This window comes from Actinomycetospora sp. (genome assembly GCF_036497585.1).
Lineage (GTDB): Bacteria > Actinomycetota > Actinomycetes > Mycobacteriales > Pseudonocardiaceae > Actinomycetospora.
In genome coordinates, this window is record NZ_DASXJD010000164.1 from 1 (window position 1) to 56,460 (window position 56,460).

A 56,460-nucleotide genomic window follows, 5' to 3' on the forward strand; every position below is an offset into this window, starting at 1 on the left:
GATCAGTCCAGGTCATCGTGTGCCATCAGTCGTCGCGCCGCCTCGGTGATCGAGCCGGACAGCGACGGATACACGCTCAAGGTCTGGGCCAAATGGTTCACGGTCAACCGGGTCTGCACGGCCATCGCTATCGGCAGGATCAACTCGGACGCGATCGGCGCGACCACCACGCCGCCGATCACCACACCGGTGGCCGGACGGCAGAAGAGCTTCACGAAGCCGTGCCGCAAGCCGGACATCTTGGCCCGGGCGTTGGTTCGCAACGGCAACATTATGGTGCGCGCCTGCACGGTTCCGTCGTCGATCGCGGATTGCGGCACGCCCACCGCGGCCAGTTCGGGCCGGGTGAAGACCGCCGCGGCGACGCTCGAGGAGGTCTTCACCGAGCGCGGCGTGACCATCGAACCGCGCTCGCGGGCCGACAAGGTCGTCGCGACCGCCGACGGCGTGCGCGTCACCCTCTCCGACGGCCGCGAGGTCACCGGCTCCCACGCCCTGATGACCGTGGGCTCGGTGCCGAACACCGGCGACCTCGGCGCCGAGGCCATCGGGCTCGACCTGCGCGAGTCCGGCCACATCCCCGTCGACCGCGTCTCGCGCACCTCGGTGCCCGGCGTCTACGCGGCGGGGGACTGCACCGGGCTGCTCCCGCTCGCCTCGGTCGCCGCGATGCAGGGCCGGATCGCGATGTGGCACGCGCTCGGTGAGGGCGTCGCGCCGCTGCGGCTCAAGACGGTGGCCTCGGCCGTGTTCACCCGCCCCGAGGTCGCGACGGTCGGCATCGGCCACAAGCAGGTCGAGTCCGGCGAGTTCGCCGCCCGCGAGGTGCTGCTGCCGCTGAGCACCAATCCGCGCGCGAAGATGCAGGCCGTCGAGCAGGGCTTCGTCAAGGTGTTCTGCCGGCCGGCGACGGGCGTGGTGATCGGCGGCGTCATCGTCGCGCCGGTGGCGAGCGAGCTGATCCTGCCGCTGGCCATAGCCGTGCAGAACAACCTCACCGTGCACGACCTCGCCCACACCTTCTCGATCTACCCGTCGCTGTCGGGCTCGGTCACCGAGGCCGGCCGGCGGCTGATGCAGCACGACGACCTCGACTAGTTGGTGGCCTTCGGCCACGTGAGCACTTTTCCGTGCCATAGCCCCGGAAAGTGCTCACAGGCGCGGAGCGCACCTACGTCGAGGTGGTCACGGACGCCATCAGGCCTGCGGCCGTGTGAACGGAGTTGGCCGCCAGAACGACCGAATCCGTTCACATGGGCTCCGCCCTACGCCCAGTCGAACGTCCGCGTCACGGCCTTCTTCCACTCCGCGTAGATCCGGTCCCGCTCGCCGGAGTCCATCGCGGGCTCCCAGACCTTGTCCTGGGCCCAGTTGTCGCGGATGTCCTGCTCGGACTCCCAGAACCCGACGGCCAGGCCGGCGGCGTAGGCCGCCCCCAGCGCTGTCGTCTCCGAGACCACCGGGCGGACCACCTCGACGCCGAGCAGGTCGGCCTGGAACTGCATGAGGACCTCGTTGCCGACCATCCCGCCGTCGACCTTGAGCGTGGTCAGCGGCACGCCGGAGTCGGCGTTCATCGCGTCGATGACCTCGCGCGTCTGGAAGGCGGTGGCCTCGAGCACCGCCCGGGCGAGGTGCCCCTTGTTCACGTAGCGGGTGAGCCCGACGACGACGCCGCGCGCGTCGGCGCGCCAGTACGGGGCGAACAGCCCGGAGAACGCCGGCACGATGTAGGCGCCGCCGTTGTCGTCCACCGACTTCGCGAGGTCCTCCACCTCGGGGGCGGAGGAGATCAGCCCGAGGTTGTCGCGCAGCCACTGCACGAGCGACCCGGTGACCGCGATCGAGCCTTCCAGCGCATAGACCTGGGGCTGGTCGCCGATCTTGTAGCAGACCGTCGTGAGCAGGCCGTTCTTCGACTCGACCTTCTCGGTGCCGGTGTTGAGCAGCACGAAGTTGCCGGTGCCATAGGTGTTCTTGGCCTCGCCGACCTCGAGGCAGGCCTGCCCGAAGGTCGCCGCCTGCTGGTCGCCGAGGATCCCGGCCACCGGGACGTCGCGGAACGTGCCCCGGGCGCGGATCGGCGCGTAGTTCTCCGACGACGAGCGGATCTCGGGGAGCATCGCCATCGGCACCCCGATCTCCTCGCAGAGCTCGGGGTCCCACTGCAGGGTGTCGATGTTCATGAGCAGGGTGCGCGAGGCGTTCGTCGGGTCGGTGACGTGCAGGCCGCCCTCGGTGCCGCCGGTGGCGTTCCACAGCACCCAGGTGTCCATCGTCCCGAACGCCAGCTCGCCGCGCTCCGCGCGCTCCCGCGCCCCGTCGACGTGGTCGAGGATCCAGCGGGCCTTGGGCCCGGCGAAGTAGGTGGCCAGCGGGAGCCCGGTCTTCGCGCGGTAGCGCTCGGCGCCCCCGCCGAGGGCCCCGAGCTCGTCGCAGATCTCCTGGGTGCGGGTGTCCTGCCAGACGATGGCGTGGTGGATCGGCTCGCCGGTGGCCCGGTCCCAGACGACGGTGGTCTCGCGCTGGTTGGTGATCCCGACGGCGGCGATGCTCGACGCGTCGAGGTCGGCGCGGGCGAGGGCGCCGCCGCAGACCTGCCGGGTGTTGCCCCAGATCTCCGTGGCGTCGTGCTCGACCCAGCCGGCCTTCGGGAAGATCTGCTGGTGCTCGAGCTGGTCGACGGCGACGACCCGGCCCGAGTGGTCGAAGATCATGCACCGGGTCGACGTGGTGCCCTGATCGATCGCCGCGACGTACTGGGTCATTCGGTGTCTCCTCTGGTCCGCCCGGGCGTCGACCGCCCTCCTCGCCGCTGACCGTCGTCCACCCGGCCCGCCGTGGCAAGGGGTTGACGCAGCTCACAACCAGGGGTTTGCCTGGCACCCACGCCCCATGCACCCCGGGCGTATACCGCTCGTCGAGGAGGTCACAGGTGACCCGTGCGGGAAAGCCGGCCGGATGGCGATCCGGGACCGGCGGCGAGATGTTGTCGGAGTTCCTCGGGACGTTCGTCCTGATCATGTTCGGCCTCGGCTGTGTGGCGGTCGCCGTGGTGGGCCTCTCGGGCTCGGGGCGTCAGACCGCCGACTTCGGCCCGGCCAACTGGCTCATCATCGGCTGGGGCTGGGGACTCGGGGTGGTGTTCGGCGTCTACATCGCCGGCGGCGTCAGCGGCGCCCATATCAACCCGGCGGTCACGCTCGCGTTCGCCGTACGGCGGGGGTTCCCGTGGCGGAAGGTGCCGGCCTACTGGTTGGCCCAGCTGGTGGGGGCGTTCGTCGCTGCCGCGCTGATCTATGCGGTCTACTACCCGGCGATCGACGCGTACAACGCGAGCAAGGGCATCGCCTCTCGGGTCGCCTCGCAGGACACGTTCTCCATCTTCGCGACGTTCCCGGCGAAGTACTTCGGCGGGGCTCTGTGGGGTCCCCTGTTCGACCAGATCGTGGGCACGGCGCTCCTGGTCGCCCTGATAGCGGCGATCATCGATCACCGCAACCAGGCCCCGACCGGCAACCTCGGGGCGTTCATCATCGGTCTGGTCGTCGTCGGTATCGGGTTCAGCTTCGGGACCGACGCGGGCTACGCCATCAACCCGGCCCGTGATCTCGGTCCGCGCCTGTGGACCTACATCGAGGGCTGGGGCCCGCTCGCGTTCCCCGGGGCGGGCACGTACTTCGACAACTACTGGTGGGTCCCCATCGTGGGGCCTCTGGTCGGGGGAGTCATCGGGATCGTGGTCTACGACCTGGTGATCGGCCAGGTGCTCGACGCCCGGGCCGAAGCCGCCGGTGGTCAGGAGCCGCCGCCCCCTCCCGGACGGGCCGGGGACGATAGCGAGTCCCTCGAGACCGTGACTCGTCGGGAGGCGGCGACGGCGGAGAGGCGTGGTCCCGAGCAGGTGTGACGCCCACCGGGCGCCGCGCGTGGGGCAGGGTGGTCAGGGGCATACCCGAAGGTCAGATCGATTGGACTCGAGGAGGTTCCGCGTGGCCGCGAAGGTCCCCGGGCAGACACCCGGCCGGCAGTCCACGGCGCCCGTCACGGACGCCGACGAGCTCGACGCCGCCGCGGAGCCCTCACGGCTCGGGCCGGCACAGCGGGACGCGGCGTGGCGGCGGCTGTCCGAGGAGCGGTTCGACGTCGTCGTGGTCGGCGGCGGCGTCGTGGGCGTCGGTGCGGCGCTCGACGCCGCGACCCGCGGCCTCACCGTCGCGCTGGTCGAGGCGCGCGACCTCGCCTCGGGCACCTCGAGCCGGTCCTCGAAGCTCTTCCACGGCGGGCTGCGCTACCTCGAACAGCTCGACTTCGGGCTGGTCCGTGAGGCGCTCTACGAGCGCGAGCTCAACATGACCCGCCTCGCCCCCCACCTGATCAAGCCAGTGCCGTTCCTGTACCCGCTGACCCACCACGCGTGGGAGCGGCCGTACGTGACGGCCGGGATCACTCTCTACGACACCCTCGGCGGCAAGAGCTCGCTGCCCAAGCAGCGCCAGCTCACGCGCTCCGGCGCACTGCGGATGGCGCCCGCGCTCAAGCGCGACGCCCTCGTCGGCGCGGTGCGCTACTACGACGCACAGGCCGACGACGCCCGGCACACCATGACGGTCGGGCGCACCGCCGCCCAGTACGGCGCCGTGGTGCGCACGTCGACCCAGGTCGTCGACTTCCTGCACGAGGTCGACCGGGTCGCGGGGGTGCGCGTGCGCGACGTCGAGACCGGGCGCGAGACCGACGTCCGCGCGCACGTCGTCGTCAACTGCACCGGCGTGTGGACCGACCAGATGCAGAACAAGGCGGGGACCCGCGGGCGGTTCCACGTCCAGGCGTCGAAGGGCGTCCACTTCCTCGTCGCGCGGGACAAGATTCCCTCGGACGTCGGGATGATCCTGCGGACCGAGAAGTCGGTCCTGTTCGTCATCCCGTGGCGCAACCACTGGATCGTCGGGACCACCGACACAGACTGGCGCCTCGACCTGGCGCACCCCGCCGCGACCCGCCACGACATCGACTACCTGCTCGAGCACATCAACTCGGTGCTGGTCACCCCGCTGTCGCACGAGGACATCGAGGGCGTCTACGCCGGGCTGCGGCCGCTGCTGGCCGGGGAGAGCGAGGAGACCTCGAAGCTCTCCCGCGAGCACGCGGTGTCGCGGGTGATGCCGGGGATGGTGTCGATCGCGGGCGGCAAGTACACGACCTACCGGGTGATGGCCAAGGACGCCCTCGACGCGGCCGCGGAGGACATCCCGGCGCGGGTCGCGCCGTCGATCACCGACCGGGTCCCGCTCATCGGCGCGGACGGCTACTTCGCCCTGGTCAACCAGTCCGAGCACCTCGGGCGGCGCTACGGGCTGCACCCGCACCGCATCCGCCACCTGCTCGACCGGTACGGCTCGCTGCTGCACGGGCTGCTCGCGATGAGCGTGGACGACCGGTCGCTGCTCGAGCCGGTGCCGGGCTCGCCGGACTACCTCAAGGTGGAGGTCGCCTACGCGGTGGCCTACGAGGGCGCGCTGCACCTCGACGACGTCCTCACCCGGCGGACCCGCATCTCCATCGAGTACGCGCACCGCGGCGCGGAGTCGGCGGCGTCGGTGGGCGACCAGATGGCCGAGCTGCTCGGGTGGGACGACGCGACCCGCGAGCGGGAGGTCCGCTCCTACGTCGAGCGGGTCGAGGCCGAGCGGCGCTCGCAGACCGTGGACACCGACGAGGAGGCCGACAAGCTCCGGGTCTCGGCGCCCGACCCGCGCGCCGAGCGCCTCGAGCCCCTCGGTACGGGCTGACCCGGTCCGCTGAGGCCCGCGTCAGGACCCGGCGACGGGCTGCGGCTCGCGCGGCGTGGCCGAGGAGCCGGACGCCGGGGGGGCGCCGACCGGCAGGGCGACGTCGTGGGTCAGCTCCGAGGTGCCCAGCTCCGCCACGAGTCGGGCCGCCGAGGGCACGTGGCCGGGCGCGCTGATCACGAGCAGCCACACCCCCGATGTCGGGAGCACCAGCTCGTAGCGCCCGGCCCGGGTCGAGGCGCGCCCGTGCTGGACCCCGTGCTCGTCGACCAGCGTCACCACCGCCTCGCCCGGCCCGCGAGGTTCACGCGGCCCTGCACGCGCACGCCCGTCGCGGCGACCGGCGACGCCGCGCGGAGCGGCCGGGCGTCGATCGGGCCGGTCCGGTCGCCGGTGCCGTCCACCGGCTCGGAACCCGAGGAGGTACCGACCGGCTCCGCCGACTCCCCGGCCGTGGAGTCCGCCGCCGGCCGCGGCTTGCCGCCCAGGAACAGCGACACGATCACCGCGAGCACGCCGACGACGCCGGCGGCCATGAACCCGACCCGCAGGCCCTGCGCGTCGGGGGTGGCGCTGAGCGAGGCCGACGCGAGCGCCGAGATCGTCACGAACGCCGCGGTGCCGAACGCGCCCGCCACCTGCTGCAGCGTCGCCAGGATCGCGCTGCCGTGGGAGTAGAGCGGCCCGGGCAGCGAGGACAGCCCCTCGGTCATCAGCGGCGTCATCATCAGGCCCAGCCCGGCCATGAGCAGGACGTGGATCCCGACCACGGCGCCCAGCGGCGAGCCCGCCCCGAGCAGGGTGAACAGCCACAGCGCGACGGCCATCGCGATCGCGCCGGGGATGACCAGCGGGCGGGCGCCGACGCGGTCGTAGAGCGCCCCCACCGGCCGCCCCAGGAGTCCGAGCACCAGGCCGCCGGGCAGGACCGCGAGCCCCGTCCAGAACGTGTTCTGGCCCAGCACCGTCTGGAGGAACAGGGGCAGCAGGATCGCCGCCGCGCCCAGGAGCGACATGAAGAGCAGGGCGAACAGCACGAGCGCCACCACGAACTGCCGGTGGGTGAACGGGCGCAGGTCGAGCAGCGCCGCGTCACGCTTCTGCAGGGCGAGCTGGCGCAGCACGAACACCACGAGCGCAACGGCCCCGACCATGATCGGCACCCACGGCGGGACGCCGCCGGAACCGCCGCCCCCACCGAACGACGAGAAGCCGTAGAGAATCCCGCCGAACCCGATCGCCGAGAGCAGCACCGATCCCACGTCGAGCGGCACCGACCGGGTCTCGCTCGGCAGCCGCATGAGGACCGCGCCCAGGACCAGCGCCGCCACCGCGAGCGGCAGCACGATCCAGAACATCCAGCGCCAGTTCAGCGAGGCCAGGACCGCCCCGCCGATCGTCGGGCCGATCGCGGGCGCGACGGCGATGACGATCGTGATCGTGCCCATCGTCGAGCCCCGCCGCTCCGGGGGCACGAGCCGCATGATCGACGTCATGAGCAGCGGGATCATCACCGCGGTGCCGCACGCCTGGACGACGCGGCCCACGAGCAGGACCGGGAAGCCCGGTGCGAGCGCGCTGATGAGCGTGCCGAGGCTGAACAGGGTCAGCGAGGCGAGGAAGACCTGACGGGGCGTGAACCGCTCGAGCAGGAACCCGGTGGTCGGGATGACCACGGCCATCGTCAGCAGGAACCCGCTGGTCAGCCACTGCACCGTCGTGGTGGAGACGCCGAGGTCGACCGTCAGGTCCTTGAGCGCGACCGACAGGATCGTCTCGTTGAGGATCATCACGAACGCGGACACCACGAGGACCGCGATGACCACCCCGGCGCGCGTGGTGCCAGGCGGAGTGGCCTCCGCGGTGGGGGCGTCCGACGTGGTCGGGGCCGAGCTCATGGGTGAGCACCTCTCGGGTGGCGGGGCGCGGTGCGGTCACGGCGCGGTTGGCGACAGGGCGGTTGGCGACAGGGCGTTCGTCGGCCACGCCGCCGACGCACTCCAGACAACCACGACCCCCTGACAACGAACGACCTGATTACGCCGCCCCGTGACGCGGATCCGATCGGGCGCCCGGCCGCGGCGCCGCGCTCAGCCCCCGTGGCGGTGCCCGAGGTAGCCGAGCAGGGCGATCGAGACGGGCACGAGCAGGAACAGCTGGGGGAATCGGAACCCGGTCAGCACGAACAGGGCGACCACGACGACGGGGACGAGCGCGGACAGCTTGCCCGCGTTGCGGCCCAGCCGGGCGCCGAGGGGCGCCACGAGGTCGGGGAGGTCGGCCTCGGACCGCTCGGCGGCGTCGGGCCGCGTCTCCGGCGCCGGGGGAGCCGGCGACGGACCCAGCACCGACCCGGCGTCGGGAGCCGGTGACGCCGCCTGCGCCCCGGGGAAGGCCGGGTGCGGCGCGGGCAGGTCGGCGAACAGCCCGTCGAGCTCGGGGCGGAAGCGGGCGTTGGCGGCGATCGCCGACCGCTCGGCGTACTCGGTCGGGTCGAGGCGGCCCTCGCGCAGGTGCTCGTCGAGGGCACCCATGGCGAGCTCACGCTCCCGGGTCCCGATCCGCAGCTCGCCCACCCGCTCCAGGGTAGGCGCGGACCGCGGCCGGAGGAGCCGTCAGTCGGCGATCTCGCAGATCACCGCGCCCTGGTTCACCGACGCCCCGGCCTCGACCGACAGCCCCGTCACCGTGCCGTCCTTGTGCGCGGTCACCGGGTTCTCCATCTTCATCGCCTCGACGACGACGATCTGGTCGCCCGAGGACACCGTGTCGCCCTCGGAGACCGCCACCTTCACGACGGTGCCCTGCATCGGCGAGGTGACCGCGTTGCCGGAGACCTTCGCGCCGCCGCCGGCGCGCTTCCGCGACTTCTTCTTGGCCGCGGGCGCCGCCGCGCCGCCCCCGCCCAGCGAGAGCCCCGCGGGCAGCGACACCTCCAGGCGCTTCCCGCCGACCTCGACGACGACGCTCTGCCGCGGCCCCGCCTCGTCGTCGTCCTCGTCGCCGCCGCCCTCGGCCACGTAGGGCTCGACGGTGTTCTCCCACTCGGTCTCGATCCACCGGGTGTGCACGAGGAACGACGACGCGCCCTCCGGGGCGGTGAACGCCGGGTCGGTGACCACGAGGCGGTGGAACGGGATGACCGTCGGCAGCCCTTCGACGACGATCTCGTCCAGGGCACGCCGGGAGCGCTCCAGCGCCTGCTCGCGGTCCTCGCCGGTGACGATGAGCTTGCCGACCATCGAGTCGAACTGGCCGCCGATGACGGTGCCGTCCTCGACGCCCGCGTCGACCCGGACACCCGGACCGGCCGGCGCGACGAACCGGGTCACCGTGCCGGGGGCGGGCAGGAAGCCGCGGCCGGCGTCCTCGCCGTTGAGCCGGAACTCGATCGAGTGGCCACGCGGCTCGGGGTCCTCGGTGAGCCGCAGTTCCTCCCCGTTCGCGATCCGGAACTGCTCGCGCACGAGGTCGAGCCCGCTGGTCTCCTCCGAGACCGGGTGCTCGACCTGCAGGCGGGTGTTGACCTCGAGGAACGAGATCGTGCCGTCCTCGCCGACAAGGAACTCCACGGTGCCCGCCCCGGAGTAGCCGGCCTCGAGGCAGATGTCGCGGGCGGAGGTGTGGATGCGCTTGCGCTGCTCGTCGGTCAGGAACGGCGCGGGCGCCTCCTCGACGAGCTTCTGGTGGCGACGCTGCAGCGAGCAGTCGCGGGTGCCGACGACGATGCAGTTGCCGTGCTGGTCGGCGAGCACCTGCGCCTCGACGTGGCGCGGCCGGTCGAGGTAGCGCTCGACGAACGACTCGCCCCGGCCGAACGCCGAGACGGCCTCGCGGACCGCGGCGTCGAACATCTCGGTGATCTCGTCGCGCTCGCGGGCCACGCGCATGCCGCGCCCGCCGCCGCCGAACGCCGCCTTGATCGCGACCGGGAGCCCGTGCTCGTCGGCGAACGCGATCACCTCGTCGGCGCCGGCCACCGGGTCCTTCGTGCCGGGGACCAGCGGGGCGCCCGCACGCTCGGCGATCTTGCGGGCGGTGACCTTGTCGCCGAGGTCGCGGATCGCCTGCGGGGACGGGCCGATCCAGATCAGCCCGGCGTCGATGACGGCCTGCGCGAAGTCGGAGTTCTCCGAGAGGAACCCGTAACCGGGATGGATCCCGTTCGCCCCGGACTCCTTCGCCGCCTTGATGATCTTCTCGATGTCCAGGTAGGAGTCGGCCGCGGTCTCCCCGCCGAGGGCGTGGGCCTGGTCGGCGATGCGCACGTGCGGCGCGTCCCGGTCGGGCTCGGCGTAGACGGCGACGCTGGTCAGCCCGGCGTCCTTGCACGCCCGTGCCACGCGGACGGCGATCTCGCCGCGGTTGGCGATCAGCACGGTGTGCAGCGGAGCCGGCGAAGCCATCGGACTGCCTCCTGGGGGCGCTTCGTTGCGTGGACTGTCGTCTGAATCCGCGCGCAGTGTAGGGGTGGAGCCACCGTCGGACCGGTCGGGCCGCGACCGAACGGTCCACCGTGACCGTTCCGGCGACTCTCCCGCACGTCAGGGCACGTGGACCACCGGTCCCCGCGTGGTCATGGCCACAGCCGCGGGGCGTGGGTGACGGGGGTGTCGGGGGCGGTCGCTACCGTCGGTCCCCGATGAGCCGACGGGAGAGCGACCCCAGCCCTGCCGGGCCCGGTTCGAGCCGCTGGTGGGGGCGCGCCGTCGTCGCGACCGCCTCGCTGGCGGCGCTGGCGGGCACGGTGGCCGCCGTGGCGACCGCGGCCGGCGCGGACAGGGACCAGGCCGAGCGCGCCGAGGCCGCCTCGCGTGACGCCGCCGATGCCTCGCCCCGGCAGCCCCAGCCCCGGCCGGTGCCCGCGGCCGACACCGCGGCGGCCGCGCCGAAGCTGGCGCCCTCGCGGGCCGCCCCGGGCCGGGAGCGGGCGGGTGCCCCGACCCTCGGCGCGACGGTGCAGGTGCTCCCCGGCTGGGAGGCCGGCGGCTCCCAGGACCTGGTGCCGGTCCCGCCGGACCGGTTCCCGACGGTCGTGACGCTCGCCGACCGTGCCACCGTGCTGGTGGGGCGCCTCGACCCGGCCCGCGGCTTCGGTGCGGAGGCCCTCGCGGACGAGGCCCACCGGCTCGTCGGCGCCTTCGCCGACGGGGCGATGCGCCAGGCCCCCGGCGACCGGGGGCGCATCGTCGACGTCTCCGACGACGCGGGCACCCTCGACGGCCGCGACGCGCACACCGTCGTCCGCCGGGTCACGACGGCGGACGGGGACGGACCGCTCGTGCGGGTCACCACGGTCGCCGGCCAGCGCGGCGAGCCGGGCCTGGTGCTGCTCGCGGTCGCCGCTCCCGGGCGCACCCAGGCCGCCGACGGCTCCGCCGCCGACCGGGTCGTCCGCTCGCTCTCCTCGGCACCCGCCGACGCGCCGCTCCCGGCCGGCCGGGCCGCGGCCCCGCCCGCGTCGGCCGCGCCGGGGCTGCCGCCGCGGCCCGCCGTCTCCCGCGCGCCGGTGGCGCAACCGCCGCGCCCGCCGTCGTCGCGACCCCCCGTCAGCCGGCCGGTGGGGCCGACGCCGCCCACAGATCGCTGATCGCCACGCCGAGCTGCGCGAGCAGGTGGCGCGTGAGCGGCAGGCTGATCCCGACGACGTTGGACGGGTCGCCCTGGATGCCCTCCACGAACCAGCCGCCGAGGCCGTCGAGGGTGAACGCGCCGGCCACCGAGAGCGGCTCGCCCGCCGCGAGGTAGGCCTCGAGCTCCGCGGTGGTCGGCGACGCGAACGTCACCAGCGTGGCCGCGTGCCCGGAGATCTCCGCCTCGGGCCGGCCACCGCGGACGCGGATGACCGCGTGCCCGGTGACCAGTTCGCCGTGCCGGCCCGCCATCTGGTCCCAGCGTCCGCGGGCGGCCTCGACGCTGCCGGGCTTGCCGACCAGCTCGCCGTCGAGGTCGAGCATCGAGTCGCAGCCGACGACGATCCCGTCGAACGCCGCCCCGTCGCCGTCGACCTCCCCGGCCACCTGCCCCGCGACCGTGCGCGCCTTGGCCATGGCCAGCGCCGTCACCTTCTCGGCGGCGCCCGCCTCGCCGAGCTCGGTGAGCAGGGCCTCTTCGTCGACGTCGGAGACCATGACGTCGGGTTCGACGCCCGCCGACCGCAGCACGGCACGACGGGCGGGGGACGCGGACGCGAGGACCAGACGCACGGGGCGGCACCCTAGGGCGGTGGCCGGTTCGATGCGCGCCCGACGGGTGAACGGCGCCGTCCTCGCGCTCCACGCCAGGAACATGCCGTTGCTGCCGTGGGGACCGGCGACCGCCCATGAGTGAGCGGCGTCGTCCTGGCGTTGGACGCCAGGAACGTGCCGTTGCTGCCGCGGGGCCCGGGGCCGCGGGCTCGGGGCTGCCTCAGCGCCAGTTCGACATCCGCCACGCGTCCGGGCCGGGGGTGAGCGGACGGCGCACCAGCGACTCCCGCTCGACCCACGCCGACGCCGGGCCGGTGTCCTCGGGCTCGCCGGACCCGCCGGAGGCGGCCGCGAGCACGGCGGTCAGCGCGGCCACCTCCTCGGGCGTCGGGTCGCCGCGCACGATCCGCAGCACGGGCCGCTCCGGGGCGGTCTCCTCGGGCCCGGTCACAGCGGGATGTTCCCGTGCTTCTTGGGCGGCAGCGTCTCGCGCTTGTTGCCGAACGACCGCAGCGCCCGGGCCACGTAGCCGCGGGTGTACGACGGCGGCACCACCGCGTCCACGTAGCCGCGTTCCGCCGCCACGTACGGGTTGGCCAGCGTGTCCTCGTACTCCTGCTGGAGCTCCGCGCGCCGGGCAGCAACGGCATCGTCGTCGCCGTCCTCTGCAACCTTCTGGAGCTCCTTGCGGTAGAGGATGCTCACCGCCCCCGAGGCGCCGGTGACCGCGATCTGGGCGGTCGGCCAGGCGATGTTGAGGTCGGCGCCGAGGTGCTTGGAGCCCATGACGTCGTACGCGCCGCCGTAGGCCTTGCGGCAGATCACCGTGATCAGCGGGACCGTGGCCTCGGCGTAGGCGTAGATCAGCTTCGCGCCGCGCCGGATGATGCCGTTGTACTCCTGGTCGACCCCGGGCAGGAATCCCGGCACGTCGACGAAGGTCAGCACCGGGATGTTGAACGCGTCGCAGGTCCGTACGAAGCGGGCCGCCTTCTCGGACGCCCCGATGTCCAGGCAGCCGGCGAGCTGCGTGGGCTGGTTGGCGACGACGCCGACCGCGCGCCCCTCGACCCGCCCGTACCCGACGACGATGTTCGACGCGTAGAGCTCCTGGACCTCGAGGAACTCGTCGTCGTCGACGACGCCGCGGATGGCCTCGCGGATGTCGTAGGGCTGGTTCGGCGAGTCGGGCACCAGCGCGTCGAGCGCCCGGTCCTCGTCGGTGATCCCGTCCTCGACCGACCCGGTCTCCTCGTCGGCGGGCAGCCGCGGGGGCTCGGACAGGTTGTTCGACGGCAGGTAGCCCAGGAGCTCCTGCACGTAGGAGATCGCGTCCTCCTCGTCCGAGGCGAGGTAGTGCGCGTTGCCCGAGGTCGTGTTGTGGGTGCGGGCGCCGCCGAGGGTCTCGAACTCGACGTCCTCGCCGGTGACCGTCTTGATGACGTCCGGGCCGGTGATGAACATGAACGACGTCTCGTCGACCATGATCGTGAAGTCGGTCAGCGCGGGGGAGTACACCGCGCCGCCGGCCGCCGGGCCCATGACCAGTGAGATCTGGGGGACGACACCGGAGGCGTGGGAGTTCCGGCGGAAGATCTCGCCGTAGAGCCCGAGCGCGACCACGCCCTCCTGGATGCGCGCGCCGCCGCCGTCGTTGATGCCGATGACGGGGCAGCCGATCTTCATGGCCACGTCCATGACCTTGACGATCTTCTCGCCGTAGACCTCGCCGAGCGCCCCGCCGAACACCGTGGCGTCCTGGGAGAACACGCAGACCGGGCGGCCGTCGACCGTGCCCTGGCCGGTGACGACGCCGTCGCCGTAGGGCCGGTTCGCCTCCAGGCCGAAGTTCGTCGACCGGTGCCGCGCCATCGCGTCGAACTCGAGGAAGCTGCCCTCGTCGAGCAGCAGGTCGATCCGCTCGCGGGCGGTCTTGCGCCCGCGCGCGTGCTGGCGCTCGACGGCGCGCTCCGAGCCGGCGTGGACGACGTCGTCCTGGCGGCGGTACCAGTCGGCCAGCTTGCCGGCCGAGGTGTGGACGTCGGGTTCGTCCGCGGCCTCGTCGGGTTCGGGCGGCGGCGTCGTCGCGGCGGTCATGAGCGCGGACCCTAGCGACACCCCGCCGTAGCACCCAGACGAACCGGGGAGTGACACCGGGCACGTCACACCCGCCGGTTACCGTGCCGGCATGCCACCCGGGATCCAGGAGGCCGCGGCGTGGGCGGCGCTGCGACAGACCGCCGTCGCGCCCCAGGGGCCGTGGGCCCGGCTCGATGTCGTCGACCGGACCGGGTCGACCAACGCCGACCTCGCCGCGGCGGCCGCCGACGGCGCGCCCGACCGCACCGTGCTGGTCGCCCACCGCCAGGACGCGGGGCGGGGACGCCGCGACCGCAGCTGGGACTCCGCCCCGTCCGAGGGCCTCACGTTCTCGGTGCTGCTGCGCCCGTCGGAGGTGCCGCTGGAGCGGTGGGGGTGGGCGCCGCTGATCGCCGGGCTGGCCCTCGTGGTCGCGATGGAGGACTACCGGCCCGCCGCCGGGAACGCCGCCGTCACCGCCGCGTTGAAGTGGCCGAACGACCTGCTGCTGGGCCCCGACCAGCGCAAGGGCGCCGGGATCCTGTCGGAGGTGGTCGACGGCGGGAACGGGGCCCACGCGCTCGTCGTCGGGATCGGGATCAACGTCGCCACCCCCGAGGCCGAGCTCCCCGAGGGCGGCACCTCGCTGCTCGCGCAGAGCGTGCGCCGCGCCCGCCCGGACGTGCTCGGCGACGTCCTGGCCACCCTCGCCTCGCTCGACGAGGACTGGCGCGAGGCCGGCGGCGACGCCGCGCGGGCCGGCCTGCTCGCGGGGTACCGGCGGCGTTGCGCGACCCTCGGGTCCACCGTCCGGGTCGCGCTGCCCGGCGACCGGGCGCTCGACGGGGTCGCGGAGGAGATCGACGACGACGGCCGTCTCGTCGTGCGCGACGCCGAGGGGACCCTCACGACGGTGTCCGCGGGTGACGTCGTGCACGTGCGCACGGTCGGGTCGTAGCGGCCCGCACCCCCTCCGACCGGCGGACGCGCGCGGCGCGGCATTCGGATCCGGCCGCTTCCCTCGATACCCTCGCCACGGATCACGCGAGGGGAGGGGTCCCGTGGCGGCCTACCCGGAGGGCCTGCTCGTGACGGGTGAGCGGGTCGCGCGGCACATGCGGCCGCACTGGCGCATGCTCGCGCTCCCCGCCGCGCTCCCGCCGGTCACGGCCTTCCTGGGGGCCTGGCTCGTGGCGCTGGCCCGCCCGACGTCGTGGTCGCTGCCCGTCCTCGTCGTCGTGCTCGTGGTGGGGCTCGGGCTCGTCGGGTGGTTCTCCGTGGCGCCGGTGATGCGCTGGCGCGCCACGCACTTCGTCGTCACCGACCGGCGCATCCTCGTGCGCGAGGGCGTCCTCTCCCGCACCGGCGTCGCCGTGGTCGGCGCGTCGATCACCGCGGTGCGCACCACCCGGACGGTCACCGAGCGGTTCCTGGGCTGCGGGACGCTGGTGGTGGCCGTCGACGACGCCCGGGAGCCCTGGCAGTTCGACGGGATCGGGCGGGTCGAGCGGGTCGCCGCCGAGGTCGAGCGGATGGCGCAGCGGCGGGGCGGGCTGCGACCGGACCGATGGGGCTCCTGGCGGGACGAGGACGACCTCGACGACCTCGAGGACGACGAGCTCGACGACGACCTCGAGGAGTGGGACGACGCCGACTGGGACGACTCCGAGGACCCCGACGACGGGCGCGGCGGCCCGCTCGCCGAGGTGCCCGCGCCCCGTCGTCGCAAGCGCCTGCCCTTCACCCGCCGTCGCGCCCTCCCGGCCGGCCGCTAGCAGGGAACCGTCGCGCTCCCGGCTCCGTCCGATCTTCGTGGGAGTCGACGTCCTGCCCGGCTGGCTCGAGGCGCTGGGTCTGCCGCCACCGACGGTGCTGGTCGCCCGGGTGCGCGCGGACGGCGGGCTGCCCGAGGGCGCCGAGCGGATCTGGTGCGTGGTGTCCGGCCCCGAGGGCTGGGACGTGTACTGGGCCGAGGGCGGGGCGCGCTGGTCGTGGACGCGGTTCGACGAGGAGTCGAGCGCCTGCCTGCACCTGTTCGGCCGGCTGGCCTGGACCCAGATGCTGCGCGGGGCGCTGGGCACCGAGGGCCGGTGACGAGCCCGGCGCCCGCACGACTCAGCGCCCGCACGACTCAGCGCCCGACGATCCCCAGCACCGCGTCGTGCAGCCGCCCGTTGGTCGAGAGCGCGTCGCCGCCGTCGATGCGCTCGGCGCCCGCGAGGTCGGTGAGCCGGCCGCCGGCCTCGCGCACGACGATGGCGGGCGCGGCCAGGTCCCACGCGCTCGCGCCCGGCTCGACGGCCGCGTCGAGGAGCCCCTCGGCGACGAGCACGTGGTGGAGGAAGTCGCCGAACGCCCGGCTCTCCCACGTCGCGCGGGTCAGCGCGAGCCAGCGGTCCTGGGTGCCGATCCCCCGCCAGTACTCGAGGTCGGTGGTCGACACGTAGGCGTCGCCGAGCTCGGACACCGCGGACACCCCGATCGGCGCGGCGTCGATCCCGCGCGCGACGTCCGAGGTGAACGCCCCGAGTCCGCGCGCGGCCCACCAGCGCCGCCCCAGCGCGGGGGCGCTCACCACGCCCACCACCGGCTCGCCGTCGGCGACCAACGCCAGCAGCGTCGCGAAGACCGGGACGCCGCGGGAGTAGTTCTTGGTGCCGTCGATCGGGTCGACGACCCAGTACCGGCCGGGCACCGGGTCCCCGCCGCGCTCCTCGCCGAGCACCGCGTCGCCGGGCCGCTCGGCGCCCAGCAGCCGGCGGACCTCGTCCTCGCAGGCGACGTCGGCGTCGGTGACCGGGGTGCGGTCGGGCTTGCGGTCGACCTGCAGGTCGACCGCCCGGAAGCGGCCGTGGGTCACGGTGTCGGCCGCGTCGGCGATCCGGCGGGCGAGGTCCAGGTCGGCGGCGAGGGCGGACGGGTCGGTCACGGCGCAGCATCCTGCCGCATGGCCCGGTTGCCGCACGGAGATCACGCATTCCTCGGTCTACTCTGCTGCGGTATGACCACCGTGCTGCTCGTCGAGGACGACGCGGCCATCGCCGGGCCGCTGTCCCGCGCGCTGACCCGCGAGGGGTACGAGGTGGACGTCATCGACGACGGCCCGTCGGCCGTCACGCGCGCCGGGGACGGCGAGGTGGACCTCATGGTCCTCGACCTCGGCCTGCCCGGCATGGACGGCCTCGAGGTCTGCCGCCGCGTCCGGGCGGGCAAGCCGGACCTGCCCGTGCTCATGCTGACCGCACGGACCGACGAGGTCGACTTCGTCGTGGGGCTCGACGCCGGCGCCGACGACTATGTGGGCAAGCCCTTCCGGCTGGCCGAGCTCCTGGCCCGCGTCCGGGCGCTGCTGCGCCGGCGGGCGCCGGAGGTCCTCGACGCGGGCGGGGTCCGGATGGAGCCGTCCGCGCGGCGGGTCCTCGTCGACGGCGTCGAGGTCGGCCTCGCCAACAAGGAGTTCGAGCTGCTCCGGGTGCTCCTCGCCCACGCCGGGCAGGTCGTCTCCCGCGAGGAGATCCTCCGCGAGGTCTGGAACGACCCCGAGATGAAGACCTCGAAGACCCTGGACATGCACATGTCGTGGCTGCGCCGCAAGCTCGGCGACACCGACGGCGGGCCGTCGTCGAGCAAGCGAATCTCGACGGTGCGCGGGGTCGGGTTCCGCTTCAACACCTGACGGGCGGGCGGGGAGGACACAGTGCGCCGCCGCATCCTGGTCTCGACGCTGCTCGTCGTCGCAATCACCGTCACCGTGCTCGGCGGCCCGTTGGCGATCACCACCTGGCGCCTCGTCGAGGACTTCACCCACGCCGAGCTGGCCGGGCGGCTGCGCCAGGTCGTCAACACCCTCGACGCGCAGGCGCAGTCCGACCGCCCGGTCGACCTCGCGGCGGTCGCGATCGCGGTGCCGCCGGGCGGGTCCCTCGTCGTCCGGAACCCGCGCGGCGTCAGCGCCATCGGCGACACCACCGACCGCACCCAGGTCGCCGAGACCCTCCCCTTCGGGCTCAACGGCTCGGCGGTGCTCTCCGAGCCCGCCGCCGAGATGCGCTCGCGCCAGCTGCAGGCCACCGCGCTCGTGCTCGCCGCGGTCCTGCTCTCGATCGCCGTCGGCGCCGTCGTCGCGACCCTCACCGCGCGGCGGCTGGCGGACCCGCTGCAGCAGGTCGCGGGGCGCGCGGCCCGGCTCGGGGCGGGGGACTTCCGGCCGGCCCCGCACCGCCACGGCATCTCCGAGCTGGACCGCGTCGCCGACGTCCTGGACTCGTCGGCCGTCGCGCTCGCCGAGCTGCTCCAGCGCGAGCGCGACCTCGTCGGGGACGTCTCCCACCAGCTGCGCAGCCGGCTCACCGCGCTGCAGCTGCGCCTCGACGAGCTCTCGGCGCACCCCGACCCGGACGTCTCGGTCGAGGGCGCGGCGGCGCTGGAGCAGGCGGAACGGCTCTCCGAGGTCCTCGACGAGCTGCTCAGCTCCGCCCGCGAGGCCCGCGCCGCCAGTGCCTCACCGCTGGAGCTCGACGGCGAGCTCGCGGCGGTGCGCGACGAGTGGCAGGGCCCGGTGAGCACCGAGGGGCGCACGCTGCGGGTGCGGGTGGCCGACGGGCTCGTGGCCCGGGCGACGTCGGCGCGGCTGCGCGAGGCGCTGGGGGTGCTCATCGACAACGCGCTGCGCCACGGGGCGGGCACGATCACGATCACCGGCCGGCACTCGGACAAGGACACGATCGTCGTCGAGGTGTCCGACAACGGGGACGGGGTGCCCTCGGAGCTCGCGCCGCACGTGTTCGACCGCGGGGTGTCCGGGGCGGCGTCCACCGGGGTCGGGCTCGCGCTCGCCCGGGCGCTGGTGGAGGCCGACGGCGGGCGGCTCGAGCTCGCCCGCACCCGGCCGGCGGTGTTCGCGGTGTTCCTCCCGGTGCCGCGCACCGACCAGGTCGTGGCGAGCCCGCGGCCGCTGCCGGCGACGCCGCGCTGAGGGGCTGCGCCCTGGTTGCCAGCAACGGCACGATGCTCGCGTCAGATGCCAGGATCGTGCCGTTGCTGTCGCGGGGCGGGCGGTCCGGGAACGAGTGAGCGGCGCCGTTCTGGCGTCAGATGCCAGCATCGTGCCGTTGCTGCGACGGGGGGCGCGGCCGTACTCAGGCCGACCCGAGCGCCGTCGGGAACACCCAGCGGCGGAACGCCCACCAGCGGAACGCCATCGCGAGCAGGGTGCCGACGATCTGGGCGCTGACGAGGTCCGCCACCTGCTCGGTGAGGCCGGAGACGTACGGCTCGGCCAGGTGGAGCACGTAGCGCGAGACGCCGAGGGGTGCGGCGTTGACGAGCAGCGCGATGCCGGACACCACGAAATAGAGCGTCGCCTCCCGGCGCCGGGCCAGGCCGCCGCGGGCGCGGAAGGACCACTCGCGGTTCGCCAGATAGCCGACGAGCGTCGCGACGAGCACTGCGAGGATCTTCGCGGTGACCGGCTTCGGCTCGAGCACGGTGGTCTTGAGGAGGACGAAGACGCCGGTGTCGACGACGAACGTGCCCGCCCCGACGATCGCGAAGCGCACCAGCTCGGCGTGATGGCCGAGCAGCGCCGTGGGCGAGGCGAGGGAGCCGGGGCTCCGCGTCGTCGGGTGCTCCATCGCCGCCGAGTCTAGGTGCCTCCGGCCCGTGCGCACTTTTCCGCCCTATGACACGGATTCGTGCTCACATGCCGCAGGCACCGGCCAGGTCGCACATCAGCCCGGCGACCCGCGGCACGCCCCACCCGGTCTGGTAGTCCCAGCCCGGGAGCGCGGGGTAGACGCCGTTCGTGCTCGGCAGGCCCGTCCCCAGGTCGGTCGGGGTGATGTCGTGGAAGTCGCGGGCGTTGGCCGCGGGGTCCTTCCCGACGCGGTAGAGGCCGAAGTCGGCGAAGCCCAGCCCGCCCGACGCCGCGGCCGGCGACGCCGACTGGATCCGCGCCCACATCCCGGCCCAGAGCGGCGACGACAACGACGTCCCGCCGCCCCCGCCGTCGGTGAACTCACCGTTCGTCACGATGTCGTAGCCGTTGCCGAGGACGTCGCCGGACTGGGCGGACACGTCGGGCACCCCGCGGCACACGCTGGTCGGCGCGGCGACGCACGGGATCGTCAGGCCCGGCGTGCCCTGCTGGTAGGCGGGGGCGGGCGTGAACAGCGACGTGCCGCCGCCGCCGAAGGTCCAGCCGTACTCGCGGGCGCGCCCGCCGTGGCCGTCGGTGTAGAGCACCGTGCCGCCGACCCCGACGACGTAGGGGAGCGAGGCGGGCGAGTTGGTGATCGGCGCGCCCTGGTTGAGCACCCCGTTGCCCGCGCCGACGACGGGGAGCGAGACGACCGGGCACGACGAGCCGGTGTCACCGGTCGACGAGAAGATCGTCTTGCCCTCGAGCGCGGCCTGGCGGGTGATCGCGGTGAGCGTGGTGTCCAGCGCGTTGCCCAGGCCCTGCGCGACCGGCGGGGGCGGGCTGGGGTTGGTGATCGGATTGTCGAGCAGCCCGGACACCACCGGCACCGACTCGCACTCGCCGTAGCTCGCCGACGCCTGGCGGGGCGAGTCCTGGTCGTCGGTGAAGCGGCTGAAGACCTTGGCGACGTCGGCGTCGGAGAGATCCGTGCCGAAGTAGAGGTCCATCCCGGAGAGGGCGGGTGCCATGCCGTGGGCGGCCTGGGTGTCGATGTTCCACTCGACGTGCCCGGAGTCGTCGGAGAAGTCGGTGTCGCCGGCGGGGTGCTTGACCGTCACCGGCGGGTTCGGCAGCCCGAAGTGCTTCTCGAAGGCACGCAGGTCGGTGACGACGCCGTCGGTGCCGCCGTTGCCGAAGATCGCCACCCGCTGGCCCGCCCCGGTGTGCGCGGCGGGCTGCTCGTAGACCGACCAGAGGTCGGCGGGCGTGGTGCCACCGGTGCAGGGGCCCGGTCCGCACGTCGACTGCAGCGGCCCGCGGGGGAGCGGGTGCGGGGTGTGCATCTGCTGGACGGTGTTGAGCCCGACGACGTTGGTGATGCCCAGGTCCCCGGGCAGGCGCGGGGCGGCGGTGTTCGCGAGGAACCGCCCGTCCTGCCCGGAGAACGCGTCGATCGGCGTCGCGAAGAGCTGCGACACCGCGCTCGCGGGGCCGTCCGCGGCGATCTGGTCGCGGGCCGCGGACACCGACACCACGCGCATGCCGGTGGAGCCCAGCCAGGCCTTCGCGGCGTCGGCGGTCGCCGCGGGCACCCCGAAGCGGTCGACGAAGGCGCCCACCGACATCGGCGGCGCCTGGCCGGCCTGCTGGGCGGCCAGCGCGGCCTCCTCGCCCGCGACGTCGGGCCGCGCCAGCGTCACCACGACGTGCATCGGGGCGGCCGCCGGCGCCGCGCCGAGGTCGGTGGCCTTCGCCAGCCCGGGCAGCACGTTGCGCGTGGAGACCAGGCCGGGCGCGGGCAGCGGGTTCTGGGAGACGGAGCATCCAAGGGAGCACGCCGATAGGGGAGCTCGACCCGGCGACGCTGCCGCCGCACCCGGGACCAGCAGGGACGCGACGACGGCGAGCGCGGCGGTCGCGGCCACGGGGAGCAGTCGTGTGGTTACCGACACGGATGGACGAACGAGCCGGGACGGCGCGCGGTGCGATCCCGGACGTGACGATCACGTGAGCCGGTGATCTCCCCCGGGTCTCCACCCGGCCTCCACCCGCAGGACGAGGTCCGGGCCGCGCCGCCTTCCTAGCGTCGTCCCTGCCCCGGAGCACGGGGGTACGACGACCGGGGAGGACGACATGACGACCACCGTCACGGAGCAGGAGCGGCAGGGCCCCGCGCACCGGGCGGAGCCGACACCGGGCCGGGTCCGGCAGCTGCTGCGGCACGCGGCCAACCCCACGCTGGTGTTCGGGATCGTCGCGCCGTTCGCGGTCTACGAGCTGCTGAGCGGCCGGACCTCGGAGGTCACCGCCCTCGCCGTCGGGGCCGTGTTCCCGGCCGCGGCGACGCTGTGGACGCTGGTCCGCACCCGCCGTCCCGACCCGATCGCCCTCATGACCCTGGGTGGGATCGTGCTCGGACTGCTCGGGGCCCTGGTCTTCGACAGCCCGCTGTTCCTGCTGCTCAAGGAGTCGGCGGTCACGGGCACGATCGGCCTGGTCTTCCTCGGCTCGCTGCTCGTCGCGCGCCCGCTGACGTTCGCGCTCGGGCGCAGCATGATGGCGACGACGTCCGCGGAGCGGTCCGCATACGACGCCACCTGGGACGTGCCCGGCGTGCGGGCGGGGCACCGTCGCACGACCCTCGAGTGGGGCGCCGCGCTCGTGCTCGACGCCGGGCTGCGGACGGTGCTGGCCTTCGTGCTGGCGCCCGGGACGTTGCTGGCGGTCTCGCCGTTCGTCGCGGCGGCCGTGATCGGGCCGGTCGCGCTGGTGACGTTCCGCCGGCGCCGTCGGGCGGCCGCGCGGATGGCGGCCGCCGCGACGCCGGCGTGACTACGGCTTGCCGGCGACGACGAGGTAGCTCTGACCGTTGAGCCGCTGGGTGAGGGTGTCGAGGTCCCGGCCGTAGGACTTGGCCACCTCGATGGCCACCGAGACGTCCGTCGACCAGCCCCGGTCCCGCAGCCACGCCGCGGGGTCGGGGCGCTCGTCGGTGTAGATCAGCTGGGACATGTCGACGCCCATGTTCGCGGCGATGCGGCGGAAGGCCGGGTCGGCCAGCTGCTGGCCGATGTTGGTGAAGTCCTCGATCGCCCACTCCGAGCCCGGGGCCGAGCGCTCGTCGATGGCCCGCATCAGCGCGTCCTGGGCCTCCGGGGGCAGGTAGGGCAGCAGTCCCTCGGTGAGCCAGGCGGTGGGCTCGGTGGGGTCGAACCCGGCGGCCTCGAGCGCGGCGGGCCAGTCGTCGCGGAGATCGGCCCGGACCGCGCGACGGTCGCACCGGGTCACCGCGTCCTTCGCGTCGAGCACCTCGTCCTTGAAGTCGATCATCAGCTTCTGGTCGACCTCGAACAGGACGGTGCCCTCGGGCCAGTCCAAGCGCTGGGCGCGGGTGTCGAGGCCCGCCGCGAGGACGACGACCTGTCGGATCCCCCGATCCGTGGCGGCGGCGAAGTACTCGTCGAAGAACTTCGTGCGCGTGCCCATGTAGCCCGACATCATCTGCCAGGTCTCGTCCTCCGAGTCGTCCTTCGGCTCGGTGGGACGGACCGGTAGCGGGTGCTCCGGGTTCGCGGCGGCGATGAACGACTCGGCGTACGGGTCGGAGATCAGCGAGTCGGGACGGTGCGTGTCCACCGCGCGCCCGGCCGCGACGACGAGCGCCGTGAGGCCCACGCTCGACACCACGTCCCACTGCTCGAACCGGCTCGCGAGCGACTGGTCGTCCGCCATCGTGTGCCTCCCCTAGATTGTTAGCGTCGACAACGAGCGTCCGGGAGGGTGCGTCAGGATGCAAGCGCTGGGTGACGATGTCGACACGGGCGGTACACGCGTGGTCACCGCAACCGGATCCGTGCTAGACGAACGGGCCGTGACGGTCGGTCCGGGTCGCGCCCGGCAGGAGGAGATCTACCGCGCCGGGGTCTCGGGGCGCCGACCGCGCGTCCCCACCGCCCCGGCCGAGCGGGAGCGCCGGGGCCGACGCGCGATGAGCCGGGCCGCCGACGCCTACGTCAGCGGCGGCGCGGGTGCGGAGGCGACGATGCGGGCCGACCGCGCGGCGTTCGCCCGGTACGAGATCGTGCCCCGGGTGCTGCGCGGCTCGGCCGAGCGCGACCTCTCGGTCGAGCTGTTCGGCCGGCGCCTGGCCGCCCCGCTGCTGCTCTCGCCGATCGGCGCGCTCGACCTCGTGCGCCGCGACGCCGACCTCGCCGTCGCCCGGGGCGCCACCGCGGCGGGCGTGCCGATGATCGTCAGCAACCAGGCCGGGTCGCCGCTCGAGGCGATCGCCGCCGCCGGCGGGGCGTCCCCGCGCTGGTTCCAGCTCTACTGGTCGACCTCCGACGACCTCGTCGACAGCCTCCTGCACCGCGCGGAGGGCAGCGCCTGCGACGCCGTCGTCGTCACCCTGGACACGACGCTGCTCGGCTGGCGCCCGCGCGACCTCGACCTCGGCCACCTCCCGTTCAGCCGGGGCCTGGGCATCGCCCAGTACACCTCCGACCCGGTCTTCCTCCGGCTCGCCGCGCAGCGGGCCGCCTCCCCGCGCTCCGGCCCCGAGCCGCGCATCACCCCGCGGGCCGTGCGCACCCTGGTGGAGATCACCCGCCGCCACCCCGGCGGCTTCCTGGACAACCTCACCTCGCCGCTGCCGCGCGCCGCCGTCGAGACCTTCCTCGACGTCTACTCCCGCCCGCACCTGTCGTGGGACGACCTCGCGACGCTGCGCGACCGCACGCGGCTGCCGATCGTGCTCAAAGGCGTCCTGCACCCCGACGACGCCCGCCGGGCCGTCGACGCCGGCGTCGACGGGGTCCTCGTCTCCACCCACGGCGGACGGCAGGTCGACGGTGCCGTCGCGGCGCTCGACGCGCTGCCCGACGTCGTGGCCGCGGTCGATCAGCGGGTGCCGGTGCTGCTCGACTCCGGGGTGCGCAGCGGGTCGGACGCCGCGATCGCCCTGGCGCTCGGCGCGACCGCGGTGTGCCTGGGGCGGCCCTGGGTGTGGGGCCTGGCGCTCGCCGGGGCCGAGGGTGTCGCCCAGGTGGTGCGCGACGTGCTCGCCGAGCTCGACCTCACCGTCGGGCTGGCGGGGGCGCGGACCCCGGCGGGGGTGGAGGTCCGGGAGCGCGGCTGAGGACCGGTGTGAGCGTCCGGACGAGCGCGCGGTCGGTGGCGTCCACGGCGCCCGGTTTCCTCGGTGATCGCCGGCGTGCCCTCCGTCATGCCCCGTCGGTTCCCCGCGCAGGACCCGCCAGGTCCTGCCGCGTCCGGTCCCTCGACCTCCCCCGTCGGCCGGAGGCGCCCCGGGCCGCGATGTTCTCCTCGACCATCTGGTGACGGCGACGCTTCTTGATGCGCAGGAGTGCGAGGAGGGTCCCGCCGTGGACGACGCCGAGCACGAGCAGGACGATGCCGAGCTTCGCCGACGTCGCGTACAGCCAGGTCATCGACGACAGGTTCACCGTCCCGACCAGCGCGACCACACCGAGGGCGAGCAGGTAGAAGAGCACCGAGAGCAGGCGCGCCACGGAGTCGGACACGCGCTGGTCCTGGAAGACGTCCTCGAGGAACGGTTCGCCCAGCCCCTGCAGGGCCCGCCCGACGACGATGGTCACGGCGACCCCGAGGACGAGGACGATGATGATGCTGGCCACGGAACCATCCTGGATGTGTCGCTGGGGTGGGGGGTCAGACGTCGGCGTCGGTGCGGACATCGTCGTCACGGTTGTCTCTCGATACCCGCGCAAGGGCCCCGGTCAGACCTCCCCTCTGCGGGCGGGCGACCTCCAGAACTCCTGCTTCTCCTGGTGGTCAGCGGCAGGTCTTGGACTTCTGCTCGCGGGCCTCCGACGATCGGGGTCATGACGAGCACCGAGATCGCGAGGCCCTCCGACGTCCGCGGCGTCGTCCTGCGGCGCGGGGACGCGCGGCTGCCGGGCGAGGTCACCGGCTTCCAGACCGCGGACCCGCACCGGCCCGACGTCGTCGTCGGGGCCCGGGACGCCGACGACGTCGTCGCCGCCGTGCAGCACGCCGCCACCCACGACCTCCCGGTCGCCGTGGCGGCCACCGGTCACGGGCACACCGCGGGCCTGGCGCGCGGCGTCGTCGTCACCACCGGGCGGATGCGCGGGGTGAGCGTCGACCCGGCGTCGCGGACCGCCCGCGTCGAGGCCGGCGCGCGCTCGGCGGACCTGGTCGCCGCAGCGGCGGAGCACGGGCTCGCGCCGGTGTCCGGGTCGTTCCCGGGGGTCGGTGTGGTCGGCTACACCCTCGGCGGCGGACTGGGGCTGCTCGGCCGCGAGCTGGGGTGGGCCGCCGACCGGCTCCGCGCCGCGGAGATCGTCACCGCGGACGGGGTGCTGCGCCGGGTGGGCCCGGGCGACGCGCTGTTCGCGGCGCTGCGTGGGGGCCGGCCGGACGTCGGGGTGGTGACCGCGCTGTGGGTCGGGCTGGTGCCGCTGGGATCCGTGGTGGGTGGCGGGGTCTTCCTCGACGCGGCCGACGCGGACCGGGTGCTGCCGGTGGTGCGGCGGATCGGGGCGACGGCGCCGGAGCCGCTGGGGGTCTCGCTCGGGGTCGTCCCGGTCCCCGACCTCGACGTCGTGCCGGCGCCCATCCGTGGCCGGACGGTGCTGCACGTGCGGCTCGTGGACACCTCCGGGGAGGCCGCGCGGGCGGCCGAGGCGGCGGTGCGGGCGTGCGCGCCGGTGCTGCTCGGCGGGCTGGCGGAGCTGCCGTGGACCGCGAGCGGGTCGATCTTCGGGGAGCCCGAGGCCCCGCACGCCTACGAGGGCACCAACCTGCTGGTGTCGCAGCTGTCGGACGAGGCCCTCGCGGCGGTCGTCGGGGCGGCGATGGCGGCCCCGGTGGGCTGTGTGGTCGACGTGCGCCGGCTCGGCGGGGCGCTGTCGCGGCCGGCGGACGGGCCCGACGCGGTGTCGTTCCGGGAGGCGGCGTGGATCGTGCGGGTGCTGTCCTCGACGGCGGGCGCGTCGTCGGCGTCGGTGCGGGAGGCGCACGCGTCGGTGCTGGCGCCGGTCGAGGACGTGCGGCTGGGGCGGATGGCGGCGTTCGTGTACGGCGGTTCGCCGGTGTCCGCCGAGGAGGTGCTCGAGCCCGGGGTGCGCGAGCTGCTCGCGGGGGTGCGGGAGGAGTACGACCCGCGGGGGCTGTTCGGGCGGGGGTGAGCCCGGGGTGGTCTTGAGCGAAGGTGCCGTTCGGTCGATCTATTCGATCGGAGGTGCCCTTCGCTCATCGGGCTCGGGCGCGGGGTGTTCCGGCGAGGGGCGCCCACGGGCGATCTATTCGAGCGAGGGTGCCCTTCGCTCGAGAGGGGGCCGGGCTCCGCGCAGGAGCACGTCGAGCGCCGGCTCGAGGGCACCGCGGCGGGCCGCGCGGACGTCGGCGCCGACCCCGAGGACGCGCAGCCTCACCAGCGTCACCCGCTCCGATTCGTCCCCGGCCGATCCGCCCGCCGCCGATCCGCCCGCCGACTCGCCCGCCGACCCGCTGCGCCGGGCCGGGGCGTCGGAGGCCGCGCCCTCGGTCCGGGACGTGTCCGAGGTTTCCGAGGCCCAGTGCCCCGACGTCACCGTGCCGCTGCTCACGACCTTCGTCGGGCGCGCCGAGGCGCCGGCCCGCCACGCCTCAGGTGCGGAGACCGCGGACCGGCGCCCGGGGAGCTGCGCGACGTCCGGCTCGACGTCGACCGGCCCCCCACGCGGTGTCGGGACGTCCGTGGTCGCGGACGGCCCCGACGGCCCGCCCCCTGGTGGAGGTCGCGTCGGTGCCCTGCGGACGCCCGGTCCCGGCCCGCCCGGTCCCGGCACGCCCGGCCCCGGCCCCGGCCCCGGGACGACGATTCCCGGCACCCCGGCTCCCCTGAGCACCCCGCCCGGCGCGACCGGGCCGGACACCGTCGTCGGCGGCGTGGCCTCGGGGACCGCCGGGCCCTGCCCCAGTGCGGTCGCCGTCGCCACCCCGAGCCCCGCGAGCCCGACCGCCACGACCCCGAGCCGCCGGGCCCGCGGCACCTCGGCCGCCCGCGCCACACCGCCGACCGCCCCGAGCACGCCCAGCACCCCGCCGCCGGCCACGACCCACTCCGCCGTCGTCGGCCAGGACCCCGTGAAGATCCCCGGCGCGGCGCGGTCGGCCAGGTACCCGACGAGCGCCGCCCCGAGCACCAGCGGCGCGATCGTCGACCGCACGATCCCCGAGTTCACCTCCCGCAGCTCGCCGGCCAGGGCCCGGCAGTCCGCGCACTCCCGCAGGTGCTCCTCGACCTTGGTCGCGTCGCGCTTGGAGAGCCCGCCGCGGGTGTACGCCCCGAGCTTCTTCTCGGTCTCGCGGTGCCGCCGGTCCCGAGGCGGGGACGCGGCGCCGCCACCCAGGTGCTCCTGCAGGTAGGCCTGGCGCAGCCCCTCGCGGGCGCGGTACCCCAGCGCCGACACCGCGTTGGCCGTCAGCCCGAACAGCGGCGCGATGTCGGCGGGCGAGTCGCCCTCGACCTCGAGGTGCCACAGCACGGCCTGCCAGCGCTCGGGCAGCGTCGCGAACGCCCGGGCCGCGAGCGAGCGCTCGAGCCCCGCCACCGCGGGGTCGGTGAAGGGGATGACGGTGCGCTCGGGGTCGACACCGATGACCTCGCCCATGTCCTCGGTGAGGTCGAGGCGGCGTTCGGCCCGGCTGCGGTCGTAGGCGAGGTGGCGCAGCGAGGTGAGCAGGTACGCCCGGAAGGCCTCGGTGGGGCCGCCGCCCGAGCGGAGGATCTCCAGCAGCCGGGCGAAGGCGGCGGAGACCAGATCGTCGGCGTCCGACGGTGATCGGGCGAGCTGGCGGGCGAGGCCGCGGGCGGCGTCGCGGTGGCGGTCGTAGAGCGTGGCGAACGCCGACGACGAGACGTGGTCGGCGGGCCGCCCGCGCAGGTCCGCGAGCAGTTCGGCGTCGCTGCGGGCGTCCGCGTGCCCGGATCCGGCCGGCGCGTCACCGGCCGGGGACCCGTGCCCGGGAACGCCGTCGTCCGCCATGTGCGCACACCACCCCCTCGCGGGGAGTCTGCGGCGGCCCGCGGGAGGATCCGGGCAGCGTCACCGTCACGGATGACCGTCTCGCGCGTCGCCACCACAGGCCGCGACCGCAGCGGGCGGGCCCGGCGGACCCGGAGGAGGCACGTGGCATGACCCTGGCGGACGAGCTGACCGGGGACACCGCCTCCTCCGAGGACCTGCCGCGGGGCGACGCCGCCACCCGCCGCCCGGGTCGTGGCCTCGCCCTCGAGGCGTTGCGCGAGCGGTGGTTCGCCTGCAGCAACGCGCTCGGGTGGTCAGTGGCGTCCGAGTGGCCCGACCCCACCGTCGGCGAGGTCTGCGAGGCCGTCCTCGACGGCGCGGCGGCGCCGGTGCTGGAGCGGGCCCTGACCCGCTGGGCCGGCGCCCGGGCCTCGGCCGGGATCGGGCTGGACGAGACGCTCTCCGACCTCGCCGCCCTGCACGCTGCGGTGAGCGGGGCGCTCGGCGAGCTCGGCCCCCGCCGTCGCCTGGCCCTGCCCGGGACCGACGGGTCCCGGCTGGTGCGGGTGGTCTCGCTGGGCTGGACCGACGTGGCGTGCGGTGACCTCTCGGAGGCCGCCGCCGTCGACCCCCTCTCCGGGCTGGCCAGCTCGCGGTACCTGATCACCCGCCTCGCCGAGGTCCACCGCGCCGCCCGCGCGAGCGGCACCCGCGTCTCCGAGACCCATGCCCTCGTCGCGGTCACCCTGCCCGTCGCCGGCTGGACGCGGGTCGCGCCGTTGACGGTGGCCGGCGACGCCGCCTCGGTGGTGTTCGACGCCGGCGAGACGATCGCGGTGGTCGGGCGCGCCACCGTCGTCGTGCTGGCCCCGCGCGAGGGGCTCGCCGGACGTGTCCGGGTGCTGCGCGGCCTGCTCGCGCGGCGGCTCTCCGGCGCGGCGGGCGTGACCGGGACGCCGGGCGCGCGGATCGTCGCACTCCCCGCCACCCTCGACGGCGCGCGCGACACCCTCGCCCGGCTGCGCGAGGCCGAGCCGCCGGCCCCGCGGCGCGACCGCATCCTCGGCCTCGACGTCCCCGCCACCGGGGAGGCGCCCGCCGACGAGGCTCCGGCTCCCGACGACGGGTCCGCCTGAGGCGCCCGGGGCCGGCGGCGGATAGTCTTCCCTGCTCGTGGAGGAGCGCACCGGCCTGCCCGTGGTCGCGATGGTCGGCGGCGGCCAGCTCGCGCGGATGACCCACCAGGCCGCGATCGCCCTCGGGCAGTCGTTGCGGGTGCTCGCGCTGCACGGCGACGAGCCCGCCGCCCTGGTCACCCCCGACGTGGTGATCGGCGACCACCGCGACCTCGACGCGCTGCGCCGCGTCGCCGAGGGGGCCGAGGCGCTGACCTTCGACCACGAGCACGTGCCGGGCGACCTGCTGGAGAAGCTGGTCGCCGAGGGGGTCACCGTCCACCCCGGGCCGGCCGCGCTGCGCCACGCCCAGGACAAGCTCGTGATGCGCCGCCGCCTCGCCGAGCTGGGAGAGCCCGTCCCGCCGTTCGCCCCGGTGTCCTCGTGCGCCGACGTCGAGACCTTGGCCACCGAGCACGGCTGGCCCGTCGTGCTCAAGGCCGTCCGGGGCGGCTACGACGGCCGCGGGGTGTGGATGCTCGACTCGCCCGAGGAGACCGCCCGGACCGTCCCCGAGCTCCTCGAGGCCGGCACGCCGCTCATGGTCGAGCAGAAGGTGGCGCTGCGCCGCGAGCTGGCGGTGGTGCTCGCCCGCTCGCCGTTCGGGCAGGCGGCGGTGTACCCCACGGTGGAGACGGTGCAGGTCGACGGCATCTGCACCGAGGTCCTGGCGCCCGCGCCGGGGCTGTCCGAGGACGCCGCAGAGGCGGCCGAGGAGCTCGCGATCCGTGTGGCGGCCGCCCTGGGCGTGGTCGGGCTGCTCGCCGTGGAACTCTTCGAGACCCCCGACGGGCGGCTCCTGGTCAACGAGCTCGCGATGCGCCCCCACAATTCCGCGCACTGGTCGATGGACGGCGCCGTCACCGGCCAGTTCGAGCAGCACCTCCGCGCCGTACTGGACTATCCGCTGGGCTCGCCGGAGACCCTCCGCCCGGTGTGCGTGATGGCCAACGTGCTCGGTGGCGATCCTGTGCCGTCCATGAGCCCCGACGAGCGGCTGCACCACACCCTCGCGCGCTTCCCCGAGGCGCGCGTGCACCTCTACGGCAAGGCCGAGCGCGCCGGCCGCAAGATCGGGCACGTGAACATCACCGGGGACGACCTGGACGACGTGCGACGGCGGGCCCGTCTCGCGGCCGACCACCTCGCCACGGGCGTCTGGACCGACGGATGGAGCTCCCACTGATGTCCTCCAGCGAACTGGTACCGGGCCGGGCCGTCTCGACGCGCCCCGAGGACGACCAGGTGGCCGGGACCCGGCTGCCCCCGCTCGTGGGCATCGTCATGGGCAGTGACTCCGACTGGCCGACGATGCAGGCCGCGGCAGCGGCGCTCGACGAGTTCGGCGTGCCGTGGGAGGCGCGCGTCCTCTCCGCGCACCGGACCCCGCGGGCGATGCTCGAGTGGTCGGAGTCGGCTGCGGAGCGCGGCCTGCGCGTCGTCGTCGCCGGGGCGGGCGGTGCGGCGCATCTGCCGGGGATGGTCGCCGCGGCGACGGTGCTCCCGGTGATCGGCGTGCCGGTGCCGCTCAAGCACCTCGACGGGATGGACTCCCTCCTCTCGATCGTGCAGATGCCGGCCGGGGTGCCGGTGGCCACCGTGTCGATCGGGGGCGCCCGCAACGGCGGGCTGCTGGCCGTGCGCATCCTCGCCGCGGCCGACGCGGGCCTCGCCGCACGGATGGCCGACTTCCAGGCCGAGCTGCGCGCCTCCGTGGAGGGCAAGGACGAGGCCGTCCGCAAGCTCGGGCCCGCCGAGTCCTGACGACGACCCGTCCACCCGCTCACGGGCGTCGTCGTGCCGCCGTCGGCGGTCACGGTGCCGCACGGGCTCGTCGCCACCGACCCGTCGAGGCCCTGGTCGACCAGGTCGTCCACGAACCGGTCGAGCTCCTCGAGCGTCATTCCGCACGCCCGCTCCACGAGACACTCCTCGCCCTCGTCGTTGGGATGCAGCAGGTCGAGCGCCTCGCCCAGCACCGTCGCGGCCTCGGGGTCCAGCCGGCCGTCGAGCACCGCACGGGCGACCCGCGGCCACGCCAGCTCCGCGGCGAGCCCCACGACCATCCCGACCTGGTCCTGCTCCATGCCGCGGACCATAGAACCGACCCCCGACAGTCTCGGGTCCTCGTGATCGCGCCCGGGATAGGCTGGATGCGGTGGACCTGAGGATCTTCACCGAGCCCCAGCAGGGCGCCTTCTACGCAGATCTCCTCCGGGTGGCCCGAGCGGCCGAGGACGCGGGCTTCGACGCGTTCTTCCGCTCGGACCACTACCGGGCGATGGGCGGCGTCCCCGGGCAGCCCGGACCGACCGACGCCTGGACGACGCTCTCCGCGCTGGCCGTGCAGACCGAGCGCATCCGGCTGGGCACGCTCGTCACCTCCGCGACATTCCGGCTCCCCGGCCCGCTCGCGATCGCGGTGGCCCAGGCCGACCAGATGTCCGGGGGGCGCATCGAGCTCGGGCTCGGCGCCGGCTGGTACGAGGCCGAGCACACCGGCTACGGCATCCCGTTCCCGCCGCTGGGGGAGCGGTTCGCCCGCCTGACCGAGCAGCTCGAGATCGTCACCGGGCTGTGGGGCACCCCCGTGGGCGAGACGTACGACTTCACCGGCGACCACTACTCCCTCGTCGACTCACCCGCGCTCCCCAAACCGGCCCACCCGATCCCGGTGATCGTCGGCGGGATGGGCAAACGCCGCACCCCTCAGCTCGCCGCGCGGTTCGCGGCCGAGTTCAACATCCCGTTCGCCGCCCTCGACGACGCCGCACCCCAGTACGAGCGGGTCGCCGAGGCCTGCTCGGCGGCCGGCCGCGACCCCGCCGACCTCGTCCGGTCCGCGGCGCACCAGCTGGTGATCGGTCGCGACGACGCCGCCGTCGCCCGCCGGGCCGACGCCCTCGGGGCGGACCGCGAGAAGCTGCGGGACAACCCGCTCGCCGGCACGCCCGCCGAGATCGTGGACAAGCTCGGCCGGTGGCGCGAGCGGGCCGGCATCACCCGCGTCTACCTGCAGACCCTCGACCTCGCCGATCTCGACCAGCTCGAGATCGTGGCCGGCCAGGTGGCCCCGCAGCTGGCGTGACCTCCTCAGGCCAGCCGGGCCAGCGCGTCGTCGACGAGGGCGGTCGCCAGCGACGGCGTCAGGTCCCCGAGGAGCAGCGGTTCCTTGAGCCCGTTGGCCAGGGCGAACAGCTCGACGGCGAGCGCGCCCGGCTCGCGGCCACGCGCGAGCAGGCCCTCGTCCCGCGCGCTCGTGAGGTACCCGGCGAGGAGGGTGAGGAACTGGGTGTTGCGCTGCCGGTAGCGCGCGCGCAGGGCGTCGTCGCCCAGGGCGCGGATGAGGAAGGCGGCCCCGACGCGGGTGTCGACCACCGAGTCCTCGTGCAGGGGCATGACCTCCAGGAGCGCGTTCCGGGCGGCGGTGAGCGCGTCGGGCGCCGTCGCCACGGCGGCCTTCATCCGGCTCGTCACCCGGTCGATCAGGTGCTCGGCGGTGAAGTCGAGCAGGTCGTCGCGGGAGGCGAAGTAGTGCTGGACGCGGCCCTTGGACACCCCGGCCTCGGCCGCGACGCGGTTGAGGCTGACCGCCTCGAGCCCGTCGTAGGCCGCGATCCGCCAGAGCGCCTCGGCCATCTCGTCCCGGCGCTGCGCATGGTCGACGAGCTTGGGCACGGAGGCCTCCCGGGTGGGTCGTCGCGGAGCCGCGGACGCCGTTGCCGATCCGAGCGTACTGCTACGGGAGACAGGATGCGAGCACCGGCGGGCCGTGACGATCAGGAGACGGAGTCGACAACCGCGGACCGTAGGACGTCCTAGCACCTCGCGGTACCGTCAGGGCGACAGCGTTGCAGCGGGAGGAGTTCGCGGTGGACCCGGAGTTCGACGTCTACGACCTGGGCGAGGAGCGCGCCGCGCTGCGGGAGTCGGTCCGCGCGCTGTGCGAGAAGGAGATCGCGCCGTACGCGGCGGAGGTCGACTCCACGCCGCGGTTCCCGCAGGAGGCCCGCGACGCGCTGACGGCGGCCGGCTTCCAGGCGATCCACATCCCCGAGGCCTACCAGGGCGAGGGCGCCGACTCGATCATCGCCTGCATGGTCATCGAGGAGGTCGCGCGGGTCGACGCGTCGGCCTCGCTGATCCCTGCGGTGAACAAGCTCGGCTCGATGCCGATCATCCTGTCGGGCTCGGAGGAGCTCAAGCACAAGGTCCTGCCCAGCGTCGCCTCCGGCAAGTCGATGATCAGCTACGCGCTCTCCGAGCGCGAGGCCGGGTCGGACACCGTCTCGATGCGCACCCGCGCCCAGCAGGACGGCGACGACTGGGTCCTCAACGGCACGAAGGCCTGGATCACCAACGGCGGCGTCTCCGACTGGTACACCGTGATGGCCAAGACCGACCCCGACAAGGGTGCCAACGGCATCTCCGCGTTCGTCGTCCACAAGGACGACGAGGGGTTCAGCGTCGGGCCCAAGGAGCACAAGCTCGGCATCAAGGGCTCGCCCACCACTGAGATCCACTTCGAGAACTGCCGCATCCCTGGCGACCGGATCATCGGCGAGCCCGGCACCGGCCTGAAGACGGCGTTCGCGACCCTGGACCACACCCGCCCGACGATCGGCGCGCAGGCCGTCGGCATCGCCCAGGGCGCCCTCGACGCCGCCGTGGACTACGTCCGCGACCGCAAGCAGTTCGGCCGGGCGATCGCCGACAACCAGGGCGTGCAGTTCATGCTGGCCGACATGGCGATGAAGATCGAGGCGGCCCGCCACCTCGTCTACGTCGCGGCGGCGAAGGCCGAGCGGGGCGAGAAGAACATCGGGCTGATCGCGTCGGCCTCGAAGTGCTTCGCCTCGGACACCGCGATGGAGGTGACGACGGACGCCGTCCAGCTCTTCGGCGGCGCCGGCTACACCACCGACTTCCCGGTCGAGCGCATGATGCGCGACGCCAAGATCACCCAGATCTACGAGGGCACCAACCAGATCCAGCGCATGGTGATGGCCCGCCAGGTGCTCAAAGGCTGACGAGCGTCGCCTTCTCCACCTCGGCCTTGCGGTCCAGCGCCGCGGGGTCGGGGTGGCGCACCTGGACCAGGGAGCCCCCGGCGGCGAGCACCGCGAGCAGGCCGTCGACGAGGCCGGCTCGACGGTCCGGGCTGGCCAGGTCCAGCGGCCAGTCCGCGACCGACAGCACGCGCGACCCGGCGTCGTACCCCAGCTCAGCCGCCCGACGGCGGGCGGTCCCGACGACGTCGTCGACGGTCGCGTCGTCCAGGGCCGGCGCGCCGCCGGGCACCGGTGACGACGGCGCGAACACGTCGCCGTGCAGGCGGACCTCGCTCGCGTAATCCACGGCGTCGGCCGGCAGCTCCGCGAGCGGGCGCCCGAAGGCGTCCAGCGAGAACCCGACGACAAGGTCTGCCGCGCCCGCCGCGTCGAGGTGCTCGGCGTCGGCGAGGGCGACGTCGGCGCCCGCCGGGTCGGCGGTGACCACCGCCCCGTTCCACCAGGCGCCCAGCAGTGCCACCGCGGTCTGCCAGTGGGCGGGCAGGAGCACGGCCACCCGCATCCCCGGCTCGACGTCGCACTCGTCGCGCAGGAAGTTCGCGGTCTTGGCGATCCAGTTCGCCAGCGTCTCCCCGGAGAACTCGAGCCGCTCGCCGGTCGCGTCGTCGTAGAAGGTGATCAACGGGCGGCGGGGATCGGCGGCGAGGACGGGGGCGAGCAGCGCATCGGTGACGGTCATCGACCGACGAGCGTAGGCGGCCTCAGTTGACGCACGGGATCCCGTCGGCGGTGATCGGTGGCTGGGCGGGCGGCGGCGGCGCGGCGTCGGCCGAGTCGCCGGTCGGCTGGGTGATCACCGCACCCGGGCCCTTGTAGTCCGACGCCAGCAGCACGCGGACGGTGCCCGGGGGCACCGTCGCGTCGGTGCGGCTCGGCAGGCCCCCGAGCGTCTTCGAGACGACGCCGGCGGCCGCCTCGCTGCCCGGCGCGGACACCACGGCCGAATTGCCCGTGTGCTGCTCGGCGTTGCCCGAGGTCACGCGCGTGTAGCCCTGGGCGCCGAGGATCTGCACGACGCGGGCTGCTGCCCCCTCGGTGCCCGAGGCGTTGCGGACGTCGACCGGGATGTTCGCCGGCGGGGGACCGGTCGGTACCGCCGCCGGGGCCTGCTTCGGGCCGATGGCGTCGGCGACGAACTGCTGGACCTCCACGGGGTCGACCTTGAGGGCGTCGCCGGCCGAGGTGTTCTCCCCGCCCAGCGTCGGGATCGTCATGAAGGTGACGGCGCCACCGGAGACGCCCTGCATCTGCTGGGCGAGTCCGAGCAGGTCCCAGCCCTGGTCGAGGATCACCGACTGCTTCACCGCGTCGAGCAGGCGGGTCAGCGTCACCGGGTCGGCGAGGGTGCCCGCCGAGAGGATCTTGTGGGAGAGGCCGGCGAGGAAGGCCTGCTGGCGCCGGACCCGGTCGAGGTCGCCGAGCGGGAGCCCGTGGCGCTGGCGGACGAAGGCGAGCGCGTCCTTGCCCTGCACGGTCCGGGGGCCGGCGCCGAAGTGGGCGCCGGAGAAGTCGTCGTCGACGGCGTTCTTGAGGCAGACGTCGACGCCGCCGATGGCGTTGGTCAGGTTGTAGAACCCGAGCAGGTTGACCTCGGCGTAGTGGTCGACCCCGATGCCGGTGAGCTCCTGGACGGCGTCGATGAGGGCCTGCCGCCCGGCCTCGGAGGACTTGACGTCGACATCGGCGCCGTTGCGCTCGCCACCGGCCATGAGCTGCTGCGTCTCGGCGGCCTTGGCGCCCGGGTAGACCGAGTTCAGCTTGCCCTTGCCGCCGCCCGGGAGCGGGACGTAGCTGTCGCGGGGCAGCGAGAAGGCCACCGCGCGGCTGCCGTCGTTCGGCACCCGGACCAGCATCATCGTGTCGGTGTTGAGCTCGCCGTCCGCGGAGCCGGCGGCGAGTTGGTTGAGGACGTCGCGCGGCAGCGGGTTGCCCTGCGCGTCGGTCCGGCTGTCGGTCCCCACGAGCAGGATGTCGGTGGCCCCGTCGGCGGCGGTGCCCTTCTTCGACAGGGCACCCGAGCTCGCGAAGCTGCCCGAGAGGGCCGCCCACGCGGTGCCGCTGATCGTGAAGACCAGGGCGGAGGCGACGACGGCGTTGATGCGCAGCAGCCGGCGTCCGCCTCGTCCCGGTGGCTTCTCGGCGGGAGCGGCGGCCGGCGCCTTGGGGCGCGCGGGCGGCGGTCCGGGTCGCGCCGGGGCGCTGCGCCGGGGCGGCGGGGGAACGGGGGGCCCGTCCGGCCGGCGGCCGGACTTCGACGTCGGACGCGCCGGCGGCGCCGCACCGTCCCGCGGCCGGCCGTCGTCGCGGACGCGGCCGTCGTCGCGGACCCGGCCGTCGTCGCGGACCCGGCCCTCGTCCGACGGGGCCTCGCCGCGCAGCGGCGCGTCGTCGCGGAACCCGACGGTGCCGCGCCGGTCCCGGCCCTGGCCGGCCGGGCGCATCTCCTGCAGGTCGCCGCGACGCAGATTCGCCGAGGTGTTCGCCGGGCCGCCGGACGCGCCGCGCGGGGGGCCGGCCGCCGGGGGAGCGGGCGCCTCGGTGGGCCCGCGGCCGGCGGAGGGCCCGAACCGGCGGCCGGGATCGCCGCGGGGACGCCCGCGCTCGTCCTCCACGCAGCCTCCCTTCGCGATCTCGTCGGGCGGATCGGGTCAGTCGGGGTCGGGGTCGGTCGGGGTCGGTCGGTCTCGGTCGTCGGGTGGGCTCGACGTTCGGGTCGCGTGCGCCGCGGGGCACCCTCGCCGGGAGGCGTGCCCTCCTGGAGAGGACATCGTCGTCCGACACCCCAGCCTGGAGGGCAGGCTAGACGGCGCCCTGCGCTTTTCGTGCCCACCACCCGTTCGGACGGCTCACGGCGCGTCGGAGGATGACACACGCAGACGCGGGGTCCCGGAGCCGGGAGGAGCCCGCCGGGACCGTTCACGTCCCGGGGAGATCGGGACCGCCGCGACGCCCACGACAGGAGGGTCACGACGTGCGCTGGATGGTCACGGGAGCGGGTGGGGCGCTCGGCACGGACCTCGTGCGCCTGCTGCGGGAGCAGGACGAGCCGGTCACCGCGTACACCCGTCCCGAACTGGACATCACCGACGGCGACGCGGTCGAGCGCGCCGTCGGGGCGTGGGCGGCCGGGGAAGGGGACGAGCGCGCGGTGCTGCTCAACGCCGCCGCCTTCACCGCCGTCGATCTGGCCGAGACCGACCCGGAGGCGGCGCGTGCCGCCCACGCCGTCAACGCGGTCGCGCCCGGGCTGCTCGCCGCGGCGTGCGCGCGGCACGCGGCACGGATCGTGCACGTCTCCACCGACTACGTCTTCGACGGCGCGGGCCCGCGCGGCCGCACCGCCCCCGACGGCGGGGCGGCCGGCTACGAGCCCGACGACCCGACCGGCGCGGCCGGGGTCTACGGGCGCACCAAGGAGGAGGGCGAGCAGCGGGTCGGGGAGGCCGCGGCGGCCCACCACGTGGTGCGCACGGCGTGGGTCTACGGGGGGACCGGGGCCAACTTCGTCCGGACGATGGCCAGGCTGGCCGGGGAGCGCGAGACCCTCACCGTCGTCGACGACCAGTACGGCTCGCCGACGTGGTCCGCGGACCTCGCGGCCGGGCTGGTCGCCCTCGGACGCTCGGACGCGGCGCCCGGCACCCTTCATGCGACCGGCGGCGGGGTCACGACGTGGTGCGGCTTCGCCCGGGCGGTGTTCGACGAGCTCGGCGCCGACCCCGCCCGGGTGCAGGGCTGCACCACCGAGCAGTTCCCCCGTCCCGCGCCGCGTCCGGCCTGGTCGGTGCTCTCCCCGGCCTCGTGGACCGCCGCCGGCCTGCCCGCCCTCCGTCCGTGGCGGGAGGCGCTCGCGTCGGCCGTCCGGCGGCATCCGGACCTCCTCGGGCACACGCCGGCGGTGCGCTGAGGGGTAATCGTCAGACGCCGGACGGTCGGGCGGCGGGCACGGTGACCGTGGCCACCCGGCGCCCCCGGAATCCGGACCCGTCGAGGCGTGTCGCCGACGGGGCGTCACCTCCCGGCGACTCGCGCGTTGGTCCGGCATGGCGCTGGAGACGGTCCTGCTCGCACTCCTGGGTGTGGTCGCGGTCTGGCTGGTGGTCGACGCCGGCCGGGAGCGCCATCGGCTGAAGGCGCGCATGGACCGCGCCACCCGCCGCACGACCCTCGGCGACGGTCCGCTCGGCGTCTCCACCTCCCACCGCCGCTCCGGCGAGGGCCCGGCCACCGCGCCGCGCCCGGCCACGGCGAACACCGGCGGGGTCGGACCGGACTCGTGGCGGTACTGGCCGCTCGCGCTGCCCGCCAGCGACGAGGTCCGCCGCCGCGCCTGACGGGCCCCTCCGGCGGGGCGCGCGGCCCGCCCGGCGCCCTCTCCGCGAGGATGCACCGCATGACCGCGGCTCCTCACGGCAGCACCGGCGCCCTGCGCACCTACGGCGACGGACTCGCGGTCGTCGTCGTCACCTACTCCCCGGGCGACTCGCTCCCGACGTTCCTGGACTCGCTGTCGGTCGGGACCGACCGTCCCGTCCACGTGGTGCTCGCCGACAACGGGTCGGTCGACGGCGCGCCCGAGGCCGCCGCGGCCGCCGGGCGGGCCGACCTGCTGCGGATCGGCGAGAACCTCGGCTACGGGGCCGCCGCCAACCGCGCCGTCGCGGGGCTCGACGAGTCGATCGGGTGGGTGCTCGTCAGCAACCCCGACATCGTGCTCGGCCCGAAGTCGCTGGACACGCTGCTCGAGGCGGCGGCGCGGTGGCCGCGGGCGGGGTCGCTCGGCCCGCTCATCCACACCGACGACGAGGTCTACCCCTCCGCGCGGCTCCAGCCCTCGCTCGGACGCGGGGTGGGGCACGCGCTGTTCGGCGCGGTCTGGCCCGGCAACCCCTGGACGCGCTCCTACCGGCAGGAGGGCGTGGTCGAGGAGCGGACGGCGGGCTGGCTCTCCGGCTCGTGCGTGCTGCTGCGCCGCGAGGCGTGGGACTCGGTGGACGGGTTCGACCCGCGGTACTTCATGTACTTCGAGGACGTCGACCTCGGGGACCGACTCGGCCGGGCGGGGTGGCTCAACGTCTACGTCCCGGAGGCGACGGTGGTGCACACCGGCGGGCACGCCACCACCCGCGACGCCCCGACGTCGGCGCGGATGCTGCGCGAGCACCACCGCAGCGCCTACCGCTTCCTGGCCGACCGCTATCGGGGCCGGCGCTGGGCCCCGCTGCGGGCCGGGCTGCGGACGGCGCTGGCCGCGCGGGTGCGCTGGGCCACGCGCAAGGACTGATCAGCGTCGGCCGAAGAGCCGCTTCCACCACGGCACCCGGATGCCGACCGGCGGGGTGGTGGGCGTGTCGTCCGGCCCGGGGCCGCGCCGCTCGTGCCCGTTCGCCGGCGCGTTCTGCGCGGGGAACGGCGCCGTGCGCGGGCGGGAGGTGCGCACGGTGGGGGCGTCCTGGGGCACGGGGCGCATCAGCGTGGGGTCCGAGACCTCGACCGGTGTCGTCTCCGGCTCGCTCGGCCAGCCCCGACCCCGCCCGTCCCACGACGGATTCGGCCCGGGGCCCGCTCGGCGGCCGTCACCCGGGGGACGGGGTGCGGGGGCCGGGCGTCCCCGGTGACCCTGCGTCGGCATGGAGCCGTCGGGGTTCAGCGGAGTGGGGATCATCTGCGTCTGGGACGCGTCGAACGGTGACTCGGCGTTGTCGGGGGTCACGACCGTGCCGTTGCGTTGCTGCGCGCGGGCGATAGCCTGCTGAGCACGGTCCCAGGCGTTCGTCGGCTCCACCACGCTTCTCCTGCCCGATCTCGGTCGGAGTGGGCCCCGACGACGGAGGCCGTCCGGTCACGTGCCGAGGGAATCTCACAGTAGCGCCCGGACGCGACGGCGTCGTCACACCGGGCCCACACGATCATCAGGGAGGTCGGTCGTGGACACCACGGGGGGACGTGGCGAGGCCGGGACGCTGGACCGGACGGCGGCCGTCGTGCTCGTCGGCGGACAGGGGAGCAGGCTGCGGCCGCTGACCGCCTCGACGCCCAAACCGATGCTGCCGACGGCGGGGGTGCCGTTCATCGGGCACCTGCTCTCGCGGATCGCGGCGGCCGGGATCCGGCGGGTGGTGCTCGGCACCTCCTACCGCGCCGAGGTCTTCGCGGACTACCTCGGGGACGGCTCCGCCTTCGGCCTGCAGCTCGACTGTGTGCCCGAGCCCGAGCCGCTCGGCACCGGGGGCGGCATCCGGCACGCGGCGGACGCGCTCGAGGAGCACCACGACGAGGTCATGGTCTTCAACGGCGACATCCTCTCCGGGGTCGACCTGTCCGCCGTCGTCGACGAGCACCGCTCCGCGGGGGCCGACGCGACGCTGCACCTGGTCAAGGTCGCGGACCCGACCGCGTTCGGCTGCGTGCCCACCGACTCCTCCGGCCGGGTGCAGGCGTTCCTCGAGAAGACGCTCAACCCGCCGACGGACCAGGTCAACGCCGGCTGCTACGTGTTCCGCCGCGAGGTGGTCGACGCGATCCCGACCGGCCGCGCCGTCTCCGTCGAGCGCGAGACGTTCCCGGGCCTGCTGCGCTCCGGGGCACGGCTGCAGGGCCACGTGGAGTCGTCCTACTGGCTCGACCTCGGCACCCCGGCCGCCTTCGTCCGCGGCTGCGCCGACCTGGTGCAGGGGATCGCGCCGACCTCCGCCCTGCCGGGCTCCGTCGGGACGGCGCTGCTGCTGCCGGGGGCCAAGACGGCGGCGTCGGCGTCGCTCTCGGACGGCACGACGCTCGGCCGCGAGGTGGTGGTCGGCGACGGTTCGCGGATCATCGGGTCGGTGGTCATGGACGGCGCCCGGATCGGGGACAACGTCACCGTGACCCGCTCGGTCATCGGCCCGGGCGCGACGATCGGCGACGAGACCGTGGTGAGCGACGCGGTCGTCGGTGACGGCGTCTCGGTCGGCGCCGGGTGCGAGCTGCGTGAGGGCGTGCGGCTCTGGCCCGGCATCACCATCCCGGACGGCGGTCTGCGATTCTCGGGGAGTGCCTGAGGTCCAGCCCGTCGCGGAGGCACCTGCTTCGGCGCGGACCCGGCGGTGGGAGCCGGGCTTCGTCCTCGACGTCGCCGCCCTGATCGGTCCGCTGCGGCACGGCCGCGGCGACCCCACCTGCCGCGTCGACGAGGCCGGGGTCGTCTGGCGAGTCTGCTCGACGCCGGGCGGCCCGGCCACGACGCGCATCCGCCGCTCCCGCACCGAGGTGGTCGCCGACGCGTGGGGCGACGGCGCCGAGTGGGTGCTCGACGGCCTGCCCGCCCTGCTGGGCGCGGACGACGACGACGCCGGCTTCGTCGGGCACCACCCCGTCGTCGCGGAGGCGCGCCACCGCATGCCCGGCCTGCGGCTGGGGTCCTGTGGCGCGGTGTGGGACCAGTTGTTCGCGGCGATCCTCGAGCAGAAGGTCACCGGGATCGAGGCCCACCGTTCGTGGCGCGAGCTGTGCTGGCGGTTCGGCTCCGCCGCCCCCGGGCCGGCCCCGAAGGGCATGCGGGTCCCGCCGACCCCGCGCGACACCAAGGCCATCCCGGACTGGGAGTGGCACAAGGCCGGTGTGGACAGCGCCCGGCGTCGGGCGATCCTGGCGTCGGCGACGGTGGCCCACCGTCTGGAGAAGGCGGTCGAGCTGCGGGGGGTCGAGGGGCGCTCACTGCTGCGCAAGATCCCCGGCATCGGGGTGTGGACGGCCGCCGAGGTGGCCCAGCGCGCGTGGGGCGACCCGGACGCCGTCTCGGTCGGCGACTTCCACATCCCCTCGACCGTCGGGTACGCCCTCGTCGGCCGGAAGCTCGACGACGCCGGCATGCTCGAGGTCCTCGCCTGCTACGCACCGCAGCGCCAGCGCGCGGTCCGCTACATCGAGGCCTCTGGGTTCCGGCGCCCGCGGTTCGGGCCCCGCTACTCGCCCCGCGACTTCCGCGAGATGTAGGTGCGCGTGCCGGGCTCCAGCGGGTCCTGCTCCGGCGTGCCCTCGGTCTGTCCGACGACGAGGTCGGGGCGGCTCTCGACGGCGCGGCGGGCGCGGGCGCCGAGGCGGCGCTGCGTGGTCACCTCGAGGTGCTCGACGCGGTCCGGGAGCGCTGGCCGAGGCCCTGCATCACCACGCTGCCGGCACGGCCGCCTACGCCCGGGACGCGCTCGCGGCCGGCTGACCTCTCACCGTGCGTGCTGCGCGCACGGTTGCGGTGGCGCGAGTACGGGCTGCTGTCGAGGTGCGTGGCGCACACGGTCGGGGTGATCGCAGCACCGGGTTGCATGAGATGTGCATCGCGCACACGCTCACGGCGGCGAGGCGCCGGAGCGAGGGTGCGTGTCGCAAACGTTGCCGGGTGTCCGGGCCGCAGGGGTGTGTGTTGCGCGCACGCGCGCACGTGATGGGCGTCGGGACCGTGTTCGCCGCGCACGGGTGTTCCGGGAGCGGATACCGCCTCGGTCGGCTGTGCGCGCCCCACACACGGCTGCCGGGGCGGGCTGCTCGTCATCCTCGTGATCGTTCACACCGGTGCTCCGCGGGTTCACGCCGCCTCCGCCGGCCGTGCGCCTCGCACACGGATCACGGGTCTCCGGCGACCCGCTCAGCGCAGCAGCAGGGCCCGGCCGAAGGCGACGTCGTCGGGCAGCTCACCCAGTGGCCACCACCGCAGGTCCACCGACTCCTCGCTGCGCACCGCCCGGGCCCCCGCCGGAGCGCGGACGAGGTAGCGGACGTCGAGGTGGCGGGTCGGGACGCCGAGTGAGCAGGTCACCGGGTGCACGTCCAGGTGGACCGGCTCCTCCGAGATCGTCAGCCCCGCGATCCCCGACTCCTCGGCCGCCTCGCGCAGCGCGGCCCCCCGCAGCGTCGTGTCGGTCGGTTCGATGTGTCCGCCGAGCTGCAGCCACCGCCCGACCCTCGGGTGCAGCGTGAGCAGGGCGTGCTCGACGGCGTCGTCCACCACGAGCGCCGAGGCGGTGAGGTGCCCGGACGCGCAGGACCGGGAGCAGGCGTCGGGCCGGCCCGCGAGGTAGGCCAGGAGCGCCTCGCGGAGGGCGGCCTGCCCGGCGTCGGGGGCCTCCCAGGCGGCGAGGGTGGCCGTGGCGTCGGCGTGCACCGCTGCGGTCGGCTCCCTCACCGCTCCACCAGCCGGTCGTCGGCGACGACCTCCCCGCGCGTCGGGACGTCCGAGGCCGGGTGCCCGACGGCGACCGCCCCGAGCGGCTCCCACTCCGGCGGCAGCTCCAGCGCCGACCGGGCGACGTCCGCGGCGAAGATCGTCGACCCGACCCAGCACGAGCCGAGGCCCTCGGCGGCCAGCGCCACGAGCAGGCCCTGCACCGCCGCGCCCCCGGCCACCGTGAACATCGACCGCTCGCAGGCGGCGCGCTGCTCGTCGGGGTAGTCGTGCGCCCCGCCGTCGGGGCCGCGCACCAGGAAGGGCAGCACCAGCTCCGGGGCCGTGCGCAGCAGGTCACCCCGCGACATCCGCCGGGCGATCTGCTCCTCGGTGAAACCGTCGCCGGAGAGGTCGCGCCGCCACGCGTCGGCCAGGGCGTCCAGCAGCGCCGTCCGCCGCTCACGGTCCCGCACCCAGACGAAGCGCACCGGCCGCGAGTGGTGCGGGGCCGGCGCGGTGAGCCCGGCGGCCACTGCGCGGCGCACCGCCTCGGGGTCGACCGGGTCGGCGCCGAACGCCCGGACCGACCGCCGGGCCGGCACGGCCTCCCGCGCGCCCCGGGCGAGCGCCTCGGCGGTGCCGAGCCAGAACAGGTCCTCCTCGACGGGGCGCACCAGCTTGCCGGCCGAGCGCCCGGCCCCGATGAGGTGCCGCAGCCCGCGCACCACGGCCACCGGCACCCCGCCGAGCTTGCCCTTGACCAGGTCGGCCGCGGCGGCGACCTCATCGGCGACGGCGACCTCGGTGACCAGCAGTTCGTTGCCCTGCGCGTCGAGCGTGCCGCCATACCCGTGCAGCGCCACCAGCCCCGCCGAGCCGATCGCGGCGTCGGTCTGCCCGAGCCGCCAGCAGCGCCCCATGGTGTCGGTGACGACGACCGCGACCCGCACCCCGAGCGCCGCCGCGAGCCCCGCCCGCAGCGTCTCCGCCGAGCCGTCCGGGTCCTCGGGCAGCAGCGCGACCTCGTCGCCCGCCACGTTCGACCCGTCCACCCCGGCCGCCGCCTGCACGATCCCCAGGCGATTGGTGACGATCTTCGTGCGGCCCTTGGTCGCGAGCACCCGCACCGTCTCGCCGTCGATCAGCCGACGGCGGGCGGCGTCACGCTCCTCGGGGTCGCGGGGCACCGTCACGAGCCGGCCCTCGGCCTTGGACAGGATCTTGGAGGTGACGACGACGACGTCGCCGTCGGCCAGGGTGGGTGCCAGGGTGCGGGCGAGCGCAGCCGTGAGGTCGTCGCCGGGCCGGAACTCCGGGAGGCCCGGGATGCCCCACGCGGTGATCCCCTCGAGGGCCGCGTGGTCGCCTGCCTGCTCAGACACCGGCGAGACCCACCACGTCCAGCGCCTCGCGCACCATCGCCGCGGTGGCCTCGGCGTCGCTCATCAGCAGCGGGACCGAGCGGACCGCGACCCCGGGCACCTCGGCGGTGTCCCCGGAGTGCACGAGCCAGCCATCGAGCAGCCCGCCCTCCGAGCGCGCCCCGTAGTGCCGCGCGACGCCCTCGGCGGAGACTTCCACCCCGACCGCGGACAGGCACGCCTCGGCCATCCCGCGCACCGCGTGGCCGTCGATGATCGGGGAGATCCCGACGACGGGGCCGGGCGCCTGCGCGAGCGCGGCCCGCATCCCGGGCACGTCGACGATCGTCCCGATGCTCACCACCGGGTTGGAGGGGGCCAGCAGCACGACATCGGCGTCGGCGATCGCGGCGAGCGCCGCGGGGCAGGCGCTCGCCTGGTCCCGGCCCACGGAGGCGAATCCGTGGGCGACCGGCTCGGCGTGGTGGCGCACCCACCACTCCTGGAAGTGCACGGCGCGCCGCTCGCCGGTGTCGGGGTCGTCGATGACGACGTGGGTCTCGATGCGGTCGTCGCTCGCGGGGATGAGCGCGACCCCGGGCGCCCAGCGCCGGCAGACGGCCTCGGTGACCTGCGAGAGCGGGTAGCCGGCGCGCAGCATCCGGGTGCGCACGAGGTGGGTGGCGACGTCGCGGTCGCCCAGCCCGAACCACGTCGGGTCGGCCCCGTAGGCCTCGAGCTCGGCCTTCACCGACCACGTCTCGTCGGACCGCCCCCAGCCCTTGGCGGTGTCGATGCCGCCGCCGAGCGTGTACATGCACGTGTCGAGGTCGGGGCAGACCCGCAGCCCGTGCAACCAGATGTCGTCGCCGACGTTGACGACCGCGCGGATCTCCGCGTCCTCGCCCAGGGCGGCCAGCGCCCCTTGGAGGAACCGCGCGCCACCGACGCCCCCGACCAGAACCGTCACCTTCACACCGGTGATCGTGCCCCTGCCCCCCGACATCGTGCCGACCGAGGGGGAGAGGACGGTCGTCAGTGCTGCCAGAAGAAGAACAGCTCCTGGCCGGCGCCCGCCAGGGTGATGTCGCCGCCGACGGCGGCGTACACGAGCGACGCGAGCCCGAACAGCGCGCTCGCCACCGGGCGCAGGAGGATCAGCACCGCGAAGAGGGCCAGCGGAGCGTAGGGCGCGAAGCGCGACACCGCGAGGCGGGTGTGGTCGGACAGGTAGGGGTCGATGATGCCCCAGCCGTCGAGGCCCGGGATGGGCAGGATGTTGAGGATGAAGGCGAGGACCTGGATCAGCGCGAGGAACGAGATCCCGGCCCCGAGCAGCGGCGGCACGAGCGGCACGAGCAGCGCCAGCAGGAACGCGAGCACCAGGTTGGTCAGCGGGCCCGCCGCCGAGACCATGCTCGCCGCGACGCGCGAGCGCAGAGCGCCCCGCCGGATCCAGACCGCCCCGCCCGGCAGCGGGATGCCGCCGATGAGCAGGAACAGCATCGGGAGCACGAAGGTCAGCCCGATGTTGGCGTAGCGGCGGATGTCGAGGGTCAGGTAGCCGAGCCCGCGCACCGAGTGGTCGCCGCAGCGGTCGGCGACCAGCGCGTGCGCGAACTCGTGCAGGCACAGCGACACCGCCCAGCCCGCCAGGACCAGGATCACGATGCCCGCGGTGACGGCGATGCGGGTGCCGAGGAGCGTCAGGGCCCCACCGCCGGCCGTCACGAGGACGAGACCGAGGAAGATCGGACTGATCCGGGGGGAGCTCCGGGCGGAGAACACGCTGGCCACGAGACCAGTGTCCCAGGCCCGCGCTAGCCTTTCTGCCACGCTGCGTCATCCAAGGGCCCATCACGCTCACCGCACGTGACGACCGTCCGTCGCGACATGCGGCCAGCCGAGTGGCTCGGCTTGACCCACATGGAACGACACCGCTGTAATTCACGGCGAGGTACACGCCGGTGCGGGGCCGGCGCTCCGCCAGCTGGGGAGTGCTAGCGGTGAGGGAGGCCGTGTGAACGGTGCGGAGAGCGGGTCGGTGGTGCTGGGTTCGATCGGGTCGGTGGGTCCAGTCGGACCAGGTGCGTCCAAGGACGTCCTCGGGGAGCTGATGGCCCTCGCAGGCGAGGAGGAACAGGAGTGGCAGGAGCGCGCCCTGTGCGCGCAGACCGATCCCGAGGCGTTCTTCCCGGAGAAGGGCGGATCGACCCGGGAGGCCAAGCAGATCTGCAACAGCTGCGAGGTCCGGTCGGAGTGCCTGGAGTACGCGCTGGGGCACGACGAGCGGTTCGGCATCTGGGGCGGACTCTCCGAGAGGGAGCGCCGCCGTCTCAAGCGTCGCGTCGTCTAGGCGGGCGGCCGCTCTCGTCGGTCCCCCGGGGCTCGCGGCCACTCCCCTGACGGTCGTCCGCGACCGCCCTTCTACCCTCGACGTCGCCCGGCCCCGGCCGGGGAGGTGACGGCGCGACGGGGAGGGGCGGACGGTTGGCACCGACGGCGCCCGTTCTGGCCGTGCTGGTCTGTCACGACGGCGAGGCCTGGCTGCCCGAGACGCTGGGCGCGCTCGGCCGGCTCACGGTGGCGCCGCGCCGGGTGATCGCGGTCGACACCGGCTCCGCGGACTCCACCCCTGACCTGCTGCGCTCGACCAATACCGTCGACGTCGTCCTCGACCTGCCCCGCGACACCCCGTTCGGCACCGCGGTGGCGGCCGCCGTCGCGGACGCGGACCGGAGGTGGGGCCGGTCCGGGGACCGCAGCTCCGGCGACTGGCTGTGGGTCCTGCACGACGACGCCGCTCCCGAGCCCTCCTGCCTCGACGTGCTGCTCTCCGTCGCCGAGGCCTCGCCCGCGGCGGCGATGCTCGGGCCCCTGCAGCTCGACCGCGACGACCCGCGCCTCGTCGTCGAGGCCGGCCTGTCGACCGACGCCTCCGGGCACCGCCAGACCGGCATCGGCTCCGACGAGCTCGACCTCGGGCAGTTCGCCACCAACTCCGAGGTCCTCGCGGTGGGGTCGGCGGGCGCGCTGATCCGCCGCCGCGAGTGGGACGCCCTCGGCGGCTACGACTCCGGGTTCGGCCTGCTGCGCGAGGACGTCGACCTCGGCTGGCGGATCAACCGCGCCGGCGGCCTCGTCCTGTGCGTGCCCTCGGCCCGGCTGCACCACGCCCGCGCGATCACCACCGGCGCCCGGGCCCTCGACGCCGCCGGGTGCGACGGCGGCCGTCGCACCGTCGACCGGCGCAACGGGCAGTGGACGGTGCTGGCCAACTGCTCCGAGCCGGCGTTCGTCCTCGGGCTGCTCCGCCTGCCGGTGCTCGCGGTGCTGCGCGCGCTCGGGTTCCTGCTGCTGCGCCGCCCCACCGCGTCGTCGGCCGAGCTCGGCGCGATGGGCCGCGTCCTGGCCGACCTCTCCGACCTGCGCGAGGCGCGCCGCCGCCGGCTGCACGCCGCCGGGGCCGCGGTCCCCCGGGGGATGCGCGGCCTGCTGACCAGCCGCATGACCCGCCTGCGCAACGCCGTGCAGGGCGGCCTCGCCCGCGTGGTGCGCTCCCGGGTCCGTGACGAGCTCGTCCTCGGGCGGCTCCCGGAGTGGGCCGACCGCCCGGCCCGCCCCGCGCCGGCCTCCTCCCTCGCCGTCGACGATGCGCCCGGCGAGGGGGCGCTGCTTGTCGGGCAGGGCGCCCTCCCCGCGGGCGCCGCCGCGCCGAAGCGCCTCACCCGCCGCAAGGCCGGCCTGCGCCGGCCCGGCGAGTCGGTCGGGGTCACGCTGGCCGCGAGCCGGTCGGGCGCCGACGACGCCGGGGTCACCGAGCTCATCGGATCCCCGGACGCCGAGACGGCGTTCGTCGGCATCGCGGGGCCCCGCAGCGGCACCGGCGCGGCGCCCGGCCAGGGCGCGGAGCGCTGGGCCGCTGACGACGAGCAGCTCGTCGTCGTCCCGGTCACCACCGGTCGGGTGCTGCGCGAGCTCCTGCTCGCGCCGCCGCTGCTCATGGTGCTCGCGCTGACCGTGGTGTCCCTGGTGGTCAACCGGTCCCGGCTCGGGCTGGACCTCGCCGGCGGACGGATCCGGACGCTGCCCGGGCTGGGCGCGCTGTGGAGCTCCTACCTCGCCGACTGGCACCCGGTCGCAGGCGGCACCGCCGCGCCCGCCTCGGCCGCGCTCGCCGTCGTCGGGGTCCTCGGCGGGATCCTGTGGCCGGTCGCCGGGTCTGCCGGACCCGCGGCCGCGGTGTCGCTGCTGCTCCTCGCCGCGCTGCCGCTCGCGGGACTGTCCGCCTACCTCGCGACCCGCGGGATCCGGGTCGGCCGGATGCTGCGCGCGGCCGCGGCCGCGGTGTACGCGCTGCTGGGCATCGCCGGCGCGGCCGTCGCGCAGGGCCGGCTCGACGGGGTCGTCGCGGTCGTCCTGCTCCCGATGGTCCTCGCCGGTGTGACGGCCGTGCTGCGCGGCAGCCGTGTGGAGGGCAGGCGCGCCTCGTGGTGGAGCGCCGCCGCCGGCACGGTGCTGCTGCTCGCGGTCGTCTCCGCGTTCGCGCCCCTGGTCCACGTGCTCGTGCTGGTCGTCGTGGTGGTCGGGTTCGTCCTCGTGCCCGCGCCGCCGGGGGCCTCGGGACGGCGGGCGATCGCGCTCGGCGTCGTCGTCGTGCTGCCGGTCCTGCTGCTCCTGCCGTGGCCCTCGACGCTGCTGCGCGCCCCGCAGATCCTCGTGCACGGCACCGGCTCCCCGGTGCGCGAGCAGTTCGCCGGCGTGCTCGACGTGCTCTCGCTCGACCCCGGCGGCCCCGGCTCGCTGCCGGTGATCGGGCTGCTGGTGTTCGTGGGCGCCGTCGGCGGGGCCTTGCTCGCGCCGCGGCGCAGCATGGTGCCGGGCCTCGCGATCACCGTGCTCGGCGTCGTCGCGGCCGGCGTCGTCGGGACGGTGTCGCTCCCGCCGCTCTCCGGCGGCGACCCCCGCCCGGGCTGGACCGGCCCGGCGCTGGCGTTCGCCGCCTGCGGCACGCTGTGGACCCTGCTCGCGCTCGTCGCCGAGGCCCGCGGGACGCCGCTGGGCACGCTGGTGACGGGGCGGTCGGGGCCCCGCCACCGGCCCGCCCCGCGCCGCCGCGGCGACTCCGAGATCGACCTCGGCCCCGACGGCGTGCTCGCGCGCGTCGGCGGCGGGACGGCCTCGGCGGCCTCCCGGGTGGGGACGGCGCTGGGGTCCCGGCTGCGCACCCGGACCAGCGCGGCCGGCACGGGCGGGCGCCGCGTCCGGGGGGCCGCGGTGCCGGTGGCGGCGACGCTGGCCCTCGCGCTCGCGGCGGCCGGGGTGCTGCTCGGCTCCGGCGGGTCGCTCGTCGCTGCGCCCGCGGCCTCCCTCGACCCGACGTTCGCCGGGCGGCTCGCCGCCGCCGGGGCGAACGTCGTCGCCGTCGGGCTCACCCGGCTGCCCGACGGGCCCGGCTACTCGCTGGACACCGACCGCACCCGCCGGGCGGGCCCCGACCTCCCGCGCTACGGCGACGACGACCTCGCCCCGGTCGGCGCGGCCCCGGCCCGCCTGACCCGCGACGTCACCGCGCTGCTCTCCGGCGACCCGGCGAAGGTCCAGGCCGGGGCGGCCGAGCTCGCCACCGCAGGGACGGCCGCCGTCGTGCTGCCCGACCGGACCGTCGCCGACAACGCCCGGCAGGCCTCGGGCTCGCTGCTCACTGCGGCGCCCGAGACCCGCGACGGCCGCCCGGTGCTGGCGATCGGGCTGCCCGCGGCGGGCGCCGTGCTGCTCGAGCCCCCGGTCTCCGACGACGCCACCGACGCCAAGGCCGCCCCGCAGCGCCCGACGGGCATCACCCCGCTGCCGGGGACGCCGCCCTCGGTGGGCGTCCAGGTCTCGACGGGCGCCAACCGGCGGCTCGTCGTCCTCGCCGCCGAGAACGAGTCCGGGTGGAGCGCGACGGTCGGGGGCAACGCGGCGCCGATCGTCCCGGCGTGGGGGCACCTCGTGGGGGTGGCGGTGCCGTCCTCCGGCGGGCCGGTGGTGGTCTCCCGCGACGGCACCCTCCGCGACCTGCTCCTGCTCTTCCAGCTCGCCCTCGTGCTGTTCACGGCGGTCTCGGCGCTGCCCTCGCGCACGCGTCTCGACTGATACCGGCCGGAGTGTCGGACCCCGCGTCTAGCGTCCGCGGTGTGATCGACCACTTCGGATTCCCGGTCGCCGACGTCGACGCCTCCGTCGCGGCCTACCTGCGTGTGTTCGCGCCCCTCGGGCTCCGAGAGGCCATGCGCATCCCGCACGAGGGCAGTGCCGTCGTCGGGCTCGCCGGCCCCGACGGCATCCCACAGTTCTGGCTCACGCCGGGCGGCGCCCTGGGCAAGGAGCTGCACGTCGCGTTCCGCGCGCCCGACCGGCCCGCGGTCGACGCGGTGCACGCGGCCGCCCTCGAGGCCGGGGCGGAGGTGCTGCACGCCCCGCGGGAGTGGGCGGAGTACCACCCGGGCTACTACGCGGTCTTCCTCCGGGATCCGGACGGGCACAACGTCGAGGCCGTGAACCACGGCTTCTAGGGCGGGCTACTCCTCGCCGTCGACGGTGTCCGGCTCCACCCCGAGGTACTCGGCCACCTGCTCGACGAGCACGTCGTGCAGCAGGTCCGCGAGGTCCTCGCCGTCGAGCGCGCGCGCCTCGAGCGGGCGGCGGTAGAGCACGATCCGGGCGCGCGTCGGGGCGCCCCGCCGGTCGACGCCCGCCGGCACGAGGCGCGCCAGCGGGATCTCGCCGTCGCCCACCACGCCGTCGTCGTCCGGGGCGGCCTCGCCGACGTCGGGCACGTCGTCGACCGCGACGTCGAGGTCCTCGAGCTCCGCGCCCCAGCGGTCCTCGATCGGCTCGAGGGCCTCGAGCACGACCGCGTCGAACCGCTCGGCGCGAGTGCGGGCCGCGGGGGAGCCGGCCGGGTAGAGCGGGGCGCGCATCCCACGGCCGCGCCGGTCCCGGCGGCGCCGCGGGCGACGGGGCACCACGCCCCGCGCCGGGCTGCGCTCCGACCGGTCGGGCTCCCGAGGGCCGGTCCGCGTCCCACCTCTCGCCACGGCGAGCGAGCCTACGCCGCTCGCGGGTGGGGGAGGCACCGTGGCAGCAACGGCACGATGCTGGCGTCCGACGCCAGGACGGCGCCGTTCACTCGTCGCCGGGGGCCGCGCCCCGTGGCAGCAACGGCACGATGCTGGCGTCCGACGCCAGGACGGCGCCGCTCACTCGTCGCCCGAGCCCGACCCCGACCCCGAGGCGACGCCCCCGTGACCAGCCGGTGACGAGCGACCCCCCGACGCGCCGAGCGCGCCTGCCCGGCGGTGTGCCGGACGGGGACTATCGTCCTGCGTCGTGCGAGGAGTGCGGAAGTGCTCACGGACCGGGTGCGGCCGGGCGGCCGTCGCCACGTTGACGTACGTCTACTCCGATTCGACGGCCGTCGTGGGTCCGTTGGCCACCAGTGCGGAGCCGCACTCCTATGACCTCTGTGAGCACCACGCCCTGCGCCTGACCGCCCCCCGCGGGTGGGAGGTCGTGCGCTACGAGGGCGACTTCCCCTCCGAGCCCTCCGCCGACGACCTCACCGCGCTCGCGGAGGCCGTCCGCGAGGCCGGGCGGGCCGAACCGCCGAGCGAGGCCGTGGGCTCCACCGGCCCATTCGGCGCGGTCGCGGGCACCGGTCGGCGGGGGCACCTGCGGGTGCTGCCCGACCCTTCCGGTCCCTGACGCCGGCGGCGCCCGGATCCCACCCGACCGCCCACCCCATCGGGTGCCCGCCGACCCACGCGGTGTCGGGCCCGGCCGATACGCTGGCCGACGTGAGCAGCACCGAGACCGCCGACGCCGCGCGCGCCCGCGTGGTGAGCGAGACGATCAAGGCCTACGACATCCGTGGCCTGGTCGGTGAGCAGCTCGACGCCGCCTTCGTCCGCGACGTGGGCGCCGCGTTCGCCCAGCTGCTGATCGGCGAGCAGGGCGGGGTGCCGGAGAACGGCGTCGTCGTCGGGTACGACATGCGGGAGTCCTCCCCGGAGCTCGCGGACGCGTTCGCCGAGGGCGTGACCGGCCAGGGCGTCGACGTCACGAAGATCGGCCTGGCCAGCACCGACGAGCTCTACTACGCCTCCGGCGCGCTCGACGCGCCCGGTGCCATGTTCACCGCCAGCCACAACCCCGCGCGCTACAACGGCATCAAGCTCTGCCGCGCGGGCGCGAGCCCCGTCGGGCAGGACACCGGGCTCGACGAGATCGCCTCGCTGCTCGACCAGGGGCCGGGCGCGGCCTCCGGCGCCGAGCCGGCCGCGCGGCCGGGCACGGTGCGCGAGCGCGACGTCCTCGAGGACTACGCGGCCTATCTGCGCGGGTTGGTCGACCTGTCCGGGCTCCGGTCGATGTCGGTGGTGGTGGACGCCGCCAACGGCATGGCCGGCCACACCGTGCCCGCGGTGCTCGGTCCACTGCCGATCGAGGTCTACCCGCTCTACTTCGAGCTGGACGGCAGCTTCCCGAACCACGAGGCCAACCCGCTGGACCCGGACAACCTCGTCGACCTGCAGCGCGAGGTGTCCACCCTCGGGCGCGTCGACGCGGGGCTCGCCTTCGACGGGGACGCCGACCGCGTGTTCCTCGTCGACGAGCTGGGCCAGGCGGTGAGCCCGAGCGCGATCACGGCGCTGGTCGCCAGCCGCGAGCTGGCCAAGGAGCCCGGCGGGACGGTGATCCACAACCTGATCACCTCGCGCGCCGTCCCCGAGATCATCACCGAGGCCGGCGGCACCCCGGTGCGCTCCCGGGTGGGCCACTCGTTCATCAAGGCGACGATGGCGCAGACCGGCGCGATCTTCGGCGGCGAGCACTCCGCGCACTACTACTTCCGCGATTTCTTCCGGGCCGACTCCGGGATGCTCGCCGCGCTGCACGTGCTGGCCGCGCTCGGCGAGCAGGACAAGCCGCTGTCCGAGCTCATGGCGCAGTACTCGCGCTACGCCGCGTCCGGCGAGGTGAACTCCGAGGTGGCCGACCCGCAGGCCAAGATCGCCGAGGTCGAGCAGCTCTACGGCGACCGGGACGACGTCACCACCGACACCCTCGACGGGCTCACCGTCTCGTTCGAGAACGGCGACTGGTTCAACCTGCGCCCCTCGAACACCGAGCCGCTGCTGCGCCTGAACGTCGAGGCGTCCGACGACGCCGCCGTGGCCGCGCTGCGCGACGAGGTCCTCGCGGTGGTGCGCGGGTGAGCGCCGGAGCCGGCCCGCTGGGCCTCGACCCGGTCCTCCTGGAGATCCTCGCCTGCCCGGCGCCCGACCACGGCGAGCTGCGCCCCGGCACCCCGGACGACCCGGCGGCCGCCGCCCTGACCTGCCAGAGCTGTGGGCGGCGCTTCCCGGTGACCGACGGGATCCCGGTCCTCCTGCTCTCCGAGGCCACCGGCGGGCCGGACGACGACGCCGCGGCGCCCGCGGACGGGTGAGCACCGTGCTCGACGAGGCACTGCTCGAGGACACCGGCCGGCTGCTCGACACCGACCGGTCCGGACTGCTGCGCGCGGCGGCCACCGCCGGGGCCCAGGTCCGCGCGACGTGGGCGGCCGCCGTCGAGATCGGCGTGGGGGCCGGCGGCGCCCTCGACGGGCTCCGCCCCCGGGCGCTGGTGCTGCTCGCGCGGCCCGGCACCGAGCACGCCGCGGCACGGCTGGTCGCCGCACTCCTCGCCCCGACGTGCCCGTGCCCCGTCGTCGTCACCGAGGTGGCGCCGCCGTGGCTGGGTCCGCTCGACGTCGTGGTCGTCTCCCACCGCGGCTCCGACCAGGACCCGGCCGACGCCCAGGTGGCCGAGGCGGTCGACCGCGCGGTCCGGCGCAGCGCCCACGTCGTGCTGACCGGGCCGGCCGACGGCCCCGCCCCGGCGGCCGCCGCCGGGCGCGCCATGCAGGTGGTGCCGCGCATCCCGGGGCTCGAGGGCCTCTCCACCGCGACGGATCTCGCGGCCACGTTCGCCACCACCCGGGCACTGGGCCTGCTCGACGTCGACGGTGAGGCCCTCGCCGACCGCCTCGACGACGAGGCCGAGCGCAGCGGCCCGCGCCACGAGGCGTTCGTGGCGCCCGCGAAGGCGCTCGCGCTGCGGTTCGCCGAGCACACCCCGCTGCTGTGGGGCACCGACCCCGTCGCAACGGGCCTCGCGGAGTACGGCGCCGTCGTCCTCGCGGCGCACGCCGGGGTCGTCGCCCACGCCGGACCGGTGTCCGGCGCGGTGGCGGTGCCCGCGCTGGCCGCCCGGCTGGAGTCGGGCGCGGCCGAGGACTCGATCTTCGCCGACCCGTTCGACGACCCCGGCGGCGGCCCCCCGCCCCGCCTCGTCGTCGTGACCGTCCGGGAGGACCTGGCCACCCGCCGGCTGGCCGAGGACGCCGCCCGCCGATGGCCCGCCGCGGACACCCTCGAGATCGACCACCTCGAGCTGGCCGGTGACACCCCGGGGCACGACGCCGTGCGGTCCGCCGTGCTCGCGCTGCGCCTGGACCTCGCGGCGCTCTACCTGGGCCTCGCGACCGGCACGGCGGGCGCCGACCCGGCCGAGGGCGCCCGGCCCGGCGTCGGCTCCGGCTGACCCTGGTCCCGCGCACACCCGTCGCGGCCGGCACCGCCGACCGACGGCCGTCACCAGCGATGTGAGGGGGAGACGTGGAACTGCTCGAGGGGACGGTGCGGCCCTACGCGTGGGGCTCGCGCACCCACATCGCGGGGCTGCTCGGCGAGCCCGTCCCGTCACCCCACCCGCAGGCCGAGCTCTGGCTCGGCGCCCACCACGACGCCCCGTCCCGGCTCGTCGAGCACGGCAGCGGCCGCACGCTCCTCGACGCCCTCGCCGACGACCCGGACGGCACCTTCGGCGTCGCCCGCGCCGGGCGCTGGCAGGGCCGCCTGCCGTTCCTGCTCAAGGTCCTCGCCGCCGAGGAGCCGCTGAGCCT

General features: G+C 75.2%; 54 protein-coding genes and 2 pseudogenes (1 of these 56 only partly in view). 31 read left to right on the forward strand and 25 right to left on the reverse strand.

Annotation, left to right across the window (positions count from 1 at the left end; genetic code table 11):
• Positions 1-2 precede the first annotated feature (2 nt).
• Positions 3-401: a hypothetical protein gene (locus tag VGH76_RS15795; RefSeq protein WP_414637738.1), complete on the reverse strand. Its 399-nt coding sequence runs from the start codon at positions 399-401 to the stop codon at positions 3-5.
• Here VGH76_RS15795 and VGH76_RS15800 point away from each other — a divergent pair.
• Positions 355-1,098 (forward strand): annotated as a pseudogene (locus VGH76_RS15800) (FAD-dependent oxidoreductase); the annotation flags it as partial. The gene VGH76_RS15795 and the pseudogene VGH76_RS15800 overlap by 47 nt on opposite strands.
• Positions 1,099-1,265: 167 nt before the next feature.
• On the opposite strand, the gene glpK reads toward VGH76_RS15800, so the two are convergent.
• Positions 1,266-2,768, reverse strand: a complete 1,503-nt coding sequence (gene glpK, locus VGH76_RS15805) for a glycerol kinase GlpK (protein WP_331557643.1) — start codon at positions 2,766-2,768, stop codon at positions 1,266-1,268.
• Positions 2,769-2,986: 218 nt separating this feature from the next.
• On the opposite strand from glpK, the gene VGH76_RS15810 reads away from it, so the two are divergent.
• Positions 2,987-3,910 (forward strand): MIP/aquaporin family protein, encoded by a 924-nt coding sequence (locus tag VGH76_RS15810; protein ID WP_331557697.1) that lies wholly within the window; start codon positions 2,987-2,989, stop codon positions 3,908-3,910.
• Positions 3,911-3,992: 82 nt separating this feature from the next.
• The gene (locus VGH76_RS15815) at positions 3,993-5,792 is read left to right on the forward strand and encodes a glycerol-3-phosphate dehydrogenase/oxidase (protein ID WP_414637739.1); all 1,800 of its coding nucleotides are present in this window, start codon (positions 3,993-3,995) and stop codon (positions 5,790-5,792) included.
• Between the two features lie 21 nt (positions 5,793-5,813).
• On the opposite strand, the gene VGH76_RS15820 is transcribed toward VGH76_RS15815, so the two are convergent.
• The 4 genes from VGH76_RS15820 to VGH76_RS15835 form a co-directional block, all read right to left on the reverse strand.
• Entirely contained in the window at positions 5,814-6,071 is a 258-nt protein-coding gene (locus VGH76_RS15820) for a hypothetical protein (RefSeq protein WP_331557644.1), read from the reverse strand.
• Complete coding sequence (locus VGH76_RS15825) at positions 6,068-7,690, reverse strand: DHA2 family efflux MFS transporter permease subunit (protein ID WP_331557645.1); 1,623 nt, start codon at positions 7,688-7,690, stop codon at positions 6,068-6,070. The genes VGH76_RS15820 and VGH76_RS15825 overlap by 4 nt, the downstream gene beginning before the upstream one ends.
• A gap of 192 nt (positions 7,691-7,882) precedes the next feature.
• Positions 7,883-8,368 (reverse strand): DUF1707 domain-containing protein, encoded by a 486-nt coding sequence (locus tag VGH76_RS15830; protein ID WP_331557646.1) that lies wholly within the window; start codon positions 8,366-8,368, stop codon positions 7,883-7,885.
• A gap of 39 nt (positions 8,369-8,407) precedes the next feature.
• Positions 8,408-10,198, reverse strand: coding sequence for an acetyl/propionyl/methylcrotonyl-CoA carboxylase subunit alpha (locus VGH76_RS15835; RefSeq protein ID WP_331557647.1), 1,791 nt, complete (start codon positions 10,196-10,198; stop codon positions 8,408-8,410).
• A gap of 236 nt (positions 10,199-10,434) precedes the next feature.
• On the opposite strand from VGH76_RS15835, the gene VGH76_RS15840 reads away from it, so the two are divergent.
• On the forward strand, positions 10,435-11,382 hold the full coding sequence (locus tag VGH76_RS15840; RefSeq protein ID WP_331557648.1) for a hypothetical protein: 948 nt from the start codon (positions 10,435-10,437) through the stop codon (positions 11,380-11,382).
• Here VGH76_RS15840 and VGH76_RS15845 read toward each other — a convergent pair.
• The 3 genes from VGH76_RS15845 to VGH76_RS15855 all read right to left on the reverse strand — a co-directional run bounded on the left by VGH76_RS15845 (position 11,342) and on the right by VGH76_RS15855 (position 14,077).
• Positions 11,342-11,998, reverse strand: a complete 657-nt coding sequence (locus tag VGH76_RS15845) for a Maf family protein (protein WP_331557649.1) — start codon at positions 11,996-11,998, stop codon at positions 11,342-11,344. The genes VGH76_RS15840 and VGH76_RS15845 overlap by 41 nt on opposite strands.
• A 202-nt stretch (positions 11,999-12,200) precedes the next feature.
• Positions 12,201-12,431, reverse strand: a complete 231-nt coding sequence (locus VGH76_RS15850; RefSeq protein WP_331557650.1) for an acyl-CoA carboxylase subunit epsilon — start codon at positions 12,429-12,431, stop codon at positions 12,201-12,203.
• Positions 12,428-14,077 (reverse strand): acyl-CoA carboxylase subunit beta, encoded by a 1,650-nt coding sequence (locus tag VGH76_RS15855; RefSeq protein ID WP_331557651.1) that lies wholly within the window; start codon positions 14,075-14,077, stop codon positions 12,428-12,430. The genes VGH76_RS15850 and VGH76_RS15855 overlap by 4 nt, the downstream gene beginning before the upstream one ends.
• Before the next feature lie 91 nt (positions 14,078-14,168).
• Here VGH76_RS15855 and VGH76_RS15860 point away from each other — a divergent pair, with 91 nt between their 5' ends.
• From VGH76_RS15860 to VGH76_RS15870, 3 genes are all read left to right on the forward strand, one after another.
• The gene (locus VGH76_RS15860) at positions 14,169-15,017 is read left to right on the forward strand and encodes a biotin--[acetyl-CoA-carboxylase] ligase (RefSeq protein ID WP_331557652.1); all 849 of its coding nucleotides are present in this window, start codon (positions 14,169-14,171) and stop codon (positions 15,015-15,017) included.
• Positions 15,018-15,120: 103 nt separating this feature from the next.
• Positions 15,121-15,834: a PH domain-containing protein gene (locus VGH76_RS15865; protein WP_331557653.1), complete on the forward strand. Its 714-nt coding sequence runs from the start codon at positions 15,121-15,123 to the stop codon at positions 15,832-15,834.
• Between the two features lie 37 nt (positions 15,835-15,871).
• Positions 15,872-16,153: a hypothetical protein gene (locus VGH76_RS15870; protein ID WP_331557654.1), complete on the forward strand. Its 282-nt coding sequence runs from the start codon at positions 15,872-15,874 to the stop codon at positions 16,151-16,153.
• A gap of 37 nt (positions 16,154-16,190) precedes the next feature.
• Here VGH76_RS15870 and VGH76_RS15875 read toward each other — a convergent pair whose 3' ends face one another.
• A complete protein-coding gene (locus VGH76_RS15875) occupies positions 16,191-16,988 on the reverse strand; it encodes an inositol monophosphatase family protein (RefSeq protein ID WP_331557655.1) in 798 nt (265 codons plus the stop codon).
• A 72-nt stretch (positions 16,989-17,060) separates the two neighbouring features.
• On the opposite strand from VGH76_RS15875, the gene VGH76_RS15880 reads away from it, so the two are divergent.
• The 3 genes and pseudogenes from VGH76_RS15880 to VGH76_RS28020 all read left to right on the forward strand — a co-directional run bounded on the left by VGH76_RS15880 (position 17,061) and on the right by VGH76_RS28020 (position 19,034).
• The gene (locus VGH76_RS15880) at positions 17,061-17,735 is read left to right on the forward strand and encodes a response regulator transcription factor (protein ID WP_331557656.1); all 675 of its coding nucleotides are present in this window, start codon (positions 17,061-17,063) and stop codon (positions 17,733-17,735) included.
• 75 nt (positions 17,736-17,810) lie between these two features.
• A pseudogene (locus VGH76_RS28015) lies at positions 17,811-18,080 on the forward strand (sensor histidine kinase); the annotation flags it as partial.
• A gap of 645 nt (positions 18,081-18,725) precedes the next feature.
• Complete coding sequence (locus VGH76_RS28020) at positions 18,726-19,034, forward strand: sensor histidine kinase (RefSeq protein WP_414637743.1); 309 nt, start codon at positions 18,726-18,728, stop codon at positions 19,032-19,034.
• Positions 19,035-19,197: 163 nt separating this feature from the next.
• On the opposite strand, the gene VGH76_RS15890 is transcribed toward VGH76_RS28020, so the two are convergent.
• Positions 19,198-19,692, reverse strand: coding sequence for a GtrA family protein (locus VGH76_RS15890; protein WP_331557658.1), 495 nt, complete (start codon positions 19,690-19,692; stop codon positions 19,198-19,200).
• Positions 19,693-19,756: 64 nt separating this feature from the next.
• Positions 19,757-21,625, reverse strand: coding sequence for a S53 family peptidase (locus VGH76_RS15895; RefSeq protein WP_331557659.1), 1,869 nt, complete (start codon positions 21,623-21,625; stop codon positions 19,757-19,759).
• A gap of 208 nt (positions 21,626-21,833) precedes the next feature.
• On the opposite strand from VGH76_RS15895, the gene VGH76_RS15900 reads away from it, so the two are divergent.
• Positions 21,834-22,532 carry a VC0807 family protein gene (locus VGH76_RS15900; RefSeq protein ID WP_331557661.1) on the forward strand — a complete coding sequence of 233 codons (699 nt, stop codon included), beginning with the start codon at positions 21,834-21,836 and terminating at the stop codon, positions 22,530-22,532.
• Here VGH76_RS15900 and VGH76_RS15905 read toward each other — a convergent pair whose 3' ends face one another.
• Entirely contained in the window at positions 22,533-23,432 is a 900-nt protein-coding gene (locus VGH76_RS15905) for a class I SAM-dependent methyltransferase (RefSeq protein WP_331557662.1), read from the reverse strand.
• 139 nt (positions 23,433-23,571) lie between these two features.
• Here VGH76_RS15905 and VGH76_RS15910 point away from each other — a divergent pair, with 139 nt between their 5' ends.
• Positions 23,572-24,837, forward strand: coding sequence for an alpha-hydroxy-acid oxidizing protein (locus tag VGH76_RS15910; RefSeq protein ID WP_331557664.1), 1,266 nt, complete (start codon positions 23,572-23,574; stop codon positions 24,835-24,837).
• Between the two features lie 85 nt (positions 24,838-24,922).
• Here the strand turns inward: VGH76_RS15910 and VGH76_RS15915 are convergent, their stop codons facing one another.
• Positions 24,923-25,357, reverse strand: a complete 435-nt coding sequence (locus tag VGH76_RS15915; protein ID WP_331557665.1) for a hypothetical protein — start codon at positions 25,355-25,357, stop codon at positions 24,923-24,925.
• Positions 25,358-25,564: 207 nt separating this feature from the next.
• Between VGH76_RS15915 and VGH76_RS15920 the strand changes: the two genes are divergently transcribed.
• On the forward strand, positions 25,565-26,893 hold the full coding sequence (locus VGH76_RS15920; protein ID WP_331557666.1) for an FAD-binding oxidoreductase: 1,329 nt from the start codon (positions 25,565-25,567) through the stop codon (positions 26,891-26,893).
• Between the two features lie 114 nt (positions 26,894-27,007).
• Here the strand turns inward: VGH76_RS15920 and VGH76_RS15925 are convergent, their stop codons facing one another.
• Complete coding sequence (locus VGH76_RS15925) at positions 27,008-28,735, reverse strand: sigma-70 family RNA polymerase sigma factor (protein WP_331557667.1); 1,728 nt, start codon at positions 28,733-28,735, stop codon at positions 27,008-27,010.
• Positions 28,736-28,884: 149 nt separating this feature from the next.
• Between VGH76_RS15925 and VGH76_RS15930 the strand changes: the two genes are divergently transcribed.
• The 4 genes from VGH76_RS15930 (at position 28,885) to VGH76_RS15945 (ending at position 32,980) form a co-directional block, all read left to right on the forward strand.
• A complete protein-coding gene (locus VGH76_RS15930) occupies positions 28,885-29,853 on the forward strand; it encodes a GGDEF domain-containing protein (protein ID WP_331557668.1) in 969 nt (322 codons plus the stop codon).
• 37 nt (positions 29,854-29,890) lie between these two features.
• A complete protein-coding gene (locus tag VGH76_RS15935) occupies positions 29,891-31,078 on the forward strand; it encodes a 5-(carboxyamino)imidazole ribonucleotide synthase (RefSeq protein WP_331557669.1) in 1,188 nt (395 codons plus the stop codon).
• A 74-nt stretch (positions 31,079-31,152) separates the two neighbouring features.
• The gene (gene purE / locus VGH76_RS15940; protein WP_331557699.1) at positions 31,153-31,656 is read left to right on the forward strand and encodes a 5-(carboxyamino)imidazole ribonucleotide mutase; all 504 of its coding nucleotides are present in this window, start codon (positions 31,153-31,155) and stop codon (positions 31,654-31,656) included.
• 394 nt (positions 31,657-32,050) lie between these two features.
• Entirely contained in the window at positions 32,051-32,980 is a 930-nt protein-coding gene (locus VGH76_RS15945; protein WP_331557670.1) for an LLM class F420-dependent oxidoreductase, read from the forward strand.
• A 5-nt stretch (positions 32,981-32,985) separates the two neighbouring features.
• Here the strand turns inward: VGH76_RS15945 and VGH76_RS15950 are convergent, their stop codons facing one another.
• Positions 32,986-33,570: a TetR/AcrR family transcriptional regulator gene (locus VGH76_RS15950; RefSeq protein WP_331557671.1), complete on the reverse strand. Its 585-nt coding sequence runs from the start codon at positions 33,568-33,570 to the stop codon at positions 32,986-32,988.
• Positions 33,571-33,764: 194 nt separating this feature from the next.
• Between VGH76_RS15950 and VGH76_RS15955 the strand changes: the two genes are divergently transcribed.
• Complete coding sequence (locus VGH76_RS15955; protein WP_331557672.1) at positions 33,765-34,922, forward strand: acyl-CoA dehydrogenase; 1,158 nt, start codon at positions 33,765-33,767, stop codon at positions 34,920-34,922.
• Here VGH76_RS15955 and VGH76_RS15960 read toward each other — a convergent pair.
• Together VGH76_RS15960 and VGH76_RS15965 are read right to left on the reverse strand one after the other, a co-directional pair.
• Positions 34,912-35,643 carry a TIGR03089 family protein gene (locus VGH76_RS15960; RefSeq protein WP_331557673.1) on the reverse strand — a complete coding sequence of 244 codons (732 nt, stop codon included), beginning with the start codon at positions 35,641-35,643 and terminating at the stop codon, positions 34,912-34,914. The genes VGH76_RS15955 and VGH76_RS15960 overlap by 11 nt on opposite strands.
• A 22-nt stretch (positions 35,644-35,665) precedes the next feature.
• Positions 35,666-37,576, reverse strand: coding sequence for an LCP family protein (locus VGH76_RS15965; protein ID WP_331557674.1), 1,911 nt, complete (start codon positions 37,574-37,576; stop codon positions 35,666-35,668).
• A gap of 368 nt (positions 37,577-37,944) precedes the next feature.
• Between VGH76_RS15965 and rfbD the strand changes: the two genes are divergently transcribed.
• The 3 genes from rfbD to VGH76_RS15980 all read left to right on the forward strand — a co-directional run bounded on the left by rfbD (position 37,945) and on the right by VGH76_RS15980 (position 40,248).
• Complete coding sequence (gene rfbD, locus VGH76_RS15970) at positions 37,945-38,871, forward strand: dTDP-4-dehydrorhamnose reductase (RefSeq protein WP_331557700.1); 927 nt, start codon at positions 37,945-37,947, stop codon at positions 38,869-38,871.
• 136 nt (positions 38,872-39,007) lie between these two features.
• The gene (locus VGH76_RS15975; protein WP_331557676.1) at positions 39,008-39,298 is read left to right on the forward strand and encodes a hypothetical protein; all 291 of its coding nucleotides are present in this window, start codon (positions 39,008-39,010) and stop codon (positions 39,296-39,298) included.
• Positions 39,299-39,348: 50 nt separating this feature from the next.
• A complete protein-coding gene (locus VGH76_RS15980) occupies positions 39,349-40,248 on the forward strand; it encodes a glycosyltransferase family 2 protein (RefSeq protein ID WP_414637740.1) in 900 nt (299 codons plus the stop codon).
• On the opposite strand, the gene VGH76_RS15985 is transcribed toward VGH76_RS15980, so the two are convergent.
• On the reverse strand, positions 40,249-40,434 hold the full coding sequence (locus tag VGH76_RS15985; protein ID WP_331557678.1) for a hypothetical protein: 186 nt from the start codon (positions 40,432-40,434) through the stop codon (positions 40,249-40,251).
• Positions 40,435-40,891: 457 nt separating this feature from the next.
• On the opposite strand from VGH76_RS15985, the gene VGH76_RS15990 reads away from it, so the two are divergent.
• Together VGH76_RS15990 and VGH76_RS15995 are read left to right on the forward strand one after the other, a co-directional pair.
• Positions 40,892-42,004 (forward strand): NDP-sugar synthase, encoded by a 1,113-nt coding sequence (locus VGH76_RS15990; protein WP_331557679.1) that lies wholly within the window; start codon positions 40,892-40,894, stop codon positions 42,002-42,004.
• Positions 41,997-42,938 carry a DNA-3-methyladenine glycosylase 2 family protein gene (locus VGH76_RS15995; RefSeq protein ID WP_331557681.1) on the forward strand — a complete coding sequence of 314 codons (942 nt, stop codon included), beginning with the start codon at positions 41,997-41,999 and terminating at the stop codon, positions 42,936-42,938. Before VGH76_RS15990 ends, VGH76_RS15995 begins: the two co-directional genes overlap by 8 nt.
• On the opposite strand, the gene VGH76_RS16000 is transcribed toward VGH76_RS15995, so the two are convergent.
• From VGH76_RS16000 to VGH76_RS16020, 5 genes are all read right to left on the reverse strand, one after another.
• Positions 42,908-43,060: a hypothetical protein gene (locus VGH76_RS16000; protein ID WP_331557682.1), complete on the reverse strand. Its 153-nt coding sequence runs from the start codon at positions 43,058-43,060 to the stop codon at positions 42,908-42,910. The genes VGH76_RS15995 and VGH76_RS16000 overlap by 31 nt on opposite strands.
• 524 nt (positions 43,061-43,584) lie before the next feature.
• Positions 43,585-44,121, reverse strand: a complete 537-nt coding sequence (locus VGH76_RS16005) for an NUDIX hydrolase (RefSeq protein WP_331557683.1) — start codon at positions 44,119-44,121, stop codon at positions 43,585-43,587.
• On the reverse strand, positions 44,118-45,485 hold the full coding sequence (locus tag VGH76_RS16010) for a coenzyme F420-0:L-glutamate ligase (protein WP_331557684.1): 1,368 nt from the start codon (positions 45,483-45,485) through the stop codon (positions 44,118-44,120). Before VGH76_RS16010 ends, VGH76_RS16005 begins: the two co-directional genes overlap by 4 nt.
• On the reverse strand, positions 45,478-46,440 hold the full coding sequence (gene cofD / locus VGH76_RS16015; protein WP_331557685.1) for a 2-phospho-L-lactate transferase: 963 nt from the start codon (positions 46,438-46,440) through the stop codon (positions 45,478-45,480). The genes VGH76_RS16010 and cofD overlap by 8 nt, the downstream gene beginning before the upstream one ends.
• Positions 46,441-46,499: 59 nt before the next feature.
• Entirely contained in the window at positions 46,500-47,261 is a 762-nt protein-coding gene (locus VGH76_RS16020; protein ID WP_331557687.1) for a site-2 protease family protein, read from the reverse strand.
• A gap of 319 nt (positions 47,262-47,580) precedes the next feature.
• On the opposite strand from VGH76_RS16020, the gene VGH76_RS16025 reads away from it, so the two are divergent.
• The 3 genes from VGH76_RS16025 to VGH76_RS16035 all read left to right on the forward strand — a co-directional run bounded on the left by VGH76_RS16025 (position 47,581) and on the right by VGH76_RS16035 (position 52,021).
• Positions 47,581-47,820: a WhiB family transcriptional regulator gene (locus tag VGH76_RS16025; protein WP_331557701.1), complete on the forward strand. Its 240-nt coding sequence runs from the start codon at positions 47,581-47,583 to the stop codon at positions 47,818-47,820.
• Positions 47,821-47,954: 134 nt separating this feature from the next.
• Positions 47,955-51,602, forward strand: coding sequence for a glycosyltransferase (locus tag VGH76_RS16030; protein WP_331557688.1), 3,648 nt, complete (start codon positions 47,955-47,957; stop codon positions 51,600-51,602).
• A gap of 41 nt (positions 51,603-51,643) precedes the next feature.
• Positions 51,644-52,021, forward strand: coding sequence for a VOC family protein (locus tag VGH76_RS16035; protein WP_331557689.1), 378 nt, complete (start codon positions 51,644-51,646; stop codon positions 52,019-52,021).
• A gap of 6 nt (positions 52,022-52,027) precedes the next feature.
• Here VGH76_RS16035 and VGH76_RS16040 read toward each other — a convergent pair whose 3' ends face one another.
• The gene (locus VGH76_RS16040; RefSeq protein WP_414637741.1) at positions 52,028-52,546 is read right to left on the reverse strand and encodes a metallopeptidase family protein; all 519 of its coding nucleotides are present in this window, start codon (positions 52,544-52,546) and stop codon (positions 52,028-52,030) included.
• A gap of 292 nt (positions 52,547-52,838) precedes the next feature.
• Here VGH76_RS16040 and VGH76_RS16045 point away from each other — a divergent pair, with 292 nt between their 5' ends.
• The 5 genes from VGH76_RS16045 to manA form a co-directional block, all read left to right on the forward strand.
• Entirely contained in the window at positions 52,839-53,213 is a 375-nt protein-coding gene (locus VGH76_RS16045; protein ID WP_331557690.1) for a DUF3499 domain-containing protein, read from the forward strand.
• A gap of 92 nt (positions 53,214-53,305) precedes the next feature.
• Complete coding sequence (locus VGH76_RS16050; RefSeq protein ID WP_414637742.1) at positions 53,306-54,727, forward strand: phosphomannomutase/phosphoglucomutase; 1,422 nt, start codon at positions 53,306-53,308, stop codon at positions 54,725-54,727.
• The gene (locus tag VGH76_RS16055; RefSeq protein WP_331557691.1) at positions 54,724-54,960 is read left to right on the forward strand and encodes a Trm112 family protein; all 237 of its coding nucleotides are present in this window, start codon (positions 54,724-54,726) and stop codon (positions 54,958-54,960) included. The genes VGH76_RS16050 and VGH76_RS16055 overlap by 4 nt, the downstream gene beginning before the upstream one ends.
• Entirely contained in the window at positions 54,957-56,099 is a 1,143-nt protein-coding gene (locus VGH76_RS16060; protein WP_331557692.1) for a hypothetical protein, read from the forward strand. Before VGH76_RS16055 ends, VGH76_RS16060 begins: the two co-directional genes overlap by 4 nt.
• 74 nt (positions 56,100-56,173) lie before the next feature.
• Positions 56,174-56,460 carry the 5' end (the start) of a mannose-6-phosphate isomerase, class I gene (gene manA, locus VGH76_RS16065; RefSeq protein ID WP_331557693.1) on the forward strand. Its footprint extends 985 nt past the window's final position, so only the first 287 of its 1,272 coding nucleotides appear in the window; its start codon is at positions 56,174-56,176; its stop codon lies off the right edge, out of view.

What these genes read in the sequence shown, in the direction of transcription:
- VGH76_RS16025 (WP_331557701.1), top strand. Translation starts at nt 47,581, where the DNA reads ATGGCCCTCGCAGGCGAGGAGGAACAGGAGTGGCAGGAGCGCGCCCTG.
- VGH76_RS15930 (WP_331557668.1), top strand. Translation starts at nt 28,885, where the DNA reads ATGACCCTGGCGGACGAGCTGACCGGGGACACCGCCTCCTCCGAGGAC.
- VGH76_RS15900 (WP_331557661.1), top strand. Translation starts at nt 21,834, where the DNA reads ATGACGACCACCGTCACGGAGCAGGAGCGGCAGGGCCCCGCGCACCGG.
- VGH76_RS15880 (WP_331557656.1), top strand. Translation starts at nt 17,061, where the DNA reads ATGACCACCGTGCTGCTCGTCGAGGACGACGCGGCCATCGCCGGGCCG.
- VGH76_RS15825 (WP_331557645.1), bottom strand. Translation starts at nt 7,690, where the DNA reads ATGAGCTCGGCCCCGACCACGTCGGACGCCCCCACCGCGGAGGCCACT.
- VGH76_RS15855 (WP_331557651.1), bottom strand. Translation starts at nt 14,077, where the DNA reads ATGACCGCCGCGACGACGCCGCCGCCCGAACCCGACGAGGCCGCGGAC.
- VGH76_RS15860 (WP_331557652.1), top strand. Translation starts at nt 14,169, where the DNA reads ATGCCACCCGGGATCCAGGAGGCCGCGGCGTGGGCGGCGCTGCGACAG.
- VGH76_RS15975 (WP_331557676.1), top strand. Translation starts at nt 39,008, where the DNA reads ATGGCGCTGGAGACGGTCCTGCTCGCACTCCTGGGTGTGGTCGCGGTC.
- VGH76_RS15985 (WP_331557678.1), bottom strand. Translation starts at nt 40,434, where the DNA reads ATGCGCCCCGTGCCCCAGGACGCCCCCACCGTGCGCACCTCCCGCCCG.
- VGH76_RS15980 (WP_414637740.1), top strand. Translation starts at nt 39,349, where the DNA reads ATGCACCGCATGACCGCGGCTCCTCACGGCAGCACCGGCGCCCTGCGC.
- VGH76_RS15905 (WP_331557662.1), bottom strand. Translation starts at nt 23,432, where the DNA reads ATGGCGGACGACCAGTCGCTCGCGAGCCGGTTCGAGCAGTGGGACGTG.
- VGH76_RS15920 (WP_331557666.1), top strand. Translation starts at nt 25,565, where the DNA reads ATGACGAGCACCGAGATCGCGAGGCCCTCCGACGTCCGCGGCGTCGTC.
- VGH76_RS15810 (WP_331557697.1), top strand. Translation starts at nt 2,987, where the DNA reads ATGTTGTCGGAGTTCCTCGGGACGTTCGTCCTGATCATGTTCGGCCTC.
- glpK (WP_331557643.1), bottom strand. Translation starts at nt 2,768, where the DNA reads ATGACCCAGTACGTCGCGGCGATCGATCAGGGCACCACGTCGACCCGG.
- VGH76_RS15840 (WP_331557648.1), top strand. Translation starts at nt 10,435, where the DNA reads ATGAGCCGACGGGAGAGCGACCCCAGCCCTGCCGGGCCCGGTTCGAGC.
- VGH76_RS15960 (WP_331557673.1), bottom strand. Translation starts at nt 35,643, where the DNA reads ATGACCGTCACCGATGCGCTGCTCGCCCCCGTCCTCGCCGCCGATCCC.
- rfbD (WP_331557700.1), top strand. Translation starts at nt 37,945, where the DNA reads ATGGTCACGGGAGCGGGTGGGGCGCTCGGCACGGACCTCGTGCGCCTG.
- VGH76_RS15925 (WP_331557667.1), bottom strand. Translation starts at nt 28,735, where the DNA reads ATGGCGGACGACGGCGTTCCCGGGCACGGGTCCCCGGCCGGTGACGCG.
- VGH76_RS15890 (WP_331557658.1), bottom strand. Translation starts at nt 19,692, where the DNA reads ATGGAGCACCCGACGACGCGGAGCCCCGGCTCCCTCGCCTCGCCCACG.
- VGH76_RS15835 (WP_331557647.1), bottom strand. Translation starts at nt 10,198, where the DNA reads ATGGCTTCGCCGGCTCCGCTGCACACCGTGCTGATCGCCAACCGCGGC.
- VGH76_RS15795 (WP_414637738.1), bottom strand. Translation starts at nt 401, where the DNA reads ATGGTCACGCCGCGCTCGGTGAAGACCTCCTCGAGCGTCGCCGCGGCG.